Here is a 57,671-nt window from a genome sequence, read left to right as displayed (position 1 = left end):
CTCCGTTGCTATAATTGAATACTATTCCGTAGGTATGTCCTGTTTCTGTTATGCCATGAAATATTAATTCCTGTTTCTTTTTGCATTTTATGCAAGGAACAAAAAACTTTCTTTGATCGCCTTCTTTATATAATTTATATATTTTACTTGTTTGTTCTACTAATGGAGTAGAGATATATAATATTTTTCTTTTTGAAGCATAGGCATTAGTTCTATTATCCGCTAAACTTACTGGATCGCCTTCTTTTCCTATTTTATCAGGCATACCGTCCAGTTCATCAAATAAAATTACTGGAAAACTCATACTTCTTAATTTTCCCGGATTTTGTGCTCCTATTGCTATTAAAAATCCTCCAATATAATCTTTTTGCAAACTTGTATCGCCAGTCTTTTTTGTATTCACTCCAGTTTGTGAAAAAATCCTATCTCTTAATTTACAGCTGTCTATCATTCTTTCTACTTTTATTTCCATATTCATTTTTACAAGTTCTTTATCAGCTGAAATATATAATTGAGGCTTAGGATCACAGCCTATATTATAAGCTATAATATTTTCTAAAATCCCAGTTGTTGCTCCTATTTGTACGCCTTTCATTACAACTATTTTTTGATATGGAGATTTTGGCGACATATTATCAAGTATTTCTTTCCAGAAAGGAGTTCTTGAAAACTTATAAAATCCTGGTATAGGAGATATTTCTTTATCTAATGCTCTAACTCTTTCTATATAATGACTAGGAAGTTCATATTCTTTTTTGTCTGTCAATCGGTCGAACATTTTTATTATAAAGGATAATTCATGTTCTTTATTCATTATTATTTTCCAAATGTTTATTGAGCAGTTTATTTATTTCTCTTTTTATTGATTCTTTAGTTTCTGTTAGAATCATAGAAAAGTCTTTTGTCATTTCTTCTATAATTTTCATTCTTACATTATTTTCATTAGTTTTTATTAATGCTGTTAAATTATCTACTGCACTATCCGGATAATCTAATAATCTTAAATTAAGAAGTTCTATATACTTAAATATATATGTCATAACAAAGTCTTTTTCTATAAGTTCTAAATCTCTTTCTTTTATTTTTTGCTCTCTTTCCTGTGCCTGTAATAATTTGTATAGTACATCAGCCCAAAACTTTAATTTTACTGGTTCATCATATTCTATAACAAGTTCTTTTATAGTAAGGTTCATTAAATATGCAGGAAGTCCTGTTATATCTGTAAATTTCTTTTCATCTAAGATTTCAGTTTCTTTTTCTTCATTATTATTTCCTTTATTTTTCAGACTTTGACTGCTTTTATCTGTAATTTTTTCAATATTTTCTAGGTTATGTCCAGATATTGATTTGGCGAAATTATTTATATCTTCTAATGTTAAGCCTTTATTAAGAAGATAAGATATATTAACTTCATTTGTTAGGTCATATCTGTACTGATTATCTCTAATTAATTTTTTATTTTTTACTGCCTGTCTTAGAGCTTCTATGCTTACATTTGCTAATCGTCCAAACTCTTTTGAACTTACTTTCATAAACTTCCTGTATGATATATTAATTGAAAACTTTTCAAGTATAAAAAAAATGCATTTACTATTCAAAAGCCGCACGGGCTGGAGCATAATTGCGTACGCTGGTATGGCTTACAGTACCTTAAAAATGTATACCTATCTTGAAAATGTTTTTATAACTATTACACTACATATATGAATATAAGCAATATACTTAACAAATTACAATGCAATACCGCTTTTGCTAAACCTCTTGAAATAGTTTTTTCTGAATATCAGTTTTATAATTACAATCAGTTAATTTCATTCATTACACAAATAGCATTAAAATCAGAAAATTTTTATTTCACAGAGGAATCTTTCAGTAGCACAAATAAACTTATAAACTCTTTTGAATGTATGAATATTAAGCAGGCTGAAAAATTATCTAAAAAAGGAGATAAATCTATAGCAGCATACATCAAAAAGTATGGAACTGTAAATGATAATAACAAATATAATTACAGAGAAAGAGGTTTAATTAGATTAAAAGGAAAAGAAAATTATGCTTTATATGGTAAGAAATTAGGCATTGATTTAATACAAAGTCCTTATAATGCTAAAAGAGATTATATAGCTGCTAGAATTGCTTTAGAGTATTGGTTTCATAATAAATGTAATGAAAAAATTAATAATTTGGAAGAACTTACAAGAACTGTTCAAGGAAATATTTATTCTATAGATAAAATTATAGAAATGATAAATATAATAAAAAGTCCAAACCAAAAAGGAGATATTAATGCCTAACAAAAAAACTTCTATTAAAGAATTAGATGATTATATTAAAGCTCATAGGGATAATGAAAAATCAAAAGCTGTATTAGATGAAAAGAAAAAAGCAGCCATTATATATCTTAAAAATAATACTGATGGAAAGATAGAGTATAATCATAAAAATATAACTTTAGTAAACACAAATAAATATTCTTATTCTTCTGAGGTTACAGGTATTCAAAAAAATATAGATGCTCTTATAGAAGATAGAAAAAAGCAGGAAAAAATAGAAGTGTTAAATGGAACAGCAAAAGTTATAGATGTTTCTAGTTATATAAAAATGACTGATAAGGAAGCATAATTATATTATATGTTTAGATTTTAATAATTTATTTATATTAGAATTGAATATATTTTGAAAATCTTTAATAGGTTTCTCTATAGCAGGTTTTAACCATTCTCTTTTTTCTATTCTAGCTTCTTTTTGAGATAAATTATATATATGTTCTTTTGTGAAATAAGTTTTATCTCCTGCTTTAGTGAAACCTGTTATTTTATAAATATTATCTTTATATCTTAAAAATTTATTTTTCTTATATGCTTCATAAGCAGCTGCTATAAGACGAGATTTTTTACTTCCTTTTCCTTTATTGTATTTAATTATATTTCTTTTTATTTTATTATAATAAAGTTCTTTTGAAACTAAGTTAGAATTACTTCCATTTCTAGCTGCTGTTTGAGCCATTAAAATATTATTTCCTGTTTTACTTTTCTTTATTCCGCATTCTTCATGCAAAGCCATATATGATATTTTATCTCTGGCACCTACAGATGAAAACATATTAGATATACTTGTATTTTCTGCTTTTTCTACTTGTATATTTCTCTTTGTGAAATTATTTCTCAAATTAAAATCATTGTTTATATTTTGTAAAGCATTTTTCCTACTTAAAAAAGCAACAGTATTCAAAGTGTTTTTTATTGATATTTCAGCGGCTTTTTTAATATTTGCAAATCCAAATTTTAATTTACTTGTATCTACTTTAATTTCATACATAAATATTATTCTTTTTCAAAATAGTATTTTATATAATTATTGATTATAAGTACAATATTATCATCATCAATAAATATTAAATGTGTATTAGAATATGGTTTGTTTTTGAAGTTAAATATAAATCTATATTCATTTTGCAGGCTCATTTTATTTCCTATTTTGAATGTTTTAGATTTAATACCATTTTCTTCAAATATTCCAGAACCATCATTATAAATAATAAGTTTTCTATTTTCTTTATCAACATAGATTCCAGATCTTTTATATAATTTGGCCTCTAAATATAAAGTATTCATTGATAAAATAATAAATAATATATATAAATATTTCATACAAATAAATTATATGTTTCTATTAGATTACAGTCAATAAACTGTTGCGATAATTTGTGTTATCGTAATACTTTATTATAAATCTAAAAAATATTGTTCTTCTTTGTTAGGATAGAAAACTCCTATTATAATAAATGGATTTTTAGATTTATAATGAAATTCTTTAGTAGTACCTAAGAATAAATATATATCCTTATTTTTTGCTATATCTAAATATTTATTTTTTACTAAATCACAAGCTATTTTTTCATCATTATGAGATTTTAAACAATTCCAAAATAATGCCCCTATTTCCCAATCTTCAATATAAAGTTTACTTTCAAGTCCATTAATGTCTTTAAATTTATAATAAAATCTATACGGTAATTTATCTACCAATGTAAAAAAATTATCATGGCTAAATAAATTATATTGACTATATATAGCATCTATTTTATTTTTATCCCATTCTTTTTCTTTTTCTTCCTCAATTAAAAAATCTATTATTTCCGTAGGTTTAAATATAGCTAAAGATACACATTCATTTCCTTTTTTCCTAGAACAGTCTATTAAAAGTTTTAAATCCCTATATAGATTGCTATTTTTTTTAAATATAATTTCTTTTCTTTCTTTCCAATTATTATTTGTTGTAACCTTATCCAACATAGTTATAGTTTCAATATTTAATAAATGATAACTCTCTGGTCTGAAATCAGATTTATTTTTTTCTATATCCATTTCAACCCACTGATATTTTATATATTTTAATTCATTTTCTAATTTTCTAAATGGTATAGGATATACCCTTATAAAGTTTCCATCTTCTGTAAATCCAGCAGTACAAACTAGTTCTCCATAACTATATGATATTGTTGGATAAGTTTTTACTGTAATAAATACTTTTTTTCTCAAAGGTCTTTTACTCCATACTCCAATATATTCCAACTATCTAAATTAGTTATAGCATCCCTTACAATACTTCTGTGACATTGGATTGGTAAAGCTTCAAAACATGTCAATGCTATCCTCTTATGTTTTAAAAATTTATTAAATATATATTCTACATGTTTAAAATTGTTTATTAATGTTGTATTTTTGTAATCATTAAAAAGCTCATCATAGTCTTTTTGATTTTTTAATTCCTCTCTTTTTTCAGATTCTATTCCCAATTCTGGTATATGTTCATATTCTATATTAATATTATTTAACCATTTTTTCAGTGTATATTTTGAAAAACCATATTTCATACTAACAGCATTTTTTCTAACATCAATAACTAGTTTTATATTATTTTTGATTAGTTTATTTATATATTCTTCTAATGTTATACCTTCATAACCAATTGTAAATAACATATAATTATTTTTACTAAAAATAGTATTTTTTAAATTAGATATCTCTTTTTGAGATAAATATCTATCTATTATTTCACTATTTAAAGAATAAAAAGGATAATTTTTATATATAAATGATAATAATTCATTAGTATCTTTATTTCCATGAAGCTTATAGATTTTTCTTATTATATCCATATCTTCTCTTTTTAGTTGTTTAGCATATAAAATATCATCTGTTTTACTAATGAATGTATCGTCTCTAACTATATTATTCTTTTTTAAAAACTCTATATCTGAATAAGATTGTATTGAAAAACATCCATATTTATATGGTATAAAATGATAATAGGATTTCCTAGTATTTTGTAATTGTTCTTGAGATATTAAAAACAAAAATTTTTGAAAATCCGTTTTATTTAATTTATTTCCAAATTCTTCTAATAAAGATAGTATAATCTTCCTTCTATAAATCATATAAAATAACTTCTTTTTTAATTTATTAATTATATTATTAAAATAAAACTATTTAAACAATATACTGTTTTATAAAAAAATCAATATCTTAATGTAAAATAATACAGTGTTATATAGTGTTGCGATAATATAAATTATCGCAACACTTATATTTTTAGAATTTAAATAGCTTATCATTTTGAGATAATGATAAAGTTGTATATTTATCTACATCTATTTCAGGAGGTAGTTTATCTTTTAAAACAGATATTATGTATTGACAGTTAATATTATTTAATACATCTAATACTAAATTATTTATTTGATTATTATGAACTTTTTCCATTTCATCAAGTAATATAAAGTGTAAACATTTTATATTATTTTTATCTGCAAATTGTATATATGATAAATCAAATGCTTCTATTTGTGTTATTTTTCTTCCTGAACCAGAGGGTTTATTTTCATAAGGTATAATATTAATAGTATAATTCTTAACTTTACTTTTATCTTCCTTTTCCTCTAAAGTAAGCACCAATTTCTCTCCATATAATTTGTATGATATTTCAGAAAAAATATCATTAAACTCTGTAATTTTTTTAGATATTAAATCACTATAAGAAACATTTTCTTCTTCTATAGCTTTTAATCTTTTATTTATTTCATTAATATTAGAATTAGAATCTTTCCACATAGATAATTTTGCTTCCAATGCCCCTCTATCCTCGTAAAGGATATTTAATTCATTCATAATGCTATTTAATTCCTCTACAGTAGAACTTTTTTTCACAATATTAGCATAATATTTTTCTTCTTCTAAAAGTTCATTTAATTCTAATTTAAAATGAATTATTTTGGATTCTAAATCAGGAAGTTCTTTTGTAATAAAACTGATTTTATTAACTATCATAGAATTATGAAACTTAAGTGTATCATCAAAACTTTTATGTATATTTGGAATAAATTTTTTAGCTTCCTCATACAGATACTTTATATATTCAATATCTATATTTACTTTATTATTTTCTAGTTCATTTTTGCTTTCAATAATTAGATTTTTTCTCATATTTAATGCAGAAATATCTGTGTTCAAACGATTAATATTTCTTTTTATATTATCTAATTTATTTAAATCTTCTTTATAATTTTCATTAATATTTAAATTATCTTTTAACTTTTCTTTTTCTTCAATTTCTTTATTCTTCAAATGTAATTTTTGTTCTAAAACTGCCAATGAACCATCTTTTTCTAATCTTGATTGCAATTTTTCTTCTAAATCTTTTTGTGATTTTAATTGAGCTTTTTCTTGTGATAAATTAGAATATATCCCAAACCAAAATAAATATAAAGCTTCATATTCTATAGATTTTGTAGTAGGATGTAATACTTTTACTATATTTTCAAGTCTTACTTTTTCATATCTTATATTTTTTGATATAATTTGTCTAAAGCTTGGTTTGTTATGATCATAATTAAATATTAATTTATTTAATAACAACCCAGCATTAGATTCATCATTTTTAGAATTATAACTAACATGTTTATTATTTATAGTATATATTTTTTCTTTATTTGATAAAAAATTTCGTTTTATTATAATATTATTGGATTTATTATCATTTAAGTTATCTGTCAATATTAATGTAATTAATACTTTGTTTTTTATTAAAAAATCTTTGATTGTATATGTCCCATCATCAGTTTCACCAAATTCATTATCTTTATATATATTTTTTCCATCTCCGCCTAAACAAAAATCTATTAATTTTAATAAAGTAGTTTTTCCAACATCGTTTCCAGATGAAGTTTTATCTTCTTTTGGTGTATTATCAAGTATTAAATTTAATCCCATATGAAATGGGATTTCTCTTATTATTTCACCATCATTTTTTTCTATTAGTATTTTTTTTATAAACATATCTTTATCTCTTCATCTTCTATGTTTAAAATATCTATCATAAATAACCAATCAAAAGAAAAAAGTAATAAAGACATAGATATATTTTCTTTTTTATTTACTTCTTTATATACCTCTATGATATCCAATTTATCAGTATTTTGTTTCTTTAATACTTCTATAACTAGAGCCCCAACATAATATAGATTTTTATTTGGAGTTATATCTTTACTCACTATCATTATTTAGGCTCCTCTAATATTTTACATCTAATAAAAGCATCTACAAGAATAATAGGTAAAGCAATATATACATCATCTTCTTCTACATTGGATAAACAATTTTCTATTCTTTCTTTTACATTATCAAATATATTATCGCTATTTTCTCTTATAATATTTATATCGTTTGTTCCATTATAATTTTCCTTTATTTCATCTATGTAAAATTGTCTAATTTTTCTTAATAATTTTGTTTTTTTAAAAGAATTGAAATTTTCCAATTCTTTATATATAGCATCTATCTTTCCATAATATACTTTGTATTCATCTATATATATTTTATTATGTTTTAAATTATTATATAAAATTTTATTATTTATATCAAAAATTTCTGTATTATTATCATAATCTAAATTATCTACATCCATATTAGCAATATGTTCTATAGCAATTTCAAGTACTCCATTATTTTCATTAATTTTTTGAGAAATAGCTTCTGATTCTCTTTTTGTCTTCCATTGGAGTAATAAATCTATAGGATATTCTTCTGCTAAACCATCTATTTTGGCGTGACAATTAGGACACAAAAGAATTAAATTATAAAAATCATATGATTCTTTTTCAGAAATATTAGGGTTAGCTCTTGGACCTTTTTCAGAATGTGCAATTATATGAGCAATTTGACCAATATTTTCATATTTTCCATTTTTATTTATACAAATATTTGTATTACAATCTGGATTATAACATCTATTTAAACTGAGTGCATATAATTTCTTTAATGTTGCTGGACTACAATATCTTGATTTTTTTTTATCATCATTATTTTTCATAATCTACTCTTTAATTAATTTTGCAAGAGTGACTTTACGTACATACTGCCCAACACTTAAATTTTCTTTCTGAGCATAAGTATTAATAAGATTATACATTTCTTTGGTAAGCCTAAACATAACCCTTATGTCAGCTTTTTCACTGCCTTGTATTTTTCTGCCAGCTCCATTTCTAGCTCCACCTCTTGGCATAAAGATATCCTTTTTATTTGATATAATTATAGTATATAGCATTTATTTGAAAAAGTCTACTTTATTCAATTAAAAAACTATATGAATAAGGTTGACAATTAAAATGTATAATTTAATATATCCTTATAAATAATAATTGAAATGTTGGCAATTATAAAGAATATTATAATTATTATCATAAATAAAAGGATCAAATTATGAGTAAATTGATATTAGAATGGAAAAAATGTATACCTAATGAAAGTAATAATGATAATCATTGGTGTAATTTAGTTAATCTTGAAAAAAAAGACTTAAATTATAATGGGGTGTACATAATATGGTATCCCAAAGGTCCTGTTTTGAAAATAGGTTCAGGTAACATAAGAGAAAGATTAGAAAAACATTCTAATAAAAATGAGGATTTTTACAAGGGATTAATGAAATATAATAAAAAAAATAATACAAATTTTAATCTTGAAGATTTACTAGTTACTTTTGCCCAAGTAAATGGTAATCAAATGGAAGGTGTGGAAGCCTATTTAGCTAATATATATAAAAATGTATTAGATTCAGAAACAACAGCTATAAGATTTCCTAATAAGAAAATGATAGAAGTTAACAATCCATTTGATAAATAATTGAATTGATATAGTATAAGTATTATATGTAAATTATTTATAATATTTTTAGAATGATAATAATGTAGTATAATAGAATTTTATATTTATATTATATATAATTTTTGATAACAGTAATTATCGCAACTATAGAATATTATTCTACCTCCAAACTTTTTAAGTATATTCCTGTTATAGCTATACTACTATGATTTAATGCCTGTCTAATAAGTTCTATATCTTTAGTTTGTTTATATAAAGTAACAGCAAAATAATGCCTTACATCATGTATAGAGTAGGCGGCTTTTATTTTACCTTGATTATATAAACGCTTTGAACTTCTATAAAATATGTTCCTTATTACTTCAGAGCTTTTATTTTTGAAAGGATTATTAAAAGAAAGATTATTCTGTTTTAATAATTTAATAACTTTTTCAGTAACTTTCCAGCTTATTTCTTTGCCTTTTGAATATGAATAATATTTGTTATTTCTTATTTCTAGTTTAGGTAAAGCACCAACACGCACACCGCATTCCATTATAAAAATGATGGCCACTTTTATAAGCGGATCTGATATATCTTTAATTATTAATTCAATTTCTTTTTTAGTTGGCACTTCTAAACGTTTCTTATTTTTTACTGGCGGACGAGTTTTTGTACCTCTAAAAGGATTTTTCATAAACGGATATCTTCTTTCTAAAAAAGAAAAGAAAGAGGAACAGGAAGAAACTAATGCACGTACACTTAAATTAGAAAGCTCACTAGAATTAACTTCTGTTATAAAATCATCAGCTTCTCTAGCTTTAATAAATAAAATATTTTTGTTATTCATTTTGCAGTATTCCTCTAGTTTATTAAGTCCGTTTTTATACTGTCTTTTTGTGTGATTGCTTTTTGTTTTTGAACATTGCTTAAAAAAGTTTTCTTTCTCTGTTTCATAATCTATCTGTTTAATAAGCTGCTCTTCTTTCATATAATCAAGTATATTCAAGTAATTAGCTTGCTTAATTAGAAGTTCCGCTTGCTCTTGGCTTATTATATTATTGCTTTGTAATATTAATTCTTTATTTTTCTTAGAAGCCATATTTATACCTTTTCATAAATTAAAGACTTATTACGATTTTTTTAGTCTTTATTTATATGAAAAGAATATAAACTTTTATAACTTTTTAAATATACATAGCTATTATTTATTTTTAAACTTTTATACTATATTATTTTCAATCAGTACTGTAAAAATATTAGTAGGTGATATTTTTACAGTATCATAGTGATGTTACGAAGATAAGTGTTAATTGTTAAAACTCGGAATTAGTTTACTCAAAATCCGACTTTGAAAATTCCCTCCTTTACAATTATAAGATTAAAAATGCCTACTTCATTTTTGATAATTGTCTATTATTGAATGCTCTAATTACCCCAGATGTACACAGTCTATTAGTAGATACTTCATTATCTTTTAAATAACTATCATATTTTTGTACTCGTCTATGTACATTAGATTTACTTATATTTAATTTTTTAGCTATTGAATAAATACTTAAATGCTGATAGTAATACATATTAAATATAATTCTGTCTAAATCATTATTTATTGATTTATAACAATTAGATAAAACTATATCAGAATATTTATATTGAAAAAATATATATTCAGGCTCATACTTTTTATTGTCTGATATTGTATCAATTAAATATTTTTCTTTTTTATCATCATATACTTTATCAAAAAGCAATTTAGTTCCTAATCTATAATTAATATGTTTTCTTCTGCCGTGTAAAAATCTGTCTAATTCTCTAAAAATAAAATATTTTATAGTATAAAACAAAATCTTTGTATAAGTTTCTGCTGTAATAGGTTTTGTACTATGTTTTATATAATTCAAACCTTTTATAAGTCCCATAAAACCAATGTTAATTAATTCTTCTTTTTCAAAAGATTTTATATAACACAAACAATTAACTACTTTATATACTAATAGTTTTAAATTAATTAATATTTCGTTTCTCATTTCAATACTTTCTTCTTCATTGGTTATCTTTTTCCATTCTTTAATCATATTGAAATCATATTCTTTTTTTTCTGCTAATGTCATTTTTACCCTTAAAATGATTATAAAGTTCTTTTATTACACTTACTACTTTATCATCAAGATTTAATAATATAGCATTTAATATCATAGCTGTATCTCTTGAAGTTTTATAACTTTGAATAAATATACCTTTTTTATTTTTTGGCACTATTCCTATAACATGAATACAGCCTCGTTTTTTTAATTTATTGGTAAACTCTTCAATATCTTTCTTTAATTCATCATTATCAATTAATTTAGTGATATTCATTAAAACGGACCTCCTCCTCATCTTCCTGATTATTAGTTTGTGATACATTATTATCAGCATCTTTTTTTTGCATCAGCAAGCATCTGCATTGACTGCATAATTATTCTCACTTTAGATCTGGCAGTATTTGTATTTTTATCCTGCCATCTTTCTTGCCTTAATGTTCCGCTTATAAGAACCTGCTTTCCTTTTGTAAGATATTTATTTGCTGTTTCTGCAAGTTTATCAAATGCCACTATATCGAAATAATTTACCTCTGTAGTATTTTTTGTACTTACATAATAATTATTTGCTATAGAGAACTCGGAAATTTCCATACCGCTTTGTGTATATTTCCTCTGCGGATCAGAAGTGAGCCTTCCTATTAATATTACATTATTAAAATCACTCATTGTTTTATCTCCAATACTAATTAATCTTTTTCATATTCTTTATAATCTCTAATTAAAATATTGCTGTCTTTTCCGCACTTAATTTTTCTTAAAGCATTAATTAAAAGTCTGTTCTCCATACCTTTATCAATTTTAAATACACTACTTTTTTTTATTATCTTAAAACTGCCGTTATCATAATAATATATTAAGCCCCAGCCCATAGGCAAATCTTCTTCTTTTATTAATCCTTCAATGCATACATAATATCTATTTGCTCCTAAAGAGGGCTTAAAAGTTTTTATACGATTTTTACTGTCCAGCTTATAAGGTATTCTATGAGGCTTTAATAAATCTTGTTTGAAATCTTGTTTATCTGTTTTGATTTCAAAAAGGGTTGTATTTGAATAGCAGTCAAACATTAATATATCAGGGCTTTCATTTACTAACATAGATTTATATTCTATTAAAGCAGCACTTTTTAAAAAATACTGAGCGGTAAGAAAGCATAAATCTGAATGTGCTATTTTTTTAGTTTTTTTCATTTTTTAGAATCCTTATTATTTACTACGCTTCTTGATACAAAAATTAAATCGCCGCCTTTCATATTAAAACTTTCAAGATATACGCTTTTTCTGTATCCTATATCTATTATATGACAGGGATAATCATCATTAAGCTTTACAAGCAGTTCATAATTATCAGGAACTTCTTTTAATAATTCTTTAAGTTCTCCAGCTGTTATATAATTAATATTTTGCATATCATATTCTTTATTCATATAAAAACCTCTTTAATAACTCCTAATTTAATTTATCCGCTATCAAAAAAAGCATACCAATTATGTCCGATAAAAAGAAACAAAGTAAATAAAATGCTTTGCCAATAGGATTTTTATTTACTATGCTGATAATTAAAAATATAAATCCTAATATATGCCAAGCTATAAAGAAAAAGTCATACATCATTTATATATCTCTGTCTCACTATAATAATTTTTATATGCTAATTTTCTGGGAAGTTTTGAAACTCTCTTAAATAATAAGCATTGATATTTTTTACCAACTTTTATTAATATTTTTAATCTTGCTATAATATCTTCTTCCTTTTTATAACTTATCTTTTTATGCCAATCATATCTAATACGCCTTTTTATTCTTTTATAAATAGCTTTATATTTATTAGCTTTATTCTTTAAAGTCATAATAATTCCTATCAAATAAGTTCTGTATTTCTTCTTCAAACTCTTTATATATATCTTTTAAACATTTTCTTATTTTATTGTTCATATCAGATATATTTTCAACTTTAGTTCCTTTTTTTATCCTTATATATTCATGATGCATATATAAATCTATATATTTTAATTGTTTGTAATCTTTATCAAAATGAATATTAAAGTCTAATTCATTAAACGGAAGCATATTTTTTAATATACTTTTTACTTTTTCTCTTAAAATTATTATTTTTTTATTAAGCATTTTCAAACCTTATTTAATATATTTTTCTACTGCCTGCATATAAAAACCTAAACTATGATTGCAGTCTAATTTCTCATTATTAATAGTTACAAATAATTCATTTTTCTTTCCGTCTCGTCGTCCCTTTGATATTATTTTGTTATAGCTTATATCAATATTTTTATATTGATGCTTTAACACTCCTAAAATGTCATTCATTCTTCTGAACTCATCATTTACATCATTATAATTAATAATCGCTTTAATCATTTTTTATATCTCTACTATATCAAATAATGAGCTTAGAACATTATAATATTTATTATATTCATCTTCTGAATCACATTCTATTGTTGTAGGCAATCCGCTTTCTAAAGTAAATATCCTTATACTCTTTTTATTTTCATCAAAATAAATACTTGATATACAGTTTATATTTATTAAATATTTTTTTAATAAAAATACCTTTCAGCATAAATTACTCCTCATATTCACAAACAATTGTTATTGGAATACCCATATACTTTGATAAACCTTCTAAGCATGATATACAAAGTTTACCTTCTTTTTCTTTCTCTTTTTCTATACCATCTTTATCCTTATATTTAATATTTATTTGTCCTTCCAATATCTCATCATCATTTATATTTTTTTTACATATATCACAAATCATTTTTTATTTCCCTTATTCTTTTTTATATATTTATACAAGGTTTCTTTATTATCTTTCACTTTATATAATATATCCAAAACAACATCTTCAGGTTTTTTCTTAGTTTTTATAGCAGTTTGATATATAAGTGTTGCATATCCTGTTAAAATATCTTCATAGCTGCCTTTGATTTTTATCATGGTTTGATTTTCTTTTATATCATCAAATATTATAATAGTGTCTTTCATTTATAAACCTCAATCATCAAAAAGCATTTTATTGCCGTCTGCATCTGCTTTGTCGCCGTCCTCATCAAAATCCCAATTATTTATATTATCAGTATCTGCACTTAATGGATCTTCATCTTCATCTATTTTATAATTAGACTGTTCTTCATCTTCTGAGAAAGATATTATCTCATTGTTTTCTTTTAATGTTTCTTCAAAAGATTTATTTTTTCTTTTATTAATTTCTTTTTGTATATCTTCTTTATAACTCTCTATCATTGTTATTTCTTTTAATTTTCCCAATTCTTCAAGAGTTAGTTCTGATAGTCTTCTGCCCTGTGTTATTTTATTTTCAAGCTCTCTGCTTTTATTAAACTTCCTGCCTTGTAAAATATGTTTTGCAGTTTCTGAATATCCGCATATAGAAGCTAATTCACTTTCCAATAAAGCTATTTCTTCTAATTCCTCATTAGAAAGCTGCATCATATCTCTCCCATTTTTTATATTTTCTATTTTATTATTAAGTTCATGCTCTTTGATATTTTCTATTATAGTGTTTGATTTTTTTTCTTTTTTAGTATTGTTATTTTTGGCAATTTTATTTTTTGATTTAATCATACTTAAATCAAAAATACCTCTTTTATTTAATTCGTTTTTTATATAATCTTTATACCCTTGCTCTAACTCCTCACTATTATACAACTCAATTAATTTGTCATCACTAAATAAATTTAAATATACATCTTTACTAGGACCATCTATAGGATATCTTGAATAATCTTTTTTATAAGCAGAGCAACAAATATTATCAATATTTTCTTTTTTACCATTGTTGCTATTTTTTAATATAAATCTCTGTATAGCATTCATAATAGTGTTAGCTTCTGCTTTATCATCAGATGTAAAAGTTATGCCAAAAACCCCGTTATTTTCTATAAAGTTTACTTCTCTCATTATTCATTCCTTTTTTTCTAATTCTGTTTTTAATCTTACTGCATTTTTTATCATATCAACAAAACCATCAGCAGGTACATTTTCTTTATTGGTTACAAAGTATATAAACTCAGTCAACAAATAAATAGTATCTTCGCTGTTAATATTTTTAGCATCAATAATAATACGTTCTTCTTTATTATCTCGTTCTATATGTATATATTGTTTTTGACTATCTATTTTCATAATCATATCCTATTAATAATCTTTCTTTTTATTTCCAAAAGCTCCATCTTCTTTTGCTGTTTTTCTGCTATGACACCTTTTGCATAAAGCCTGCAGATTATTTTTATCATAGAACAGAGGATCATCTTCACTTTCTATTCTTTTTATATGGTCCACATGTTCAGCAAAGTTATGGCACTCGTCAAAGTTTTTACAAAGCGGATTTTCTTTTAAAAAACTTTCTCTAAAAGCACGCCATTTCTTGCTTTGATATCTTTTATATGCTTTTTCATCACTTCTCATTGCTGCTATGTTCGTACTCGCCTGCCAATAGCTAGCAACTAAAGTTACTAGCTGGCTCGTACTCACCTCCTTTATTTCCGCTCCTGTCGAGTAGGCAGCTCGGCTCACTACTCCTTTTTTATCTCCTGATTTTTGAACATCTTATTTACAAGTTATCAACATTGTTGACAACTTATAAACATATTGTTGCTATGCTCAAAAAAGCCTATAATCCGCTAGCTTATAAATAAGCCAACGGGCTTTTTTTCGCTTTATTGCTACTATGTTCGCCTCCGACATAATAAATTATGTCGAGGGCTGCGGCTCACTTATATTTATTACTATATCCGCCTCACTTTTATTTAATACTATGCTGTTATAAGCTCTTTAGATTTCTGCATTTCTATTTCTATAATTTTCAAGTTTAATAGTCTGCTTGTAAGTCTGCCTTTCATATATTCAGCATCAGTTTTTTTATTCAAACTATTTAATAAATCATCATAGCTTTTATTTGATGTGAGAATAACTGTTTTTTCCCCGCTTCTTATATTATCAAATATTTTATAGTATCCGTCTATAGCATAATGAAAGCCTACGCTGTCAATATCATCTATCATAATAATATCTGCATTTTTGGCATTATCTATTTTTTTATCAATGGCAGCTTTCATATCTTTATCCTTAGCATTTTGATTAAATAAGTTTTTATGCAAATCTTCAAAATGGCTTGCTTTCATATACATTACTTTTATATTATTAATAGCGTATATCTGCCATAACATTTTAAGCATTGTAGTTTTACCTGTTCCGCTTTTACCTCTGAAATATAAGGACATTGTACTTCCTACATTCAAATATTTTTTTATAGAATTAATCAGCTCAGTTTGATTAAATCTTTCTGCAAAAAGATCCAAAGTCATTTCATTGTCTAATGTACCAAATAATAAATTATATGTTTTGATAATGCTCTCAATTCTTTCTATCTTTTCTGATATTTTAGTTTTTTCATCGCTTACACAGTCGCACATAGTAGGCAGACTGTATTTCCTTCCTGAAAAACTTAAATCATCTGGAACTTTTATAAATCCGTCCTCATCGCATTTAGTACAATTTGGGTCTTTTCCGTCCCTTGCTTTTGATTTCAATTCTTCCAAATATTTTTTATAGCTTTGCAAACAGTAGCGGCTATCCGCAATTTGCAATTTGTGAATAGGCTTCATCGAAGTTTCCTCCTTCTTCTATAATTTTTAATAAATAATTCAGCTTATCAATTCCGCTTGGTATTGTATATTTTTTTGTTTCCTCGCTTTGAGTTTTATTTTCTTCGTTTGTATTATTTTGTTTTTCTGTTTCTAATAGAGCATACTTTGTTAAATCCTGAAGTCTTAAACTTTTTCGTTCTTCAATAGGTAGCCTGAAAAAACTTTTTTTAACTGAGTTCAATACTTCATCAATATTGTTATTTTTTCTATTAGAAAATGCATCTAATAAATGTTTTTTATAGGGTGCTGATTTTATGTAATCAATTCCAAAATTAACTAATTCCTTATGAAGTTTATTGAACTTCTCTAAAAACTCATTTTGAAGCTGAAGCTCTTTTATCTCTTTATCATCTGTTAAAAGTTTTGCAGGATATATTGGATTTTCGTCTATATCTTCATTAAACAAACTAGGCTCATCATATATTACAGTAACAGGAGCTTCGAGATTCTGAAGTTTTTTATCTTCTTCTTTCAGCTCTTCAATTTTATTTTTCAAATTAGTAAAGTCATATACCAATCCTACTTTTATACATCGTTTGTCTTTATATGTTCTTGCTATTTTTATTTTTAAATAGCCTTTTGCCTGCAGGCTTTTTCTTTGTCTTGTACATCTTCTGCTGATATCTTTATCTCTAATTTCATTAAAATCTTTATTTACTAAATGAAATATCCAGCATATAAACTCAAACTCGCTTGTTGTTAATCCTAGTCTAGTTCTATATTCAAGCACTTCAAAAGGTATTGTTAATAGATCTGCAGGATAATCTATTTTTCCGTAAAGTGCCGAAAACTTTTCTAACTCTGCCATTATTTCGCTCCGCCTAATATATTTTTATAAGTCAATTTTCGTACTAACATTAAACCGCCTCCGTGATAGTATTTTTTAAAAAATATTCATCCTTCTGCAGTGATAAAAATTATTAAGGCAAAGAACTGCCTAAATGATTTAAATAAATTTATACTGCATATAGTTTTGATATTTTTCAGCAGGAATGCTGACTGATGAAATAAACTCTGTTCTTTATCTAAAAAAGTCAAGCATAACTTTTTAGTTGCAATTATTTTCGAGATTTTTAAGAATTGTTTTTGTTTTAAATCTAGTATGCGATTAACACATACTAGATTTTTTAATTTATCAATTTGTATTTTGAGAGAAGATTGTAAAACTCGTACCGCTTTCCATAGTCTTAGAAAATTCGTTAAAATTAAAAATTTTCAGTATATCACAGTACTCTTTATTAAGAAAGAATCGTATTTTTACAGATTAAATAAGGTTTTGAATGATATATAAGATGTTTTTTATGTGTTAATAAATATTATATAGTTTATAATAAATAGATATACAAGAATTGTATGCTAATAAGTTTTTAAACAAGTCTAATTTTCTTAATTTCAGTTTTTAATTATTGAAATAAAATATTTTATGGTTATAATTTGCTTATATTTTAATTATAAGGCATGATAATGTATTTAGAAGAAATAAATAGTCCAGTTGATTTAAAGAAATTAACAGTAGAAGAATTGAAAATTTTGTCATCTGAGATAAGAGAGTTTTTGATAAATAATGTTTCAAATACTGGGGGACATTTAGGCAGCAATTTAGGAGTAGTAGATTTAACTATTGTACTTCATTATTTATTTTCTTCTCCGAGAGATGCTTTTATATTTGATGTTGGTCATCAGGCATATACTCATAAAATTCTCACAGGAAGAAAAGACCGATTTCATACATTAAGAAAATACGGCGGACTTTCTGGATTTCCTAAAAAATGCGAATCTGAACATGATATAGAAGAAACTGGACATGCCTCTACTTCATTATCATTTGCTTACGGGCTTGCTTGTTCTAGAAATATGTTAGGTCTTAAAGGTGATGTTATAGCTATCATAGGCGATGGAGCTATGACTGGAGGTATGGCTCTTGAAGCTATGAATAATATTGCAAATACTGATACAGATATTATTATAGTATTAAATAATAATGAAATGTCTATAGGAAAAAATATCGGTGCTATATCAAAGTTTTTAAATACAACTTTAAATGATTCATTAGTTCAGGAGGCTTCAGAAAAGGTTAGGGGATTAGTTTCAAGTTTGCCTTTTGGAGATATTGCTAATGAGTTTATAGACAGAGGTAAAGGTGCTATTAGAACTTTTGTTGCCCCTGGTATAGCTTTTAGAGAGATGGGATTTAAATATTTTGGTCCTGTTGACGGGCATAATTATGATGATCTTATAAATACTTTTCAGAAGGTAAAATCTATAAGAGGTCCAAGACTTGTTCAGGTTAATACGGTTAAAGGAAAAGGATATAAAATAGCTGAAGAAAATCCTTCAAAATTCCATGGAATAGCTCCTTTTGATATAGAAACTGGAGAATTAAAAACAAAACAAGAATCAAAAACTTTTTCTTCTCTTGCTGGAGAATGTATTGTAAATGCGGCAAAGGAAAATAAAAATATTGCAGCAATAACTGCGGCAATGGAATCTGGAACAGGATTAACAGAATATGCCAAAATGTTCCCTGATAGATTTTTTGATGTTGGAATAGCAGAGCAGCATGCTGTTACATTTGCTGTAGGGCTTTCTGAAAGCGGAATAATACCTTTTGTTTGTTTATATTCTACATTTCTTCAAAGGGCATATGATCAGGTTATACATGATGTTGGTATTATGAATGCCAATGTTAAACTTATGATAGATAGGGCAGGGCTTGTACCAGAGGACGGAGATACTCATCAGGGTGTGTTTGATGTATCTTTTTTAAGAATTATACCAAATATTACTATTATGGCTCCTGTAGTTGAAAAAGATTTTAGAAGCATGATAAAAAAAGCTGTAGAATATAAGGGGCCTGTTGTTATAAGATATAATAAATCATCTGTAAGAGAATTAAAGAATGATGAAGTATTAGATGATATAGAAATAGGTAAAGCATATATTCTTAGAGAAGATAAAAAAAACAATAATGTTATAATAAGCTATGGTCAAACTCTTATTGATATAATAGAAGCATCTGATGAACTTAATACAGATTTTACAATTATTAATCTTTCTACTCTAAAACCTTTAGATGAAAAAACTATTTTAAATAATATAAAAAAAGCTAATAAGGTTTTGATTATTGAAGAGGCTTTGGAGACTGGAGGAATTGGAAGTGCTATATTAGAATTATTATCAGATAATGAAATATATAAAGACGTAAAACTTCATGCTTTGCCTAATAAATTTTTTGAATCAGCAACGAGGGCTGAGCTTTTGAAAATGTATAAACTTGATAAAGACGGATTAAAAGAAGTGATAAAAAATTATTTTTTATAATTTGATTTTTTTTATTTCTTTTAGATATTGTATAAACATATCCATTATAATTGGATCAAGCATTATATCTTTTTCTATAAAATTTTCAGTCATATAGTTTACAGCTTCTTTGCTTGATTTATTAAATTTATGTGTTAAAGTGTCATATACATCTATAACTTCCAAAATTTTAGCAGGCAGATATGTTAGACTTTGAAGTGTTAATATATCTTTATAATCATAAGAAACTATATATTCTATATAATGATTCGGATTTCTTTTTAAAGCTGCTTTATATAATTCGCTGAAAAGTCCGTATCCATGTCCGTAATATTCATGATGCAAAGAAACTGTTAAAGATACCCCTTCACTTCCACGCATAAAATATTTTGTAAAATTGTAGTCTTTTATAGAATGATTATCTTTTTTTTCTTCATGTATAGGTATATAGTCATGATCATTTTCAAGAGCAATATCATGCATTAATACTCCTATAGATGTATCTATTAATGTATTAGCTTCTACTTTCCTTATTCCAAGTTTAACATTTGCTTCCAAACTGTTTTCAGTATCTATATTGTACATTTTATATATTTTCTCAGAATATTTGTAGTAAGTTTTTTTAAAATCCACTCTTATTTTATTAGTTATTCCCTGACTCATTTTTTCATTAAAAAATAGTATTGATTCTATTGCTGTCAAAAATACTCTATTAATATGTCCTATTGTGGAGTCAGATTTAAATGCCTCCATATTTGCAAACATATTATTAGTTTCATACTCTTTTTTATATATTATCATAGATATTTCAGAGATTAAAAGTTTTATCATTTTTGATAGGTTTACAATATCTTCTTCGTCATTGCTTAAGGTATTGTTTTCTTTTTTCTGCGAATAATCTATATATTGAAGTCTTAGTATAAAAGCTATTTCTACCAGCATTTTGGATATAGCTGATGCAGTTTCGGCATCTAAAAAGTTTTTACGGTAATAAGTTAATTTTGCTATATATTGTCTTAAATAATTCTGTGCTTCTTTATTTGACATATTAATAATATTTTGGAGTATATCTATTTCTTTATTGGCAATTTCTTTATTTGTAGGGAGGCAAAATTTGAATTTATTGTAAAAATCTTCTACTTTTTTCAAAGCTTCTCCTTGATGTATAAATATAATATTTTATATAGTAATATTATATATTATAATATGATATTTTTCAATTATATTTTTATTATTGCACCTTAATACAATTATTAACGGTAATTTTTTAATTTCTTTAATAAAAAATATGTGAGTTTATGATATACCTAATCTTTTTACAGCCTCTGAAATATGTTCTAATCCTATAATTTTTATTCCCTCTATATTTTTTACTTCTTTTAATGCACGCTTAGAAATATATACTTCTTTTAGAGAGAATTTTTTCATTTCTTTTATTCTTCTTTCTATAAATCTTACAGGTCTTATTTCTCCAGAAAGTCCCAATTCACCAATATATGCAGTTGTTCTTTGAATAGATATTCCAGACATACTGGAGGCTATTGCCATCGCTATAGATAAATCGCTTGCTGTTTCTTTTACATTAAGTCCGTTTGCTATATTAATATATACATCTTGATTTGAAAGGTTTAGATGTGCACGTTTTTCCAGTATTGCTATTATTATAAGAAGTCTGTACTGATCATAACCTATAGTAAGCCTTCTAGGATATCCGAATGCACTGCTTCCTACTAATGCCTCTTCTTCAACGCAAAATACTCTGCTCCCCTCTATTACTGGTGTTATTACACTTCCAGCAAATACTGCTTCATTTAATCCTCTAGTAAATACTCTTGAAGGGTCTTTTACTTCCATTAATCCTTTTTCAGCCATTTCAAATATTCCGACTTCATCTACCGCTCCGTAACGGTTTTTTACAGCTCTTAATATTCTGTATATTCCTTTATCATCGCCCTCAAAATAAAGAACACAGTCTACTATATGCTCTAAAATTTTTGGTCCTGCTATAGTTCCTTCTTTTGTGATATGTCCTACTAAAAATATAGTTATATTTTTTAATTTGGCAGTCTGCATTAAAGCCCATGCACAGTTTTTTATTTGTGCTGGAGAGCCTGCTATACTATTTGTTGAAGGGCTGTATACTGTTTGTATAGAGTCTATTATAGCTAGTGTAGGAGGATTATCTAATAATGTATTTATTATATTATCGCAGTTGGACTCTGATGATATTAAAAAGTCTGAATCTTCCAAAGCAAGCCTATCAGCTCTTAATTTTATCTGCTCAATAGATTCTTCGCCTGTGAAATAATACACTTTTTCATTTTTAGCAATATTTGAAGCAACCTGCAAAAGCAAAGTAGATTTACCAATGCCAGGTTCGCCTCCTATAAGTATGACACTTCCAGATACAATTCCGCCTCCTAAAACTCTGTTAAGCTCATCTATATTTGTTGATATTCTTGCACTTTCATTAGTTTTTATTTTTTTTATAGATGTTAATTGAGCCTTATCTGAAGAAACGGAAGTTCTTTCTCTTACAGCTTTATTTGTATTTTCAGTTGGTTCTGTAAAGGGTTTTAAGCTATTCCAAGAACCGCAGGAAGGGCATTTACCCATCCAATTAATAGTGCTTTCTCCGCAATTATCGCAGACAAATATTGTGTTATTTTTCTTTGCCATATTTATTAATTTTTATTATTAAACTTTTCAAAAATCTTCTCTCTTCTCTTTTTATCTGAACTCCATAGCATAAGCCCAAATACTATAACAGCAGCAGGAAGCATAACTATATTTATAACTCTTACAAATAGTTTTACAGTCTCTGGCACTTGATAAGGAGGATTATATACAGCTCCTTTTCTTCTTATGCTCATAAGTCCGTTATCTCCTACCATATAATCAACCAGATTCATTAAGAAAATTTTGTTTGCAGTATAAGCACTGTTTTTAGCCATTTCATAAGAGCCTACAGCTATAACTTTTCCGCTTGTAGTGGAGTTAATTCTGTTTATATCATTATTAATATTGTTTTGAGTATTATCTGATAATGGTATATCCTTTCCTTCAAATGCACTGTTCATCTTTCCTTCAAATACAGAAGCTAATAATCTTTTTGATAATTTACTTGAATCTTGAGGCATTCCAGTCATAGATGCGGTAAAATTCTCTGTTTCAACCCAGCTTTTATCACTAGTGTAAATTAGAGGTGTAACTTTTATATCAGTGTTATTTGTATTTGTTAAAATTTCTGATGATATAGGTGTAAGCATTAAATTAATACTTTTAGTTATATCGCTTTTGGCATTGATATTTTCTGAAGCTATTAAAGGTATGTAGTACATTTTCTGTTCAGGCATACCCTGCTGTAATTGTGCCTTGTATGCATTATCATCAAATATCATATTAGCAGCTACAGTAAATCCGTAATTAGGAAGTATTTCATTTAATCTGTTTGTAACAGGTACAAGTTTAGGTCCGTACATTTGAGCAGCTGGATCGTCCTGATTTATTTGTACGCCGTTAAGCATAAATAGTACCGGCTTTCCGCTCATAATAAATTGATCTAATTTATATAATTCATAGTCGCTGAATGCAGTTTTGCTTCCTAAAACTATTAAAGCGTCTATATTAGAAGGTATATCATTTAAAGAAATATCAACTGCTTCAAAATTATAATTTCCTTCTATTTCTGATACATACTCGCTTACACTGTCATATGCATCATTAGGATTTCCGCCGAATTGAGGAGGTATAGTTATGTAGTTTGCCTCTTCATGACCTTGTATATATCCTATAGTAGCTTTAAGTCCTAGCATACTGTCTATATTTTTTGATATTTCATCTTTTATTTGATCAAAAGCCCCATATAAGATATATGATGTAGAAAGATGTCTTATATCATCTCCGTTTTCTAAAACCAATGCGAAATAAGCACTTCCTTTATTTGCTACTATATTTCCGTCTGGGTCTTTTATATCTTCCCATTCTATCTTTTCTACATTTAATTTTTTTAATAATTCTTCATTTTCTTTAGTAGGGTTTGTCATATCTACATTTATAAACTTTACTTTGTTCATTAAGTCTTTATTTGCTTCAGCAACTGCCTGCATAATAGAGTCTGGTATAATTTCCATTGCTCCTATTTGAAGAAGATCATATATTTCAGGCGATGATATATAATAAACATTTAAATTATTTTCAAGTCTTTTTAATCTGTCGTTTTTATCCATCATTTTTCTTATAATTGTATCTATATTATATTCTAAACCTTCAGTTGATTGAATAAAAGGTATAGTTTCTATAGAGTCTCCGTATATAAAAGAAAGTCCCATATATGCTACTTTAGTCTGAGTTTGATCTTTTTCTAAAACACTTATTTGAGTTGGATTTATTCTGTGCTGAGAAGCTAATTCAGAATGTTTTGATGCGTCTACTACTTCAAAACTTATATTTTTTCCGCCTGCTGTTTTATATCCTTCAAACAAATCTTTTACGTATTTCTCATAAGTTGAAAAAGGAGGCGGAAGATTTGGCGTAACAAAAAACTTTATACTCATAGGTTCTTTTAAATTTTTTACCAAGTTTTTGCTTTCTTTGCTTAGAGAGTATACTTTATCTTTTGTTAAATCTATCATTGGGGTGAATTGATTAATTATAGCGTTTATCAGTATTATAATTACAACTATCAATGAAAATGTTATTATTCTGTCTTTTTTCTTTGTCATGTATTACCTGCTCATTAAATGTTTATTTTTTTATATTTAATTAATATATTTTGGATTAAAGAATATTATTATATATTAACATTATTATTTGTCAAAATATATAAAAGTATAAACCTAAAAATATATTTTTTGTAATAATTTTTATATTAATGCTTGACATTTTTTATATGTATGTTATGATAATTATCACTTGCCCAGTTAGCTCAGTAGGTAGAGCAAAGGACTGAAAATCCTTGTGTCTAGGGTTCGATTCCCTGACTGGGCACATTCCTTTTGTTTACTAATCAAAATAAACTACTCACTACTTTAATAATTAATTTTATCCACTTGACAATAACTTCTAATGTTTTAAAATATTTTATATTAAATATATAGCGGTAAAAACATGAATATAGAAAAAGAAATGACAAATTATATTAATCCAATCTATGAGGACAATCATATAATAGTGGCAGTGAAGCCTCCTAATATACCTGTGCAGGGCGATATAACTGGGGATTTATCTTTTTTTGATAATATAAAAGATTATATAAAAATAAAATACAATAAAAAAGGAAATGTATTTTTGGGCCTTGTTCATAGATTAGACAGACCAGTGTCTGGAATAATGGTTTTTTCCAAAACTTCTAAGGCTGCTTCAAGATTAAGCGAGGCCATAAGAGATAGAAAGTTTGAGAAGACTTATTATGCTGTTGTTAATGGCATACTTTTAGATAAAGAGGGCAGGCTTGAAAACTATCTTATAAAAAAAACAAATAAATTAGGTAATATTGCTCAGGTGGTTTTTGAAAATACTAAAAATGCCAAAATAGCAAAATTAAAATACGAAGTTGTAAAAGAAGATTTGATAAAAAATTTGAGCTTATTAAAAATAGAATTAGAAACAGGAAGATTTCATCAAATAAGAGTTCAGCTTTCAAATATAGGACACACTATATATGGAGACAGGAAATATGGAAATTATATAAAATATGACAGAGATGATGTTCCTTTAGCGTTATTCGCCAAAAGTCTGAGATTTCCGCATCCTACAAAAGATGAATATATCTATGCAGAGGCGGACTTACCTAATTATAATCCTTGGAATATATTTCTATAATAATTATGAAAAAAATTGTTTTTAGCACTTGACAAAAAATAATAATATGCTATTATATACAAACATTCAAATGAATGAAACAAACGGGCCAATAGCTCAGTCGGTAGAGCATCGCCCTTTTAAGGCGGTTGTCGAAAGTTCGAACCTTTCTTGGCTCACATAGAGTTTGTGTTCTATTTATATTTAATATGCCGGTGTGGTGAAGAGGCTTAACACACAGGATTTTCATTCCTGCATGCGCGGGTTCGAAACCCGTCACCGGTTCGTTATTTTGCCATACTTGAGAGAGTATGGTTTTTTTATATGCCTTTTAATTAATCTATTATAAAAAATTTAGTATTATAAATATATTATATTGACAATTTTAATAGTTTGATATATCCTGTTTTTTTAGATTACTATATATAAAAATTTGGAGAGGAATATGTATATATCTAAAAGAATTCAAAGGCTAAAAACTTCGCCTGTAAGAAAGTTAAATCCATATGCTGAAGAAGCTGTAAAAAGAGGAATAAAAATATACCATCTTAATATAGGACAGCCTGATATTGAAACACCAAGCGTATTTTTGGAAGCTATTTCTAAATACAAAGGAAAAACCCTTAAATATGAACATTCAAGAGGTATGAAACCGCTTATTAATAAAATTCAAGAGTATTATGATAAATTGGGTGTTCATTATGAAGAAAATGAAATAACTATTACTAATGGCGGAAGTGAAGCAATATTATTCAGTTTGCTTGCTATTTTTGATGAGGGTGATGAAATTTTGGTAGCAGAACCTTACTATGCTAATTATAACAGTTTTTATGATGTGCTTGATATCAAACGTAATGCTGTTAGAACTTATGCAGAAAAAGGATTCCATCTTCCTAACCGTGATGAGATAGAAAAACATATTACTCCAAAGACAAAAGCATATATGTTCTCTAACCCTTCAAATCCTACTGGTGTTGTATCTACTAAAGAAGAGCTTGATGATATAGCTTATCTTGCTAAAAAACATAATATGTTCATCATAAGTGATGAAGTATACAGAGAATTTGTTTACGGAGACAGAAAAGCAATAAGTTTTGGTACTTATAAAGATTTGGCAGATAATGTTGTAATAATTGATTCTATATCAAAAAGATTCTCAGCATGCGGAGCTAGAATAGGCTGTATAATAAGCAAAAATAAAGATTTCAGTAATGCAGTATTTAGAGAATGTCAGGCTAGATTATCTGCTCCTACACTTGAAATGGTTGGTGCTGCTGCTTTATATGATTTGCCGGACAACTATTTTGAAGCTGCTAGAAAAGAATATGACAATAGAAGAAAAATATTATTTGAAGAGCTTACAAAGATGGACGGCGTAGTAATGAAAGAGCCTGAAGGTGCATTTTATGTACTTGCAAAACTTCCAGTGAAAAATGCTGAGGATTTTGCTATATGGCTTTTAAAAGATTTTAATCTTGATAATGAAACTGTAATGTTTGCTCCTGGTGAAGGTTTTTATGCTACTGAAGGTTTGGGTAAAGATGAAGTGAGAATGTGTTATGCTTTGGAAGCTAAAGACTTGAAAAGATCTATGGAAATATTAAAAGAAGGTTTAATAAAATATAAAAAAGAAGTAGAAAAATAATTTTTATAAATTATAAAAGTGGCTATTAAAAAATAGTCCCTTTTATTTATTATAAATTATTTCTATTAATCAATTTCTCTTATCACCTTAAAGAAATTATCTATTGTTTCCTTAGATATTAAGCCTTTATTATAATAGTCTATTATATTATTTTTAAATAAACTTGAATAAAGTGCGTCTTTATTTTTTTTATCTATTTTGTACATTTGTTTGTCTTCATCACTAAATAAATCTTCTATTGTAACAAAATTGCTGTTTATATCTGTAAGCTGTGTTACTTTGAGATTCGTATTTTTAGCAAGTTCTTTAAATTGATTGGCAGAGTTATCACCGTCAATTAATATAGAAGGATTTTTCGATATATTGCATAATGCTTCTATTATGATATTTTTTTGCTTTTCGTCATTCTCTCTTCCTATACCGTTAATAGGCATGAATGCTATATCTATTTCTTTATTTTCTGTATATTCCATAAGTATTTTAAAGGCTGTGAAATAATTATAATCTATAATGCCTTCTACATATATTAGTGTTGTATCTCTGGTAATATCTATATGTTTTATACCGAATGCATTTATAATTTTTTCAAGAGTATCCGATTTACCATAAGTTGCAGAGAAATCATTTTCTATTTTTATTCCTATACCGTCCTGTTTTATTTCAGCTATTTTTAATTCGTCCAAATAATTTATATCAGCAAAATATGGAATTTGAACAGATGTTATAATTGTAACTCCATTATCTTTTGCAAACTGTTTTAAAAATTCTCTAAGTTCTTTTATTACAGGTACTGATAAATGCTGCTCTGGCTCATCTATTATAATAATATCTCCTTTTTTAAACTCATTATAATTTAATGTATTAAAAAATAAACTAAAAAACCAATTAAATCCTTCAGATTCATTTTCCAAATTTGTAAGTCCGTTTTTACTTTCAAAATATATTTTTATGAATTCTTTTTCTAATGATATCTTAAAATTATAATCACTATTTGATTTATATAATTCATTGTTTGATATATATAAATCATTAAACCTTTTAGATATGGTATTTTCTAATATTTTATTTATTTCATTCTCTGTTTGTTTTGCAAATGCTACATCAGATAATATATTGCTGTAATTATCTGATATATATTCATACATTTCCAAGTTATTGGCTGATTTAAATAAAGAATATAGAAAATTAGATTCTTTAATAAAGTTTTTATTGTTATTTTTTCTGTTATGTTTTGAAATTGAGTTTTCATTTTTTTTGTAGCATGGTACTATAAGTTCATCGCTTTTTATATTGTTTTTATGAACATATACTTGAGAGTTTTCTATACCGTCAATTTTTATTAATATATCTGTTAAATATTGCAAATCACTTTTATTTATTTTCTCTTCATCTAATAATATATTAAATAATTATTCCATTTATCAAGTTCATAATATTCTGTTTTAAGTATGCTTATTAATAGTTTTAATTTATCTACTTTCTTATTTTCTTTGTATTTAGAAATTATATCCGAAATCTTTTCTGAAGAATAATCTAATATATCATTAAAATTTTCTTTTTCATTATCAGTTTTTATGTTATTATCAATATTGTAATTATTTTTGTAAATATAAAATAGCTCATTATCCTTATACACTTCATCATCACTTTTAAATATATAATTAAGTATTTTATATATATAATTTTTTTTCAAAACAATATCATATAAATCTTTGTTTTCTATAACAGTCCATACAATATTTTTATTTTGAGCATTGCCTTTGTATATTATTCCTTCATCAGTTTCTATAAATATTGAAATTTCTGGTTTGCAGTTTATAAAGCCTTCTATTTTTGGATTATCTCTTTTATCATCTATACAGCCTGTAAAAGCTTTTTCTACTGCAGAAAGTATATTGCTTTTTCCAATGCCGTTAGCTCCTATTATGCTTATTAAAGCTCCCTGCTTCATATCTCCGTTAAGGTATAATCTTCCGTACTTTAATTCATTTTCTTTGCTTCCATCATGTTCATTTTCCAAAACTGGATTAATGTTCCTAAAGTTTTTTATTGTTAAATACCTTTTCATAATTCTCCTCCATATTTCATTTAAGGTGAGACATTTTACCTTATATATTCTTATGTTGCAATAGTTTTATTTTATAATAGATTTGTTTCAAGGATAGTACTTTTACTTTTTGATTACTATAGCTATTGAAAAAATATTAGAATAATTTTATCTCAATAAATTTTTAAGCAATTATAATTATGTAGTACAGAAAAATCAGACTTATATTTTAAAATAATAAAAAATAATTTTAAGCCATAGTTAATAAAAAGATATAAATTAAAAACATACAGCTTAAAATTATTATAATTAATTAGATTTTATCAATACTTGAATACTTATTTACAATATCAGAAACTTTTTCTATAGTATCAATATTATCTCTATTTACTAAAAACTCTCTTCCAATTTCTAAGCATATCCAATCAAGCCTTGCTCTTTCTTTTAAATCTTCTATTGAAGCAATATCTTTATTTTTAGCAAGTCCTAAAGTTCTTCTTATAAGTACGCAGCCTGCAAAACCAACTGCATCTTTAAATATTCTTTTTAATACAGTTTTTATATACTCTTCAGAATGTTTTTCTCCTTCATCATAATTCCAATATAGAGGTTTAGTATCTTTCAAATGCTTTTTCCATAATTTTTCAAATTTTTCTAAAGTACCTGTTATCATATATTTAGCAGTATCAAAAAGCCATTTTCTAAACTCTATAGAATTTGTGCCAAGTCTTTTCTGATGATATTCCTGAGATATATAAGCCATAAAAAAGTTAGCACTTGCTTTTCCTATATCAAAACCTATAGGACCATAAAATGCAAATTCTGGATCTATTATATAAGTTTCTTCTTCGTTGCCCATAAAACTTCCCAAATGAAAATCTCCATGAAGCAACGCTTCTGCTTTTGTCATAAATGCATATTTCATTTCAGCTGCTGCTGTTTTTAGTGAAGCATCTCTTTGAAATTGTTTTACTTTTTCTATATTTAATTCATCATAAAATACATTAGTTTCATTATCTTCAAAAGGGTGGGTAAAAATAAAATCCTCTGTCAAACTGCATAATTCAGCATTCATATATTCAGTGACAAGTGCTTTTTTTGTTTTGCTGTCTAAATAATAATCGGATGTGAAAAATAATGTTTTTGAAAGAAAATCTGTTAAATCTTCTGCAGCTTTAGGAAATTTTCTTCCGTTTATTATTTCCCCTCTAAGTACTTTATGTTTATTTAGGTTCTGCATTATAACAACGCACATATCATCAGAATCATAATATATTTTAGGCACTAGATTCGGACATAATTTGTACTGTTCTTTGAGTGTTTTTATCTCTATTTTCATTCTGTCTTTTTCTAAAGGATAATTTTCTCCCACACATCTTAAAAAAGGTACAGACTGTTTTAAGATTACAGTCTCTTTATCATTTTTTTTATTTGTAATGCTGTATACATAATTTAAATTTCCGTCTCCAATTTCTGTTATAACTAAATCATCAAAACTTGAGAATATATTTTTCATTTCATCTATACTTTTTAAATAATCTGATATAGTATTAATATTTAATTGTTTATAAGCCATATTTATATCTCCTTTATATATTTTATCTATTTAGTTAGAAGTGTTTTTAAATTTTCTATGTAAGGCGGTTTTATTATACCTTTTTCAGTGATAAATCCTGTTATAAGTTCATTAGGAGTAACATCAAAAGCTGGATTTCTTACTTTCATATCTAAAGGTGCAGTTTGTACTCCTGCAAAATTAATAACTTCTTTAGCATCTCTTTCTTCTATTACTATATCATTTCCAGTTTTAGTATTTAAATCAAATGTTGTAGAAGGGCATGCTATATAAAAAGGTATATTGAAATATTTGGCTAAAATGGCTACCCCCATAGTTCCTATTTTATTTGCAGCATCTCCATTTTCAGCAACCCTGTCGCAGCCTACTATTACCAAATCAACAAGTCCTTTTGACATTATAAAAGCAGCCATATTATCGCATATCAAAGTAACATCTATTCCAGCCTCCTGAAGTTCAAAACTCGTTAGTCTAGCTCCCTGAAGAAGCGGTCTTGTTTCATCAGCATATACTCTTATTTTTATTCCTTTCTGATGAGCTATATACATAGGAGCAAGTGCTGTTCCTATTCCGCTTACAGCTAGTCTTCCAGCATTACAGTGAGTTAATATTCCATAGTTATCTTTTAAAAGTTCTGAGCCGTATTCTCCTATTTTCTGGCATATATCAATATCTTCAGAATGTATTTTTTTAGCCTCTTCTTCTAAGATATTATATAATTCTAAAGATGATTTGTCTTTTTTGTTTTTCATAGTATTTATCATTCTGTTTAATGCGTAGCTCAAATTAACAGCGGTAGGTCTTGAAGAGTTCAAATATTTTGCTCTCTCTTCCACAAAGTTTATAAACTCATTAGTATTTAAATTAGTTTTATTTTTTAAGTTTATAAGTAAAGAATATGCTGCGGCAACACCTATGGCAGGAGCACCTCTCACCTTTAATTCTTTTATAGCATTATAAGCCTCTTCTTCATTTGATAATTTTATTTCTTTTACTGTTATAGGTATTAGTGTTTGGTCAAGTATATATAATTCTTCTCCAGTCCATCTTACAGTAGGTATATTTTTACTTTGCATAAAAAAATCTCCGAATAGTTTATGTATTATAATAAAGTATAGTAAAATGATTTTTTAAATTCAATAATTATTTAAGATAAATTTCCCTGACAGCTGCTTCCTTCTCCAGCAGTACATCCGTAACAGTAGTCTTCAACTGGTATATGATTATCTTTAAAATCATCAATAGTCAGATCGCCTATATAATAAGACTTTCCATTCTGTGATAAAAGATTTTTCATTTGATTAAAATCACAGTCATAAACCTTTCCGTCATATCCTATATTAATAGTATCGAGACACATTACTTTAAACGCATTTGATGCATTAAAATTATCTTCAAGAAGTTTCATATATGCTTCATATTTATTATTTTTCTTTAGCTTTTCTTCAAATCTTCCTATAGGTATATTTGCTATTGTGTATAGATTATTAAACACTATATTATGATCATTTTTTAAATTTGTTTTATAATCTTTTTCAAGTTCTTTTTGAGAAGAAGGCAGATAATCATCTAAAGGATTATAAACTAAATTTATTATTAAGTTTTCATCTATGCCATATCCTATAGAGTTCAGATATTTAAGCATATTTATACATTTTTCATAAGTACCATTTCCTCTTTGTTCATCTACATTTTCTTTTGTGTAGCATGGAAGAGAAGCTGTTAATTCCACATTATTATCTTTAAAAACTTCTATAAGTTCTTTTTTATCTTCTAAAATAGTTAAATTTGTTCTTAATATTATTCTTTTTACATTCTTTAATTTTCTAAGCTCTTTTATAAAATATTCTATAAACTCTGATTTTTCAGGAGCTCCTCCAGTAATATCAATATCAATTTCTCTACCGCAGTTTTTTATAAATTTTAAACAGTCATCTATTACTTCTTTTTTTATAGTTTCAGTTCTGTTTTTTCCTGCATTCACATGGCAGTGGGTACAATTTAGGTTGCAGGCATATCCTGTATTAATTTGTATTGTTTTAATTTCTTTTTTATTTAGATTAATGCCGTATTTTTTTAACATTTCTAAAAAATGCATTGTGATTCCTCCGTAAATATTTTATTAGTTTAATTAACAAGTATAATAAATAATATTACTATACTTGTTAATTGTTTTATAGTAACAAATACTATTTTTTATAATTAATTTAATAATGATAATAATTTTGAATGTTTTTTTATAGATTCACGATCTAATTAATATTGAAAAATAAGGGGGATTTTATTTTTATAATGTAATGTTTTGTGTTTATAAAAATTATATTTCATAATAATAAAATAATGATAAATTATTTAGCCAATGCTTTAGAAAACTCATCATATCCTGCATCTTTTAAATTATTAATGTTAGTAAATCCTAAATCAGCCATTATTTGAGATGCCTGACCAGAGCGGTTTCCTGTTCTGCAGAATAATAAATACTCTTTGCTTTTATCTAATGCAGATACTTTTTCTTTGAAATCAGCTGCTTTGAAATCTATATTTGAAGCATTTTCTATAGTACCTGTTTCTTTAATTTCATCTGGAGTTCTAACATCTATTACTATAATATCAGGATTAGATACTATTAATGCTGCAGCTTCATCTACGGTCAAATTTTTGTAGTTTACAACTTCAGGAGTTTCAGCAGCTTCTTTTTTCTGACAGCCTGCCATTAATAATATAATAGATAATAGGGTGAAAGTGATAATGAGATTTTTTTTCATGTGATTCTCCTTAAGTTTATATAAAATTTTTTATATAATATCATACAAATAATTATAGTCAATTACAATTTTATTTATATTACTGATTATAATTATACTTGTTTCAAAAGTACTTGACAAATAATTTTATAAGTTTGTTATTTTATGCTGAATTAAATAATAGTAATTATTGTTTAATTAAATGCTTTATATATTGTATAAATTACATATTTAAGTTACAAAATGCAGTTCTTTCGCCGTATGGTTCTTTTATACTATTATACCATGCCGCGGGCGTACAGCGTCACAAAAGAACTGGGGTTGCCGAATGCATGCAGAGCGTGGCACTACTGTGTGCTTTGCATGGCAAAGCACCAACTATAATTTAAAAATGTTAAATTAAACATTTATCAATATTAACAAATTGAGTTTTGAAAGAAGTCTGATTTATTAATAGCAGCATCATATAAAAAAGGACTGTAATAAACAGTCCCTTTTCTATTGTTTAAGTTTTAATTGTTTGTATTTAAGAATTTTGATTCGCTTCTTGATTTTTTTTGCCGTTATTTTTATTATCTGTTAATACCATTTCGCTTAAATAGTCAAGAAGTTTATTAAAATTATTTATAGTCTGTTCATCTAATTCTCTTTTAAGAATATTGTTTTTGAATAATGAAGAAAGGCTTCCGCTTTTATTTTGTATCATTTCATTATATCTTTCTTTGTCATTATTACTGAATAGGCTTTCTATTTCTCTGAAAGATTGATCTGCTTCTTTTAATTGAAATACCGTTAATTTTTCTTTCATTAAAGTATTTGATTCTGAAGCTTTTTTGAATAAATTAGCCCTCTCATCGCTGTCTGTCAATATAACAGCCTCCCTAAACTGTACCAACTGTTTTAATTTATTATTCATCTGCTTATCATCTTTTCCAAGTCCATGAATAGGAAGAAATACCAAATTAATTTTTTTATTTTCTTTTGCTTCTTTTAATTTCTTAAAAGCTGTAAGATAATTATAATCCATAAGCCCTTCAACAAATATTACTTTGTTATTAGGATTGGTTATTATATCTCTATGAAGCACTCCGAAACTATCTACTATTTCATTTAATGTATCAACTTCATCTTCACCTATAGCAGAAAAATCATTCTGTATTTCAACGCCTATTTTATCTTTTTTGAATCTTACAATTCTAAGCTCATCTAAATAATCAACATCTATAAATGAAGGATTATGAGTAGTAGTTATAAATGTTACGCCATGATTTCTAGCAAAGTTTTTAATGAAATTTCTTAAATCTCTTCTGCCAGGTATTGATAAATGTATTTCTGGCTCATCCATCAAAACTATATCACCTGGATTTAATTCATTAGAGTGTAAAAAATTAAAGAAGAAAAAGAAGAAATTAAAAAACCATTTAAAGCCTACAGACTGCTGTTTTAATGAAATAATATTTCCATTTTTTTTCATAGATAAATATATTTGATCTTTTTCTAAAGTGATATAGAAATTATATTCCTGAGTGTTCAAATCCTGAAAGTATAATTCATTAAATTTTTTGCTTACTATATCTTTAAGATTCTGATTTATTGTGTTTTGATATTGATTTTTATGTCCGGGAGCTTTTTTTGCTTTTTCATAGGCTGTTTCTATAGTGCTGATATTTTTTCCTATAGCTTTGAATAATGCATTAAAAAATTTAGAATTTTTAATGTTTTCAGGAGTAGTAACTAAATCGCTGTCTTTAACCTCTTCTTCTTTATAATAAATAATATTAGGTATAAAGTTAATATTATATTTTTCTTTTATAATATCTTTAGGTACTTCTATAGTTTCTTCTGCTTCTATAACTGTATCTTTGAAGGCTATTTTTCTTAAATCATCAAATTCTTTTTCTTCTATTTTTTTAGAATAATAACTATTATATTCTGAAACGAAATTTGAATATAGTTTTTTTAACTCTTCATATATAGGTACAATTTCATCTAATGATTTCTTATTTATTGCACCATTATATTGATTATGAATATTTTTGATACTGCTTTCATAAGAATAATTTCTTTGAGAAAAAGTATTTCTTTGTGATTTATATAAATTAAATTTATTCTTAAATTCTGCTTTTACTGCTTCTATATCAAATTCTTTGCCTTTTACCGTTTTTTTGGTTTTAATAGTCTTATACTCTTTTTGTAAATTAGAATTATAATTAACATTTAAATTTTCATCTAAAAAATATTCTATTTCTTTGCTTTCGTTTTCATCAGCATAAATAAGTTTTATTTTAGGTTTTGCATCTTCATAGTCCATAAAGTCTGGAATATCTTTTTCTAAATCTATGCTTTCAATATTTTCTATAGGTGTTATTACTTTAACAGCATTCAGTATATTTGATTTACCGACATTGTTTTCGCCTATAAGTATTATAAGCTCGCCCATTTCATCTTTATTCAAAGTGTTATTTAAATAAAGTGTTTGGAATTCTTCCAAGTCTTTTGTAACTCCTATATTTCTAAAGTTTTGGATTTTTAAAAATCTTCTATTCATTTATCACTCCATTTTTTATTTATTTTTATTTTAAAGCCTTGAGTTTTATATAGTTCTTCTAAAGGCTTTATAAACTCATATTCTTCTTCTGTGATTTTTTTATCAGCTATATTTCTGCATCTTATCAAATAATCTAAAATAGGGTCAAAGAAATTATCTTCTGAAATAAGATATATAAAATCCTCTTTTGTTTTATTTTGATGTTTTAATAAATTTCTTACTTGTATTTTTTTCTTTTCTGTTTCGCTGATATTTTCTTCTATTTTTGATATATTTTCTAATATAAACTTTATAACATTAGTCTTGCCTATATTTTTATTATTATCAATATATTCAAAAACAGTTAAAACTTTTGATTCTATTTCATTACGATGTCCAGTTTCGTACATTTCTATATATTTATAAATTGTAGGTCTTGACATTTCCATATATTTGGCTAAGTCCATTATTCTAATATCAAGCTCTTTTATTTTTTCTCTTAATAGTTTGTTTTTCATTTTTATTTATTCGATTTATTTTTTATATATTTATATTATAGCCTGTTTACAAAAAATGTCAATAGTGTATTTACAAAAAGTGTAAAATTTTTGGTTACAAAAAGTGTAAATATAATTTTTATTGATTATTATTAATTTATTAGCTTTATAATATAGAGTGCCTCATCATAATTTATTCTAAAATAACAAACAAATATTTTGAAATTTATCATACATATAATACAAAATTGTAAAAAAATATTAAATTTATTGAAAAAAGGAACTATATATACGCATTTTTTATAAAAATTGCTTGTATTTTTTATTTTTTATATTATTATTAATATATAAGCAAAAAATAATAAAAACGCTTATAACTGATAAAGACAATTTGAATTTATTAAAGGAGATTATTAATATGACTAACAATAAATATGATATAGTAATAATAGGTTCTGGTTTAGGAGGATTAACTTCAGGAGCCTATTTAGCAAAAAAAGGAAAAAAAGTTCTTGTATTAGAAAGCCATAATATAGTGGGCGGATGTGCTACAGCATATAAAAGAAAAAACGTAAAATTTGAAGTAGGGCTTCATGAATTGGATATGGCTAAAAAAAACAGAGAGATGAAGCATGTAATATTCAGCAAATTAGGTCTTTATGACAGAGTTAATCTAGTACAGCTTCCTCAAACTTGGAGAATAAAAACAGAATCTACAGACTTGGTTATACCTGAAGGTTATGAGAATGCTATAAATACTTTAGAAAAAGAGTTTCCAGAGGAGAAAGAAGGTATAAAAAAATACTTTGCTGGACTTTCAAGAATGATGTATATGATAAGAAGAGTACCTTATGACTTGAAGTTTTGGGATTATTTTTTCTTTCCAGTAACAACACTTCCTATGATTTTATATCAGTTGTTTAAGCAGAAAAATACTGGAGATGTTTTGGATTCTATAATAAAAAGCGATAAGTTAAAAAGAATATTGAATATAAATATTACTTACTATCACCAAAACCCATATGAGTTTACTTGGTATTATCATGCTTGTGCTCAGGGTGCTTATTATAACTCTGCTTATTTTGTTAAAGGCGGAAGTCAGAACTTATCAAATGCTTTGGCTGATATAATAAAAGAAAACGGAGGAGATATAAAAGTTTCTTCAGAAGTTAAGAAAATAAATGTAAAAGGAAATATAGCAGAAGGAGTAACTTATTTTGATAAGAGAGCAAAACAGGAAGTTACAGTTAATGCTGATTATGTAATAGCAAATGCAGCTCCTCAAATAGTTTATGATGAATTACTGCCTAAAGGATATGAAGATAAGAGAATAAAGAAACTTAAAAACTCAGTATCGCTTTATACAGTTTACATAATATTTAAGAAAAAATTCTCAGAGCTTTATCCTAATAATGCATACTCTACTTTTATAACTACAGAAAAAACTTTGAATACAAATTTCAAAGAAGATGCTAAAGGACAAAGACATATACCAGTAGAAGACAGAAACTTTGTATTTGTAGATTATTCAGCAATAGACAGCGGACTTGTAGAAGAGGGAGATAACCGATCCTTTGCCGTACTTACTGGACCTTCATTTTTAGATGAATGGAAAGATTTGAGCGATGAAGAATATAAAGCAAGAAAAAAAGAAATGGCAGAAAAATTAATTGACAGAGCAGAACAGCATTACCCAGGATTTAGAGATAATATAGAGTATTATGAAGTAGCCACTCCGAAAACAATTAAGAGATACATTAAAACACCAGACGGTACTCCTTACGGATTTGTACAGGATACTTACTTGAAAAAAAGCAGATGTGTAAGGGTATCGCCTACTGTTAAAAACTTACATTTTGCGAGTGCTTGGAATTTCCCCGGCGGAGGATTTACAGGTGCTTTGTTAAGCGGATATTTAGCAGCACGCAATATATTATTCCCATTAAAACCTTATATAGTGCTTAGATTTTTATTATGTGCGGCTGTAGGTACTGCTATAGGTACAGCTTATCAATGGATACCTGCTTTAATTAATTTGTTTAAGTAACAAAAATATGTTTGCGTAAAGTGATAGACTAATGTATTAGTTTATCACTTATACCTAAAATCACTAAAAAGGAGAATTTAATGAAAAATAAAATAATGACAATATTAATTTTTACATTTTTGTTTAATGTATTAGCTTTTGCTCAGAATGCTGATGATATAACAGGTTTATGGTATAGTCAGGCAGATTCTCAAAATAGAGTTTCAGTTGTTGAAATATATAAAGAAAATAACAAATATTACGCCTATTCATTTGCTTATAAAAATTCAAATGACATAGTAAAAGATGTTAATAATCCTAAAAAAGAGTTAAGAAACTTACCTTTAAAAGGACTTGTTTATTTATATGATTTGGAGTTTGTTAAAGGCGAATGGAAAAACGGAAAAATATACAATCCAGATGACGGTAAAACATATAATGCAAAAGTAACTTTATCAGATAATGGCAGAGAAATAAAAATAAGAGCTAGTGTTGACGGAGCAGGAATTTTTGGAAAAGACATAATATGGCAAAAATTACCAAGTGGTGATGCTGCTAAATATAAACCGTTAAATAAAAGTGAATTAAGAAAGTTAAATTAATTAATCTTTAATTTGTATATAATAGACTTATGTGTAAAAAATAATTATATGATGATTATTAATTTTTCATAAAATAGCAGTTCAGGTTTTATGATCCCTTGTTGATAAATTAAATTGTCTTGGCCTGCAGATATAGCTATGTATTTGCAGGCTAAAAACAATAAAAAACAAAAAATGATTTTACCAAAGAATAAAAAATTGTGTTATATAAATATAAATTTTATAAAGACGATGATATTTTTATAAAAATTATTTGGAGAATTAAGTTAAATTATGAAGAGAAAAATTTTTATTCCATTAGTGCTTGTAGTTTTTTCAAATTTACTGCTTTTAGCTCAAAGTGCTGATGATGTTGTTGGTCTTTGGTATTCAGAGAAAGATTCGCAAGGATTAATACCTGTTGTAGAGATTTATAAAGAAAATGGTAAATACTATGGTTATTTTTTTGACTATAAAGGCGGATATAACGGACCTGAGAAAAAAGATGTGAAAAATCCTAATAAAGAATTAAGAGAACTTCCTTTAAAAGGTTTAGTTTATTTAATGGGGCTTTCTTTTGATAATGGAGAATGGAAAGGCGGAAAAATATATAATCCTTATGATGGTAAAACATATAACGGCAAGATGTCTTTATCAGAAGATAAAAAAACTCTCACTGTAAGAGGTTCTTTAGATAAAGCAGGAGTATTGGGTAAATCTATGAAATGGACTAAAGTACCTGACTCTGAAAAATCACTTTATAAGCCTTTAAATAGGTCTGAGTTAAGAAAATTTAATTAATATTTCATAAAATATATAAACTATTTTTTAATAAAGAGGCTTTTTAGCCTCTTTTTTATTTTTATAAATATTTAATCGTAAGATATACCTAAACAAATACAGTTTGTAAAAAAATAAATTTTTTAAATTTTGATATTTGCGGGGCTTTGCCCCCGCTCTGCGTGCCTTCGGCAACCCCAGTTCTTTTGTGACGCTGTCCGCCTTCGGTGTGGTACAAATAACCAAAAAAACTGCATTTTTATCCCAAATTTCGGGTATTACAATACATTTAATACGTATTTTTAAAGTATAAAGTTCTAGTAATTGCGTTTTTCGCGAAGCGTGCCGACGAAGTCCACCTGTGGTGTTGGCAAAAATTTTTTTGTGCGGCAAAAAAGTTGATAATTCTATATAATGTACATCAGTTGACAAAATGAAATCGTTCCAGTATATATAAAAGAAATTATACAACATATAAAACATTGTATTTTATGATTTAAGATTAAATAATTTTAAAGTTAATATTGTCAAGTACTTTTGAAACAAGTCTATTGATTACACTATATAAAAATAAAAAATTAATTTATTACTGCTTATTTTTTATTTTATCTCCTATCGTACTGTATATTATTCCTGCAAGTATTAATAAACCTCCTATAACCTGAGATACTAATACATTTTCATGCAAAAGTATAACAGCTTCCAAAGATGAAAAGAACGGTATAGAATCATATATTATACCTCCCTTTATAGCACCTATTTTTGCAATAGCCATATTCCATAGTATAAAACCTAAGGCAGAAGGAAATACTCCTACATATATGAGTATTAATGCTGATTTTGTATCCAAAGCATGAGCATTATTTGAAGCATATTTAAAAATCATTGCTGCTGCCAAAGGTATAAGTCCTATTATAACCATAAGATAAAAGAATGCTGACTGTGAAATCTCTTTAGGTCTTATTTTAATGGTCAAAGTGTAAACAGCAAATAATATAACAGCAAACAGCATATATAAATCACCTATAGCAAATTTTAAACTCATAAGCACATCTATACTACCTTTTGTTATTAATATGACAACACCAACTATAACTATAAGAAGTCCTAATTTTTGATGAATAGTTAATTTAGTTTTCCATACTATCCTGCCTATTATTGCCATCACAATAGGAGATAATGTAGCAAGCAAAGACATATTTGTAGCATTACTTGTATGTGCCGCTAAATATACAAATGTATTAAATACTGTTACACCAAGTATAGATATTATTATAACTTTAATCCATATTCCTTTTATATATTTTATGTTTTTTATTAATTTTTTTATACAAAATGGAGTAAGAACTATAAAGGTTACTAGCCATCTGTAAAAAGAAATTTCTATTGGGGTAAAATGTACAAGAAATCTGGCAGCTACAAAGTTTCCGCTCCATATTATAACCGCGAGTATTGCGAGTATATATCCAATATTATTGTTATTTGACGTGTTATTTTCTGACATAATTTTTTCCTAATTTCATTTTATATTATTATGAAATAATATATAACTAAAAATATATTAATAAGCGTAATATATTATTATAAAACTATTTTTTTGCAATTGTTTTTTATTATTTATTTGTAATATAATAATAGATTGATATTACTGATGATAAAAAAGCAATTACTGCAAGCATAATATATGCTAAGTTTATAGAATATAAATCTATTAATTTACCAGTTATTATAGGGAATATAAAAATTCCTAATGAATATGTTGATTGAAAAAATCCCATAGCAGATGATTTTTTATCTATATCTATTTCTTTTACAGATTCGCTTGTAAGAAGCGATGCAAGTATACCAGAAGAAAAACCTCCCAAAACTTGAGAGACCATTACAATAAATACATTATTTACTGATATAACTATAATACAGTACAAAGCCATAATTATAAATGATAATGGTATATATTTTTTTATATTATTTTCATTTTTTATTTTGCTTGGTACGAAAGCACCTACTATAGCAAAGAACATACTTATTATTGATGCCATTCCAACATTATTGTCCGTTCCGCCTAATTCTTTTATTCTATTTAAAGTAAAAGAAATTACAGCAGACATTTGCACGCCTTGCATTACTGCAGCAAGCAGAGAAAATACTATTAATCTTTTATTTTTTATAACTGAAAATAAATCATTAAAAGACATTTTTTTATTATGTTCGCTGTCTTTTAAAAATAATCCTAGTAATGATACCAATGCTCCAGATACAGCACTTACAAGAAGAATAAATTTCATTCCAAGTTTATTATAAGAAATAGCCACTATTAAAAAAGCAATAAACATACCAAGCACGCTTGCAACTAATGCCTTGCTTGTAGCTTTGTATTCTTCATTTTTATTGAAATACGAAGCATATAAAACCATAAATACAGTCCAAATGGAGGCTGATATTCCGCATAATATTCCTCCTATTAAAAAGCCGTACTGATTTGTATTTAATAACCTTATTACTCCTCCAAGCGAAGTTAGAAATCCTGCTAATATTATGAGTGAACGGCATTTTCCTATATAATCATTAAGAAGCCCAAAAGGAAATTTTAAAAACATTTGAGCAGCACCATAAACTCCTATAATAACACCTATCATAGATGTATTTACATTAATAGAAGATAAATACGTAACCTGATATGGTATATAAACATATAATGACATCCATAAAAGAGTCATTATAATAAATAATAAATTAGACATATAAAAATTCCTGATTGTTATTTTAATTTAATAAGAAGTTATTAATTAAAAAAAGCTGTCTAATAAAATTAAACAGCTTTAATGGAAATTATTATATATTTAAAATATTATTTGTAAATTAAAATTTTTCTATATTTATTTCAGCCACAGAATTAAATATATAATTTGGTCTGTAAGGAAACCCTTCTATCATTTCTATATTTGTAACTCCAGATAGTACAAGAGCAGTTTTCATTCCAGCTCCAAGTCCTCCTAGTATATCAGTATCCATTCTGTCTCCTACCATAAGTGTATTTTCACTATGAGCATTAATCTGATTTTTGGCAATAGACATCATAATAGGGTTGGGTTTTCCCACGATATAAGGCTTTTTACCTGTAGCTGTTTCTATAGCAGCAAGTATAGGTCCTACAGCTGGTATTAGTTCACCATTTGGTGCTGGGTCTACTATATCTGGATTGCATCCTATAAATCTTGCTCCTTTATTTATAAGGTGAACAGCCTTCTGAAGCATATCAAAATTAAAAGCACTTGTTTTACCTACAACTACATAGTCTGGATTAACATCATTAATACTGTATCCTACATTATAAAGTTCACTTACAAGTCCGCCTGTACCTATAACATATGCAGTACCGTTTGCAAGCTGCCTTTGTAAAAATATCGCTGTTGCCTGTGCTGCTGTAAAGAAATGCTTTTCTTCAAGTCCGTTTACACCTAATGATTCTAATTTTCTTTTTAAATCTCTCGGAGTTTGTTCTGCATTATTTGTTAAAAATAAAAAAGGCACATTTTTATATAATAACATTCTTATGAAATCTTCTGCACCTTCTATTAAATTATTTCCTCTGTATATAACTCCGTCCATATCTGATATTATACTAATCATAGATTACTCTCCGTCTTATTTATTTTTATTGTCATGCTGATATTTAAATGCTGACAATTTTTATTCTTTTTTAAATTTTTTAATAATATTTAACAAATAAATTCTATAAATATAAAATAAAAAGTCAATTATAATTTTTTATTTTTGATAAAATAAAATCATTTAGGTACATATTAAAATATTTTATAATTTTTTTATTATAGAACAAACATCTTCTGTCTCTTCCATACTTATATCTCTATGTGTAACAAATCTTATTTTATAGTCACCAAAAGAACTTGATTTTATTCCTTGTTCTGATAATTTGGATAATATATTTGATGAAGGCTCTTTAGTGTCTGCTATTACTATATTAGTTTCAACATTATCCAAATCAATAGTACCTATTTTACTTTCAATTATTGCTTTTGCTATTTTTTTAGCCTTTATATGGTCTTCTTCAAGACTTTCTATATTATGTTCCAATGCGTATATACCAGCTGCTGCCATAAGTCCTATCTGTCTCATTCCTCCGCCTATTAATTTTCTTATGCTGAACGCCTCATCAATAAAATCTTTATTACCGCATATCATAGCTCCCATAGGGGCACCAAGTCCTTTTGATAAGCAGAATGTTATAGAATCAGTATTTGAGGCTATTTCTTTTACAGAGATTTTACTCGCTATAGAGGCATTAAAAACTCTTGCACCGTCCATATGAAGATGAATATTTTTTGATTTAGTGAAATCATAAAGTTCTTTTAATACTTCTATAGGATAAACACTTCCTCCATGCCTGTTATGACTGTTTTCTACTTCAACTATACTTACAGATGACATATAATAAGGCTGTTCTTTAACATAGTTTTTTACAATATCTTTTGTTAGTATTCCTCTATCAGCTTTTACAGGCAAAGGCATAATGCCTGCTAAAGATGAAGCTCCTCCTAATTCATAATGAACTATATGAGATTCTTCTTCTAGTAAAACCTGTTTATTTTTTCTTCCTAATATCATCATAGGTATTAAGTTCCCCATAGTACCGCTTGAAACAAATATTGCTTTTTCCTTTCCAGTAATTTCACAAGCTATTTTTTGAAGTTTATTAACTGTAGGATCTTCCATATAAACATCATCGCCGCATTCTGCATTGTATATAGCTTTACGCATTTCTTCGCTTGGTTTTGTAATAGTATCGCTTCTTAAGTCATAGATTTTCATTTTTATTAACTCCAATTTATATAAAAACTTTTTTAATTTTTTGATTTTTTATTTCTAAATAATTCTATTTCTTTTTTTATAAATTACAACTAATAGACTTGTTTCAAAACTCAATTTCTTAATATTTATAGTTTTTTACTTGTTTCAAAACTCAATTTCTTAATATTTATAGTTTTTTAATTTAATATTTTTTTAATTATAGTTGGGGCTTTGCCCCAAACCCCACTTCTTTTGGTGCCCCAAAGAAGCAAAAAGACTGCATGTTTATATACTAAAACGATAATTCATATAACATATAAAACATTATTTTTATAATTGATAAATTATAAAATTTTATACATAATCTTGTCAAGTACTTTTGAAACAAGTCTAATATTAAAAAATAATTGAAATAATTTATAATTTTGTCTATAATGATTTGGTATTTTATAATTTTTTATATTAAGGATAAATAATCTATGATAAAAAGATATACAAGAAAAGAAATGGGTGAGCTTTGGAGCTTGCAAAATGAGTTTCAGGTTATGCTTGATGTTGAAATTGCTGCATGTGAGGCTATGGCAGAAATAGGAGAGATACCTGCAGAAGCAGTAAAAAATATTAAAGAAAAAGCTGCTTTTACAGTAGAAAGAATTGCTGAAATAGAAAAAGAAACTAATCATGATATAATTTCATTTGTAACTGCCGTTCAGGAAAATGTAGGCGAGGGCGGACAGTATATACATAAAGGTTTAACTTCAAGTGATGTAAAAGATACTGCTTTGGCGGTGATGATGAAAAGGTCTGCTGAAATAATACTTGATGATTTAAAAAGATTATCAGAAGTATTATTAAGAAGAGCTAAAGAACATAAATATACTCCTTGTATAGGACGTACACATGGTATACATGCTGAACCTATGACATTGGGTTTAAAATTTATATTATGGTATGATGAAAACGAAAGAAATATTAAGAGGGTAGAAGAGGCTAAAAAACAGGTTTCTGTAGGTAAAATTTCAGGAGCAGTAGGTACTTACAGTAATATTGACCCAAGAATAGAAGAGATTGTTTGTAAAAAGCTAGGAATAGAGGCTGATAAAGTTTCTACTCAAATAATACAAAGAGATAGGCATGCACAGTATCTTACTACATTGGCAATAGTAGCAAGTTCATTAGAGAAATTTGCTACAGAAATTAGAAATCTTCAAAGAACTGACATAAGAGAAGCAGAAGAATATTTCAGCGAAAAGCAAAAAGGTTCATCTGCTATGCCTCATAAAAGAAATCCTATCACTTGTGAGAGAATATCTGGTTTAGCAAGAATTGTAAGAGGTAATGCATTAGCTTCTATGGAAGACATTACACTTTGGCATGAAAGAGATATAAGTCATTCATCAGTAGAGCGTGTTATACTTCCAGATTCTACTATTGCTGTTGATTATGCTCTTAATAAATTTATCGATATAGTAGATAAACTTTTAATATATCCAGATGCTATGAAAGCAAATATTGAAAAAACAGGCGGTTTAATATTTAGTCAGAGAATATTGATAAGTTTAGTTAATAAAGGAATTGACAGAGATAATGCCTACAGATGGGTTCAGAGAAATGCCATGAAAAGATGGCTAAATAACGAAGACTTCAGAGAGAACGTTCATAAAGATGAAGATATAAAAAAATATTTAAGCGATAAAGAAATTGATGACTGCTTTGATTATGCTTATTATTTGAGAAATATTGATGTTATAATGAAAAGATTTGGTATATAATTTAGATAAATGAAAAATAAAAGAGACTTTATATTTTGTAAGGTCTCTTTTTATTTGTCTTAAAAAATAATTATATCATATTGACTTATATTTTTTATAAGTTAATATGATACTATCATATGTATATGGGGGATATGATGATTAATTATAATAATATTGTATCATTTAAAAAATCCTCTATCATTTTTATAGAGGATAAGTATCCTAAAAAATCTTTTTATATAATAACTAGCGGTAAAGCTGTATCATACGGAAAATATTTTGACAGCAATATGGAATATACAAAGGGCGATGTACTTGGACTAGTAAATTCAGCTTTGAATGAACCATACTTTTTTAATGTTAAAGCTGATACTGATATTGAGACTTTAGAAATAAATATAGATGATATTATCAATATATATAATAAAGATCTAATAAAAAAAATGCATAATTATTTAGAAAATTCTTTGGAGGTATGGCTAAGCAAATATTATATTAATCTTTCACATCATCATTCTATGACTAAATATGATATTAATGAAGGGTATGTTTTAAATATGGCACAAGTATATAATGATAATAACCTCCCAACAGTTGCTTATGAAATATACAATCAATATCTAAAACTTTTTCCTAACAGCAGCAGCACTAAAGATATTAAAGATATGATAGATTCTATGAAAGAGTATAGCTTGCCTGAACCAGAAGCAATGGAAGATAATGTGTTTTTTTATAAAAAAGGATATTGTTTATATACAGAGCTTATGGCTGGTAATTATCTTTATCTTATTAATTCTGGTAAAGTAGGTGTATATAATGTTGTAAACTCAAAATTGGTTACAAGAGCCATTTATTCCAGCAATAACCTTATAGACGGATATATTCCTGATATAACATATCAGCCTCTGTCAACTACAACTGTAGTTCTTGAAGATTCTAAAATTAAACTTTTAAAAAAAGAAGAGTTTATATCAATAGTAGCTAATGTTAACTCTTTAAGACTTTATTATTTAAAAATCATATGCACTAAAATAAGAAACAGTGTTCTTAAAGTTATGGCACTTAACAGTCAAGATATATTTATGAAACTGCTTATTACTATATATTATATAGTTAGAACAGAAACTCTATTTACAAGCAAAGAAGTAAATACTGCTGATCTTTTATATAAATTGTATGATATATCTGCTGTAATAGGGTATAATGATATCAGTATTATAAAAAGTGAGTTAAAGAAAATACATTATATTGCAGTAGATGATAATGACTATATACATGTACTTGATGTTAATAACTTTATAAAAGAGTATGAAACATATAAAAAAAGACTTTCTATAAAAAGTCATCATCATAAATAATGTTTACTTCTTTTTATAAGATTCAGGGGATACAACTGCATTTGATTTATTATCATTTGTATTATTAGAAGCAGGCAATTTTTTGTAAGGAGTTTTAAAAGGACTGAATCTTAAACCAACTTGAAGTCCTGCTCCAAAACTGTCTGCAGAAGTGTATGTTTTTTCATCGATTTTTTTTCTAGTGCCAAACTCATAATCAAAATATAATCCAAAATTTGCAGCTACATTATAGTTATTGAATACAGAATAATCAAATGTTAATTTAACATAAGGTATTACATTCATTTTGTCATATTCATTAACTATATCAATTATATTTACATTATATCCTTCTGCAGTGTAATTAGTTCCATATGTTGTTACTTTATTTTCAATAGTTCCTGATATAGGTATTTTCAATCCTCCGCCTATACCTATAGAAAAATCTTTTATATTGATTTTTGGAAGAAGTCCTACCTGAAGACTATGAAAAGAAACAGAACTTAAATTTTCTATACTGCTGTCTGATGAAGGGATAGTGTATGCATAAGTATCATGGCTGTATCCTGCTTCTCCCAATATGCTTAAACCTACACCATTTTTAAAATCTACAATATATCCGAATTGAGCAGTAATACCTATATCAAAACCAAGCCCGATTTTTCTTTCAATGTCGTCTTTAGGTCCCTTATACATTCCTACAGAAAGTCCTACTGGCATATTGAATATTCCTTCAAATCCGCTTTCAGCAAAAAGAGATAAATTTATTAATATAAAAACAGAAATCGCTGCAAATAACTTTTTCATAAATATATATTAAACTCCCTTTATCATTTTCACATAATTAATATTATATATTCTAATATTTATCGTCTTTTTTAATTCAGTATTATAATAAATATACTATTTTTTTGCAGTTTATCAAATGAAATTTTATAATTATTTTCCTATACAGAAATTAGCGAATATTTCATTAATTACTTCTTCAGCATCTATTTTTCCGCTTACATTTCCTAGTATACTGTTCAATATATTCATCTCTTCTGCAACTTCATCTAATGAGAATGACATTTTGGATTTTTCTATACATATATCAATCTGTTTAAGTCCTTTTTCTAAATAGCCTCTTTCTCTGTTATTGACATAGCTTTCTTTATTGAATATATCAATGTCAGAATTATTTACATAATTTTTTAATGCCTGTATTAATTTATCTTTACCTTCTTTTGTTTTTGTGCTTATATTTATAATATTTTTTGAGTCAATATTATAATCAAATTTTTTCCATTCATCACTTTTATTTAGAATGTATATTATATTTTTATCTTTTAATGTTTTTAAAAACTCTATTAAATTGATATCATTTTCATCAGCATTGCTTGATGAATCAAACACAGCAAGTATAATATTAGCTTCGTAAGCAGATTTTTTTGCCCTTTCTATACCTTCAAGTTCTATATCATTATCAGCGTCTTTATGAAATCCTGCAGTATCCATCAAATAAAATGGTATATTATCAATATATATATTCTCGCTTAAAAAATCTCTAGTAGTTCCAGCTATATTAGAAACTATCGCCCTGTTTTTATCGAGTATCATATTAAATATGCTGCTTTTTCCAGCATTGACTCTTCCAAGTATGGCTACCTTTATGCCATTAATAAGGTTTTCTACTCTGCTTGAATTGTATAAAATATTTTCTATATCTTTTTTTATATTTATAAAGTTTTCTATTAGTTTATCATAAGAAAATGTTTCTGTATCATCTTCTGGAAAATCTAATTCTCCGTAAACAAGCATTAGAGAGTTTTTGATATTATCTCTGAGTTTATCAATTTCTCTTGTAAGTCTTCCTCGTATTTTATATATGCTTGCTTCTGCCATAAGTCTGTTATTAGAATCTATCAAATCATGTATAGCCTCAGCCTCGCTTATACCAATACGTCCGTTAATATATGCTCTGTATGTAAACTCGCCTCTATTTGCAGCTCTTGCTCCGTTTCTTATTAGTAGATTTAAAAGAGAGTCTATTACAACAATACTTCCATGTGAAATAAACTCTATAGTATCTTCTGAAGTAAATGTATTTGGAGCAAGTGTTGAAAGCACTATAAGCTCATCTATAGGAGTATTATTTTCATCTTTTACCAAAGCATAATAGCTTTTTCTATGTTCGAATTTTGTTATATTTTTATTTTCATTTCCTGCATAAAAACATATTTTTGATGCTATTTCCAATGCTTTGCTTCCAGACATTCTTATTAAAGCTAATGCACTTTTTGAATAGGGGGTTGATAATGCTGCTATTGTGTCTTTTATATCGTATTCATTCATAATTTTTATAAACTCTTAACTATTGTTTTCTTCAAGCTGATGTATTTTTTTATTCATCTTTTTTTGATGTTTTAATTTTTTTCTTTCTTCTTTTTCTATTCTCTTATTTTCTTTTTCCTGAAGTTTTAAAGCCGTTTGTAAGTTTCCATTATTTATTATGTAATTCACACAAAAATCATAATCTTTCTGCATTATATTAAGTTCTGGAATCTGTTTTGCAAACTTTATATAGTCTGACTCTTCAAGCATATTCATTATATATTCGCTTTCATTAAAATGATGATTTTGAAAAAGATCATTAATCTCGCTTGTTGTCATGTCTTCTATATTAAACATAAATCTCTTTGTAAGATATCTTTTGAATATGAATGTTAATTCAAAATAGTATTCAGCATATTTATTTTCATTGTAGTATGTATTGCAGTCTAATGTTTTTAATGCATTTAAAGCTTCAGTATCTTCTTTGATATTAATTTTTTCATTAAATTTCTTTTCTATGTATTTGATAATAGTAAATATCAGTATTATTATAGCTATAACAGCAATAACAATTAATACAGCAAATATCCATACATATTTAGGCATAGGTATGCTCATAGTTTTTTTCATAGGAGGAAGTGTCTCTCCGTCAGAAAAAGAATTCACTAATATATTAACATCTTCTCCTAAAAGTTCTCTATATTCATTATTATAATTATAAGAAATTTTAAAAGGATATATTACAAACTGACCTATATCATAAAAACCTATTTGGTATTTTATAATTCTTTCTTTATATTTTCCTTTGTCTTTAGTTTTATTTTCTACTGATATTATCCTTGTTTTATTATTTCTGTCATCAAAGGAAATATCTTCATAATTATAGTCTATGCCATTTTTTGATATTATATGCACTTCATATTCTATTGCATTTCCTATAATGATATTTACTGATGATACAGTTGTTTTTGAATATATTACAGTATTATTATCTATTACTCTATTACTGCATGATAAAATAAATAATGCCAAAAATAATATAAAAAATAATAAAAAACATTTTTTCATGAAATCAAACTTATCCTATATAATCTGCTGTTTTCTTCTTTCATTTCTATTTCAAACAAATAGTACGGAGCTTCAAAGTAGTCTATAAACTTATTTCCCCATTCTATAATAGTAATTCCGTTTTCTTTAATTTTATCTTTAAATCCTATATCGTCAAGCTCTTCTTTACTGTCAAGACGGTATAAATCAACATGCCTTAATATACTTTCTTTGCCGTTAAGTATTATGTCATATTCATTTATTAATGTAAAAGACGGACTGCTTACTATATTATCACTCTCAAGAAGTCTTGATAATATACGCACAAATGTAGTTTTTCCGAATCCTAAATTGCCTTCCATTATTACAATATCGCCGTCTTTTAATATGCTTTTTAAATATTCAGCAACATTTTCTATATTGTTAATATTTTTTTCTTCTTCTAATAATGTTTCTTTTTTCATATTTAATTTATTTATTTTTAATTGTTATTTAATAATGGAAAATAATATATCATAGGTCATTATTTGTCAAATATGAAGCATCATCTTTTTGATTACTTTGAATGCCTGATATTTCCATAATTGCAAATAATGCTATCAATCTTAAAGAGAAATTGCTCATATCAAGTCCTGCAAGTATAAAAAGCGTAAATATTATAAGTTTAGGATAATATTCTTTTGATACTATTGAAGTCATAAATGATGTGAACAAAGTTATAAAAAACATAATCATAATTACCATATAAACAACAAAATGAAGATACATAACTATTCCTAAAGCACTGAAAAATGATATTATGATTAAGAAAAAACTATTTCCAAAAGAAAATATAGCCATTATTGATAGTATAATGGCTATTATAGCAAACATAAATGATCTATTTATATTTTTCATGATAACTTTTTTTATAAATATTAATATATAAGATATCATTAATACTAAAAAAGAAAATGATGATAATTTTGACATATAATTAGAAATATATGTTGAAATATAATGAAAGCTGTCGGTATCTATGACTTTATTTGCTGATATTATAAGATAATTTATATTAGATGACAATAAAGAAAGTAAAATAAATATATAAATCCCTCTTTCAAGTTCTGTTATATTTTTTGATAATATCATTGGAATTAATATCATTAAAGTAAGAATTAATAATAATGCAAAAAACAAAAGTTCTATTATATTATATATATTTATATCAATAGCATATAATTTTAGAGTACCGAATATTAAAAAAAGTATCCCAATAATAGAAAGCAGTAATTCTGACGTAAATATACAATTATAGAATTTGTAGAATACTAATAGAAAAAATGATATTAATACTATATAATCCAATATAAAAGTAATTAAATATAGTGAAGAATTACTGTCAATTACAATAGCTCTGAATAATAAATAATTAAAAAATACAATTGCAATAAGGATATAAGACCAAAAATTGTATTTACTAATAAAAGAGTTATTTCTATTTTCTTGAATCATTAAAGTAATATCCGATTATTATGTACATATATATAATAATACTATTATAAAAAAATTGCAAGGACATTAAAATATGTAGTTTCCGTTATTATCTATTTTTATAGTTATTTCTTTTTTTGTATTTTGAAATATATCATATCCTTCTTTTATATTTTTCCAAAAATCTATTAATGAACTTTCATATATTTTTTTATAGTAGTTAAAATTGTTATCAGTCATTTTAAAAGGGAATATGTATACTGGTATTTTATTTTGACCATTATCTTTTGCATATATAGCATATAAATATATTTCTTTAATTTTATCATCAGTCATAGGCATGCATCCTATAGTAACATTTGCCCCATGAATAAATATATCGCCTCCTAATCTTTTGGCATTGCTTTTTTTTCTGTCTGCTTCATTAGGATAATTAATACCCAAAGAAAGATAATAGCTGCTTGCAGGATTAAATCTGTCTATATAATAAAAACCTTCAGGCACCTGCAAATCTCCTTCCATTCTTTTAGGACCTAGTATACCAGATTTTGCTGCTATTTTATACTCTGCTATTTTTTTGTATGTTTTATCATTTTTATTTTTTGCATATATTTCCAGTATGTCTTCCTGTTTGTATGCAGTTATTAGAATGTTCATTTCATTTAATTTGATATTATTATTTATTATATTTTGTTTTATTAAAGCATCTTTTTCTTTTATTGCTGTTCTTACTCTGCCATATCTTTTTTGTTCATCAAGAAAACTGCCTGCGAATGATACTGAACTTATGATGTTAAATATAGCTATAGTGCAGATAATAATTTTTTTCATTTTAGCCTCCATAATAAATAATATGCGAATTATTTAATTGCTTTATTATCGTAAATAACTGCCTTGATTAAAAGTATTTTTTATTGTATTATCTATCTAACTAAATTATTATAATTATATATATTTTACGGAGGAGCTAATGCTAACTTTCAAAACTATTGATGAAAAAGAGATGCAGAATATAATTGATACTAAAGAAGTGAGTGATGATATAAAAAAATCTGCAGAAAATGTAATAGCTATATTTACACAGGATTGGTGCGGAGATTGGAAAGGATTAGAGAGAGAATTAAAAGCCAATGAAGAAAAATCACCTATAGATATTACAGTTTATATTTGTATGTATAATCAAAGTCCTTTATACGAGCCGTTTATGAATTTTAAAGAGACAGTATGGAATAATGGTTTAATACCATATTTAAGATATTATAAAAATGGTTCTTTTGTTAAAGATACTAATCATTTGCCTTTTCAAAGACTTATAAAAGTTTTTGAATAATATATAATTTATTTAAATGATAAAAATAGAAAAAGCATGCATAGATGATATTGAAGAAATTTCTATGCTTGCCAAAAATATATATTTAAAATACAATTCACATATTGATACAGAAGAGGGTATAAATAACGTATTATTATTTATATCCTCTAATAATATGAGATTAAGATTTTTTATGGAAGGTTCTCTCATACTTATAGCAAGAAATGAAAATAATTCTATTTTGGGTATGATAGAAATAATTAATTATGATCATATTTCTCTTTTTTTCGTAGATGATAAATATTTCAAATCAAAAATAGGCACAAGATTATTTGAAGAAGCAAAAAACATTTTAAAGTCTGACAAATATACTGTAAAAGCGAGCGATTATGCTTTGGAGTTTTATAAAAAACTTGGATTTATTAAACTTTATAATGATATCCAGGAAGAAAACGGTGTTCATTTTCATTATATGATTTACTGAATTATTATTTTGATTAAAAGTTAATTGTAAAAATATTAATATTATATTATAATTAACATAATATATTTATTTTTTAATTAGAAATATAACAGGAATATAAATGGAAAATATACTTCAAGTAGAAAATTTAAAAATGTATTATCATACTTCTAAAGGTTTGGTAAAAGCTATTAATGATATTAGTTTTAATATAAAAAAAGGCGAAACATTAGGTATAGTAGGTGAGTCTGGATGCGGCAAAACAAGTCTTGGTACATCTCTTTTAAGAATGCCGTCTGTACCAGGTAAGTATGAAGGCGGAAAGATAATACTTGATAATGAAGATATTATTCCTCTTAAAGAAGAATATATTAGAAAGAATATAAGATGGTCTAAAATATCTATGGTTTTTCAAGGAGCTATGAATTCTCTAACCCCAGTTTATACTATAGGAAGTCAAATGCTTGAAACTCTTGAAAGACATGTTGATATGGATAAAACAGCGGCAAATAAACTTATAGAAGAGTATTTAGAATATGTAGGACTTCATTCAAGTATATATAAAAGATATCCTCATGAGCTTTCAGGCGGTATGAAGCAGAGGGTAGTAATAGCAGCTGCTTTATTTTTGAAGCCTAAACTTATTATACTTGATGAACCTACTACGGCATTAGATGTTATAGTTCAGGCACAGATAATTAATTTATTAAAAAAACTTAAGAAAGATTTTGACTTATCATTTATATTTATAACTCATGATTTGGCTTTGGAAGCAGAAATTTCTGATAGGGTATGTGTAATGTATGGAGGAAAGATTGCCGAGCTTGCGAGTAATGAGGATATATATACAAATGCTAAACATCCATATACAAAAAGGCTTTTAAAAGCTACTCCTAGATTAAATAAGGCCGTAAGTAAATTGGAGTTTATAGAGGGCACTCCTCCAGATTTGCTTAATCCTCCTAAAGGCTGTATGTTTTATGACAGATGCAAAGAAAGAATTGATAAATGCAAAGATGAAGAGCCTATATTAAAAGATACTGGCAACGGACATTTATGTGCATGTCATTTGCTTAATTAGCATTTGTCTTTAATTCTTTGTATGTTATATATTGTTCATTACTATAAATTATAGGCATATTATTATATTGTGAGTTTGTGTTTTTAGTTCCTATGATATTGTATTTTATATTTGAATTAGTATCTAATTTGAAATTTGTATTTTCAATTTTCATAAGTACATATGAATAATTATCCGTATCATATAAATCAAAAGAATTACTGTTTGAGTCTTTTATTATACTTTCTATATGAGGCTGCATAAATTCCCATCCGAATTTGCCTCTATTTTTATATACATCATATATCTGTATATTCACGGCAAATAGATTAATTACTGCAAATATTACTATAAAGTTAAAAATCTTTTTATGTTCTATTTTTTTTATAAAATAGATTATAGGTATGAAAGTTAAAGGAAATATATTATAAAAATATCTTGGTCTTGCCGCACCTAAATTTAATAACATAAATAAAGCTATAGTTGCTGTTATATATATAAAATATAATAATGCTGATTCTTTGAATATTAAATCATCATTATTATTTAATTTCTTTTTAAAAAAATCTGAAATAAAAATTATGAAAGATGATAACCCAATAAGCACAGATATCATATAGAATATAAAACTAAAGATTAATTTAATATCACCATTAAACCAACGTGTAAATATTATAGCTATTTTATTTCCATAATTGTAATTTGGTTCATTAGTTGGAAAAAATAAAACAGACCATATTTGCGGAGGCTGTATTATAGGTTTTACTGAATTTTTTAAGTTAATAACATTCATAAAATTTGGAAATCCATTTGAAATTTCATATATTATATATGGAGTGTACAATGAAAATGATATCAATATACCAGCAGATAAAGGTATAATATAATGTTTTGTTCTTTTTATTCTTATTATTAAATATATAACAAATGCGGGTATTATACTAAAAAATACGGCAATATGACACATTGCTTCTAATGCTAGAACAGGAAATATAAAAATACTTGCGATATATGACATTTTATTATCAGATGATATATATATTAGTATTAATGTTATCGAAAGAAATGATAAAATAAAAACTGTGTCTGGATTATATATTTCATTTTGTAAATTTAGAAAATTTATATTTACAAATAATATTGATGTTATTATTGACATTATTTTTAAACCAAATTTTTTTAATATAAAAAACAAAAATATAATAGGAGATATTGTAATTAGTATATAGTTTAAAAATCTTGCTGTTTGAATATTTTCTCCTGATAAAAAATATAATAATACATACTGCCAGTAAAATGCTCCGCCCGGAATTTTCGGAATATTTGTATCGTATATTTCTTCAGATCCTATTAATAGAGGTGGGGATACTAAATGTGCCCCTGTAACAGGAAAAATTTTATTATCATAATATTTCCTCATATTATAATAATGCTCTAAAGTATCTCCGCTTGCTACATTATATTTATTATATAATTGAATTCTTGTTATTACTCCAATGAATATTGATAGAATAATAATAAATATATATATTAAGGACTTATTTTTCATATACTGCTCCATAATATATAAAAACAGTATACTGATTTATTATAAGAATTTTTGCAATGACAATAAATTTCTTTAATAGAATAAAATATTTTGTTTGTTTGTTTGTTTGTTTG

62 protein-coding genes, 3 tRNA genes and 1 pseudogene (1 of these 66 running past the window's edge) are annotated in these 57,671 nt (G+C 26.1%); 17 read left to right on the top strand and 49 right to left on the bottom strand.

The genetic code is table 11. The features are described 5' to 3' along the window. Both Q1X91_RS00335 and Q1X91_RS00330 read right to left on the bottom strand, forming a co-directional pair. On the bottom strand, nucleotides 1–814 hold the 5' portion of the coding sequence (locus tag Q1X91_RS00335) for a terminase gpA endonuclease subunit (RefSeq protein WP_300752234.1). It extends 1,148 nt beyond the left edge of the window; 814 of the gene's 1,962 nt are visible here — the first part of the coding sequence; the start codon lies at nucleotides 812–814; its stop codon lies off the left edge, out of view. Continuing rightward, complete coding sequence (locus tag Q1X91_RS00330) at nucleotides 807–1,532, bottom strand: hypothetical protein (protein WP_300752232.1); 726 nt, start codon at nucleotides 1,530–1,532, stop codon at nucleotides 807–809. Before Q1X91_RS00330 ends, Q1X91_RS00335 begins: the two co-directional genes overlap by 8 nt. 171 nt (nucleotides 1,533–1,703) lie before the next feature. Here Q1X91_RS00330 and Q1X91_RS00325 point away from each other — a divergent pair, with 171 nt between their 5' ends. Both Q1X91_RS00325 and Q1X91_RS00320 read left to right on the top strand, forming a co-directional pair. After that, nucleotides 1,704–2,294: a hypothetical protein gene (locus Q1X91_RS00325; protein ID WP_300752229.1), complete on the top strand. Its 591-nt coding sequence runs from the start codon at nucleotides 1,704–1,706 to the stop codon at nucleotides 2,292–2,294. Continuing rightward, entirely contained in the window at nucleotides 2,287–2,622 is a 336-nt protein-coding gene (locus tag Q1X91_RS00320) for a hypothetical protein (protein ID WP_300752227.1), read from the top strand. Before Q1X91_RS00325 ends, Q1X91_RS00320 begins: the two co-directional genes overlap by 8 nt. Here Q1X91_RS00320 and Q1X91_RS00315 read toward each other — a convergent pair whose 3' ends face one another. From Q1X91_RS00315 to Q1X91_RS00280, 8 genes are all read right to left on the bottom strand, one after another. Then, complete coding sequence (locus Q1X91_RS00315; RefSeq protein ID WP_300752224.1) at nucleotides 2,623–3,318, bottom strand: hypothetical protein; 696 nt, start codon at nucleotides 3,316–3,318, stop codon at nucleotides 2,623–2,625. Between the two features lie 5 nt (nucleotides 3,319–3,323). Continuing rightward, entirely contained in the window at nucleotides 3,324–3,614 is a 291-nt protein-coding gene (locus tag Q1X91_RS00310) for a hypothetical protein (protein ID WP_300752222.1), read from the bottom strand. A gap of 111 nt (nucleotides 3,615–3,725) precedes the next feature. Beyond that, entirely contained in the window at nucleotides 3,726–4,541 is an 816-nt protein-coding gene (locus Q1X91_RS00305; RefSeq protein ID WP_020003524.1) for a hypothetical protein, read from the bottom strand. Then, nucleotides 4,538–5,440 (bottom strand): DUF488 domain-containing protein, encoded by a 903-nt coding sequence (locus Q1X91_RS00300; protein ID WP_020003523.1) that lies wholly within the window; start codon nucleotides 5,438–5,440, stop codon nucleotides 4,538–4,540. The genes Q1X91_RS00305 and Q1X91_RS00300 overlap by 4 nt, the downstream gene beginning before the upstream one ends. A 154-nt stretch (nucleotides 5,441–5,594) precedes the next feature. Beyond that, nucleotides 5,595–7,337, bottom strand: a complete 1,743-nt coding sequence (locus Q1X91_RS00295) for a DUF2326 domain-containing protein (protein WP_300752219.1) — start codon at nucleotides 7,335–7,337, stop codon at nucleotides 5,595–5,597. Further along, complete coding sequence (locus Q1X91_RS00290) at nucleotides 7,328–7,558, bottom strand: ABC-three component system middle component 6 (protein ID WP_297207721.1); 231 nt, start codon at nucleotides 7,556–7,558, stop codon at nucleotides 7,328–7,330. The genes Q1X91_RS00295 and Q1X91_RS00290 overlap by 10 nt, the downstream gene beginning before the upstream one ends. Further along, complete coding sequence (locus Q1X91_RS00285) at nucleotides 7,558–8,370, bottom strand: ABC-three component system protein (protein WP_300752217.1); 813 nt, start codon at nucleotides 8,368–8,370, stop codon at nucleotides 7,558–7,560. The genes Q1X91_RS00290 and Q1X91_RS00285 overlap by 1 nt, the downstream gene beginning before the upstream one ends. 3 nt (nucleotides 8,371–8,373) lie before the next feature. Continuing rightward, nucleotides 8,374–8,562, bottom strand: coding sequence for a hypothetical protein (locus Q1X91_RS00280; RefSeq protein ID WP_300752215.1), 189 nt, complete (start codon nucleotides 8,560–8,562; stop codon nucleotides 8,374–8,376). Nucleotides 8,563–8,759: 197 nt separating this feature from the next. Between Q1X91_RS00280 and Q1X91_RS00275 the strand changes: the two genes are divergently transcribed. Continuing rightward, nucleotides 8,760–9,182, top strand: a complete 423-nt coding sequence (locus Q1X91_RS00275) for a hypothetical protein (protein ID WP_300752213.1) — start codon at nucleotides 8,760–8,762, stop codon at nucleotides 9,180–9,182. 136 nt (nucleotides 9,183–9,318) lie between these two features. Here Q1X91_RS00275 and Q1X91_RS00270 read toward each other — a convergent pair whose 3' ends face one another. From Q1X91_RS00270 to Q1X91_RS00190, 16 genes and pseudogenes are all read right to left on the bottom strand, one after another. Then, a complete protein-coding gene (locus Q1X91_RS00270; protein ID WP_300752211.1) occupies nucleotides 9,319–10,245 on the bottom strand; it encodes a site-specific integrase in 927 nt (308 codons plus the stop codon). Nucleotides 10,246–10,534: 289 nt separating this feature from the next. Next, nucleotides 10,535–11,257, bottom strand: coding sequence for a sigma factor-like helix-turn-helix DNA-binding protein (locus tag Q1X91_RS00265; protein WP_300752209.1), 723 nt, complete (start codon nucleotides 11,255–11,257; stop codon nucleotides 10,535–10,537). Further along, entirely contained in the window at nucleotides 11,229–11,504 is a 276-nt protein-coding gene (locus tag Q1X91_RS00260) for a hypothetical protein (protein ID WP_300752207.1), read from the bottom strand. The genes Q1X91_RS00265 and Q1X91_RS00260 overlap by 29 nt, the downstream gene beginning before the upstream one ends. Then, nucleotides 11,491–11,896: pseudogene (locus tag Q1X91_RS00255) on the bottom strand (single-stranded DNA-binding protein). Before Q1X91_RS00255 ends, Q1X91_RS00260 begins: the two are co-directional and overlap by 14 nt. Nucleotides 11,897–11,916: 20 nt before the next feature. Next, nucleotides 11,917–12,420 (bottom strand): adenylosuccinate synthase, encoded by a 504-nt coding sequence (locus tag Q1X91_RS00250; RefSeq protein ID WP_300752205.1) that lies wholly within the window; start codon nucleotides 12,418–12,420, stop codon nucleotides 11,917–11,919. Next, nucleotides 12,417–12,656 (bottom strand): hypothetical protein, encoded by a 240-nt coding sequence (locus tag Q1X91_RS00245; protein ID WP_300752203.1) that lies wholly within the window; start codon nucleotides 12,654–12,656, stop codon nucleotides 12,417–12,419. The genes Q1X91_RS00250 and Q1X91_RS00245 overlap by 4 nt, the downstream gene beginning before the upstream one ends. A 183-nt stretch (nucleotides 12,657–12,839) precedes the next feature. Beyond that, nucleotides 12,840–13,079 carry a hypothetical protein gene (locus tag Q1X91_RS00235; protein WP_300752199.1) on the bottom strand — a complete coding sequence of 80 codons (240 nt, stop codon included), beginning with the start codon at nucleotides 13,077–13,079 and terminating at the stop codon, nucleotides 12,840–12,842. Further along, a complete protein-coding gene (locus tag Q1X91_RS00230; RefSeq protein WP_300752197.1) occupies nucleotides 13,063–13,356 on the bottom strand; it encodes a hypothetical protein in 294 nt (97 codons plus the stop codon). The genes Q1X91_RS00235 and Q1X91_RS00230 overlap by 17 nt, the downstream gene beginning before the upstream one ends. Nucleotides 13,357–13,365: 9 nt before the next feature. Further along, nucleotides 13,366–13,605 (bottom strand): hypothetical protein, encoded by a 240-nt coding sequence (locus Q1X91_RS00225; protein ID WP_300752195.1) that lies wholly within the window; start codon nucleotides 13,603–13,605, stop codon nucleotides 13,366–13,368. Nucleotides 13,606–13,813: 208 nt separating this feature from the next. Continuing rightward, complete coding sequence (locus tag Q1X91_RS00220) at nucleotides 13,814–14,008, bottom strand: hypothetical protein (RefSeq protein WP_013113836.1); 195 nt, start codon at nucleotides 14,006–14,008, stop codon at nucleotides 13,814–13,816. Next, on the bottom strand, nucleotides 14,005–14,235 hold the full coding sequence (locus Q1X91_RS00215) for a hypothetical protein (protein ID WP_300752189.1): 231 nt from the start codon (nucleotides 14,233–14,235) through the stop codon (nucleotides 14,005–14,007). The genes Q1X91_RS00220 and Q1X91_RS00215 overlap by 4 nt, the downstream gene beginning before the upstream one ends. Before the next feature lie 9 nt (nucleotides 14,236–14,244). Beyond that, nucleotides 14,245–15,168, bottom strand: a complete 924-nt coding sequence (locus Q1X91_RS00210; RefSeq protein WP_300752187.1) for a hypothetical protein — start codon at nucleotides 15,166–15,168, stop codon at nucleotides 14,245–14,247. 3 nt (nucleotides 15,169–15,171) lie between these two features. After that, a complete protein-coding gene (locus Q1X91_RS00205) occupies nucleotides 15,172–15,393 on the bottom strand; it encodes a hypothetical protein (RefSeq protein WP_300752184.1) in 222 nt (73 codons plus the stop codon). A 12-nt stretch (nucleotides 15,394–15,405) separates the two neighbouring features. Beyond that, a complete protein-coding gene (locus Q1X91_RS00200) occupies nucleotides 15,406–15,675 on the bottom strand; it encodes an HNH endonuclease signature motif containing protein (RefSeq protein ID WP_020003298.1) in 270 nt (89 codons plus the stop codon). 347 nt (nucleotides 15,676–16,022) lie between these two features. After that, nucleotides 16,023–16,874, bottom strand: a complete 852-nt coding sequence (locus Q1X91_RS00195; protein ID WP_300752173.1) for an AAA family ATPase — start codon at nucleotides 16,872–16,874, stop codon at nucleotides 16,023–16,025. Continuing rightward, nucleotides 16,840–17,724 (bottom strand): hypothetical protein, encoded by an 885-nt coding sequence (locus Q1X91_RS00190; protein ID WP_300752171.1) that lies wholly within the window; start codon nucleotides 17,722–17,724, stop codon nucleotides 16,840–16,842. Before Q1X91_RS00190 ends, Q1X91_RS00195 begins: the two co-directional genes overlap by 35 nt. A 656-nt stretch (nucleotides 17,725–18,380) precedes the next feature. On the opposite strand from Q1X91_RS00190, the gene dxs reads away from it, so the two are divergent. Continuing rightward, entirely contained in the window at nucleotides 18,381–20,237 is a 1,857-nt protein-coding gene (gene dxs, locus Q1X91_RS00185; protein WP_300752169.1) for a 1-deoxy-D-xylulose-5-phosphate synthase, read from the top strand. Here the strand turns inward: dxs and Q1X91_RS00180 are convergent. The 3 genes from Q1X91_RS00180 to Q1X91_RS00170 all read right to left on the bottom strand — a co-directional run bounded on the left by Q1X91_RS00180 (nucleotide 20,232) and on the right by Q1X91_RS00170 (nucleotide 24,940). Further along, complete coding sequence (locus Q1X91_RS00180) at nucleotides 20,232–21,365, bottom strand: hypothetical protein (protein ID WP_300752168.1); 1,134 nt, start codon at nucleotides 21,363–21,365, stop codon at nucleotides 20,232–20,234. The two genes, dxs and Q1X91_RS00180, sit on opposite strands and share 6 nt — an antisense overlap. A gap of 147 nt (nucleotides 21,366–21,512) precedes the next feature. Beyond that, nucleotides 21,513–22,895: a DNA repair protein RadA gene (radA, locus tag Q1X91_RS00175; protein ID WP_300752167.1), complete on the bottom strand. Its 1,383-nt coding sequence runs from the start codon at nucleotides 22,893–22,895 to the stop codon at nucleotides 21,513–21,515. 5 nt (nucleotides 22,896–22,900) lie between these two features. Further along, on the bottom strand, nucleotides 22,901–24,940 hold the full coding sequence (locus Q1X91_RS00170) for a Gldg family protein (protein ID WP_300752166.1): 2,040 nt from the start codon (nucleotides 24,938–24,940) through the stop codon (nucleotides 22,901–22,903). Nucleotides 24,941–25,132: 192 nt separating this feature from the next. On the opposite strand from Q1X91_RS00170, the gene Q1X91_RS00165 reads away from it, so the two are divergent. The 5 genes from Q1X91_RS00165 (at nucleotide 25,133) to Q1X91_RS00145 (ending at nucleotide 27,663) form a co-directional block, all read left to right on the top strand. Beyond that, nucleotides 25,133–25,205 (top strand) — tRNA-Phe (locus Q1X91_RS00165). Between the two features lie 120 nt (nucleotides 25,206–25,325). After that, complete coding sequence (locus Q1X91_RS00160; RefSeq protein ID WP_300752164.1) at nucleotides 25,326–26,039, top strand: RluA family pseudouridine synthase; 714 nt, start codon at nucleotides 25,326–25,328, stop codon at nucleotides 26,037–26,039. Nucleotides 26,040–26,124: 85 nt separating this feature from the next. Continuing rightward, a tRNA-Lys gene (locus tag Q1X91_RS00155) sits at nucleotides 26,125–26,197 on the top strand. Between the two features lie 32 nt (nucleotides 26,198–26,229). Then, nucleotides 26,230–26,303 (top strand) — tRNA-Glu (locus tag Q1X91_RS00150). Nucleotides 26,304–26,463: 160 nt separating this feature from the next. Continuing rightward, the gene (locus tag Q1X91_RS00145; RefSeq protein ID WP_300752162.1) at nucleotides 26,464–27,663 is read left to right on the top strand and encodes a pyridoxal phosphate-dependent aminotransferase; all 1,200 of its coding nucleotides are present in this window, start codon (nucleotides 26,464–26,466) and stop codon (nucleotides 27,661–27,663) included. Nucleotides 27,664–27,728: 65 nt separating this feature from the next. Here Q1X91_RS00145 and Q1X91_RS00140 read toward each other — a convergent pair whose 3' ends face one another. From Q1X91_RS00140 to Q1X91_RS00105, 8 genes are all read right to left on the bottom strand, one after another. Next, nucleotides 27,729–29,027, bottom strand: coding sequence for an AAA family ATPase (locus Q1X91_RS00140; protein WP_300752159.1), 1,299 nt, complete (start codon nucleotides 29,025–29,027; stop codon nucleotides 27,729–27,731). A 26-nt stretch (nucleotides 29,028–29,053) separates the two neighbouring features. Further along, nucleotides 29,054–29,731 (bottom strand): AAA family ATPase, encoded by a 678-nt coding sequence (locus Q1X91_RS00135; protein WP_300752157.1) that lies wholly within the window; start codon nucleotides 29,729–29,731, stop codon nucleotides 29,054–29,056. Between the two features lie 292 nt (nucleotides 29,732–30,023). Then, the gene (mtnK, locus tag Q1X91_RS00130; RefSeq protein WP_300752155.1) at nucleotides 30,024–31,286 is read right to left on the bottom strand and encodes an S-methyl-5-thioribose kinase; all 1,263 of its coding nucleotides are present in this window, start codon (nucleotides 31,284–31,286) and stop codon (nucleotides 30,024–30,026) included. A gap of 26 nt (nucleotides 31,287–31,312) precedes the next feature. Continuing rightward, a complete protein-coding gene (gene mtnA / locus Q1X91_RS00125; RefSeq protein ID WP_300752153.1) occupies nucleotides 31,313–32,362 on the bottom strand; it encodes an S-methyl-5-thioribose-1-phosphate isomerase in 1,050 nt (349 codons plus the stop codon). Between the two features lie 71 nt (nucleotides 32,363–32,433). Beyond that, nucleotides 32,434–33,384: an arsenosugar biosynthesis radical SAM (seleno)protein ArsS gene (gene arsS / locus Q1X91_RS00120; RefSeq protein WP_300752151.1), complete on the bottom strand. Its 951-nt coding sequence runs from the start codon at nucleotides 33,382–33,384 to the stop codon at nucleotides 32,434–32,436. Between the two features lie 250 nt (nucleotides 33,385–33,634). After that, complete coding sequence (locus tag Q1X91_RS00115) at nucleotides 33,635–34,051, bottom strand: rhodanese-like domain-containing protein (protein ID WP_300752150.1); 417 nt, start codon at nucleotides 34,049–34,051, stop codon at nucleotides 33,635–33,637. A gap of 505 nt (nucleotides 34,052–34,556) precedes the next feature. Next, complete coding sequence (locus tag Q1X91_RS00110) at nucleotides 34,557–36,578, bottom strand: AAA family ATPase (RefSeq protein ID WP_300752149.1); 2,022 nt, start codon at nucleotides 36,576–36,578, stop codon at nucleotides 34,557–34,559. Next, a complete protein-coding gene (locus Q1X91_RS00105) occupies nucleotides 36,575–37,075 on the bottom strand; it encodes a hypothetical protein (protein ID WP_300752148.1) in 501 nt (166 codons plus the stop codon). The genes Q1X91_RS00110 and Q1X91_RS00105 overlap by 4 nt, the downstream gene beginning before the upstream one ends. Nucleotides 37,076–37,472: 397 nt before the next feature. Between Q1X91_RS00105 and Q1X91_RS00100 the strand changes: the two genes are divergently transcribed. The 3 genes from Q1X91_RS00100 (at nucleotide 37,473) to Q1X91_RS00090 (ending at nucleotide 40,462) form a co-directional block, all read left to right on the top strand. Beyond that, nucleotides 37,473–39,101 (top strand): NAD(P)/FAD-dependent oxidoreductase, encoded by a 1,629-nt coding sequence (locus tag Q1X91_RS00100; protein WP_300752146.1) that lies wholly within the window; start codon nucleotides 37,473–37,475, stop codon nucleotides 39,099–39,101. 80 nt (nucleotides 39,102–39,181) lie between these two features. Next, entirely contained in the window at nucleotides 39,182–39,682 is a 501-nt protein-coding gene (locus Q1X91_RS00095) for a DUF2147 domain-containing protein (protein ID WP_300752144.1), read from the top strand. A 273-nt stretch (nucleotides 39,683–39,955) separates the two neighbouring features. Continuing rightward, nucleotides 39,956–40,462 (top strand): DUF2147 domain-containing protein, encoded by a 507-nt coding sequence (locus tag Q1X91_RS00090; RefSeq protein WP_300752142.1) that lies wholly within the window; start codon nucleotides 39,956–39,958, stop codon nucleotides 40,460–40,462. Nucleotides 40,463–40,489: 27 nt separating this feature from the next. Here Q1X91_RS00090 and Q1X91_RS00085 read toward each other — a convergent pair whose 3' ends face one another. The 5 genes from Q1X91_RS00085 to Q1X91_RS00065 all read right to left on the bottom strand — a co-directional run bounded on the left by Q1X91_RS00085 (nucleotide 40,490) and on the right by Q1X91_RS00065 (nucleotide 45,271). Then, nucleotides 40,490–40,873: a hypothetical protein gene (locus tag Q1X91_RS00085; RefSeq protein WP_300752140.1), complete on the bottom strand. Its 384-nt coding sequence runs from the start codon at nucleotides 40,871–40,873 to the stop codon at nucleotides 40,490–40,492. Between the two features lie 154 nt (nucleotides 40,874–41,027). After that, nucleotides 41,028–41,945, bottom strand: coding sequence for a DMT family transporter (locus Q1X91_RS00080; RefSeq protein WP_300752138.1), 918 nt, complete (start codon nucleotides 41,943–41,945; stop codon nucleotides 41,028–41,030). Nucleotides 41,946–42,054: 109 nt separating this feature from the next. Further along, nucleotides 42,055–43,182: an MFS transporter gene (locus tag Q1X91_RS00075; protein ID WP_300752135.1), complete on the bottom strand. Its 1,128-nt coding sequence runs from the start codon at nucleotides 43,180–43,182 to the stop codon at nucleotides 42,055–42,057. 118 nt (nucleotides 43,183–43,300) lie between these two features. Then, entirely contained in the window at nucleotides 43,301–44,071 is a 771-nt protein-coding gene (locus Q1X91_RS00070) for an HAD-IIA family hydrolase (RefSeq protein WP_300752133.1), read from the bottom strand. 183 nt (nucleotides 44,072–44,254) lie between these two features. Beyond that, nucleotides 44,255–45,271 (bottom strand): low specificity L-threonine aldolase, encoded by a 1,017-nt coding sequence (locus tag Q1X91_RS00065; protein ID WP_300752131.1) that lies wholly within the window; start codon nucleotides 45,269–45,271, stop codon nucleotides 44,255–44,257. Nucleotides 45,272–45,729: 458 nt separating this feature from the next. Between Q1X91_RS00065 and purB the strand changes: the two genes are divergently transcribed. Further along, complete coding sequence (gene purB / locus Q1X91_RS00060; RefSeq protein WP_300752129.1) at nucleotides 45,730–47,022, top strand: adenylosuccinate lyase; 1,293 nt, start codon at nucleotides 45,730–45,732, stop codon at nucleotides 47,020–47,022. A gap of 137 nt (nucleotides 47,023–47,159) precedes the next feature. Further along, nucleotides 47,160–48,362, top strand: coding sequence for a cyclic nucleotide-binding domain-containing protein (locus Q1X91_RS00055; RefSeq protein ID WP_300752127.1), 1,203 nt, complete (start codon nucleotides 47,160–47,162; stop codon nucleotides 48,360–48,362). A 3-nt stretch (nucleotides 48,363–48,365) separates the two neighbouring features. On the opposite strand, the gene Q1X91_RS00050 is transcribed toward Q1X91_RS00055, so the two are convergent. From Q1X91_RS00050 to Q1X91_RS00025, 6 genes are all read right to left on the bottom strand, one after another. Further along, nucleotides 48,366–49,148 carry a hypothetical protein gene (locus tag Q1X91_RS00050; RefSeq protein ID WP_300752125.1) on the bottom strand — a complete coding sequence of 261 codons (783 nt, stop codon included), beginning with the start codon at nucleotides 49,146–49,148 and terminating at the stop codon, nucleotides 48,366–48,368. Nucleotides 49,149–49,280: 132 nt separating this feature from the next. Next, nucleotides 49,281–50,675 carry a tRNA uridine-5-carboxymethylaminomethyl(34) synthesis GTPase MnmE gene (gene mnmE, locus Q1X91_RS00045; RefSeq protein ID WP_300752123.1) on the bottom strand — a complete coding sequence of 465 codons (1,395 nt, stop codon included), beginning with the start codon at nucleotides 50,673–50,675 and terminating at the stop codon, nucleotides 49,281–49,283. A 15-nt stretch (nucleotides 50,676–50,690) separates the two neighbouring features. Continuing rightward, nucleotides 50,691–51,722: a hypothetical protein gene (locus tag Q1X91_RS00040; protein WP_300752121.1), complete on the bottom strand. Its 1,032-nt coding sequence runs from the start codon at nucleotides 51,720–51,722 to the stop codon at nucleotides 50,691–50,693. Beyond that, nucleotides 51,719–52,165 carry a tRNA (adenosine(37)-N6)-threonylcarbamoyltransferase complex ATPase subunit type 1 TsaE gene (tsaE, locus tag Q1X91_RS00035; protein ID WP_300752119.1) on the bottom strand — a complete coding sequence of 149 codons (447 nt, stop codon included), beginning with the start codon at nucleotides 52,163–52,165 and terminating at the stop codon, nucleotides 51,719–51,721. The genes Q1X91_RS00040 and tsaE overlap by 4 nt, the downstream gene beginning before the upstream one ends. A 49-nt stretch (nucleotides 52,166–52,214) precedes the next feature. Further along, on the bottom strand, nucleotides 52,215–53,195 hold the full coding sequence (locus Q1X91_RS00030; RefSeq protein WP_300752117.1) for a WESB_1763 family membrane protein: 981 nt from the start codon (nucleotides 53,193–53,195) through the stop codon (nucleotides 52,215–52,217). Nucleotides 53,196–53,261: 66 nt separating this feature from the next. Further along, entirely contained in the window at nucleotides 53,262–54,005 is a 744-nt protein-coding gene (locus Q1X91_RS00025; protein WP_300752115.1) for a L,D-transpeptidase family protein, read from the bottom strand. A 139-nt stretch (nucleotides 54,006–54,144) separates the two neighbouring features. Here Q1X91_RS00025 and Q1X91_RS00020 point away from each other — a divergent pair, with 139 nt between their 5' ends. The 3 genes from Q1X91_RS00020 to Q1X91_RS00010 all read left to right on the top strand — a co-directional run bounded on the left by Q1X91_RS00020 (nucleotide 54,145) and on the right by Q1X91_RS00010 (nucleotide 56,030). Continuing rightward, nucleotides 54,145–54,504 (top strand): hypothetical protein, encoded by a 360-nt coding sequence (locus Q1X91_RS00020; RefSeq protein ID WP_020004206.1) that lies wholly within the window; start codon nucleotides 54,145–54,147, stop codon nucleotides 54,502–54,504. Between the two features lie 16 nt (nucleotides 54,505–54,520). Next, entirely contained in the window at nucleotides 54,521–54,970 is a 450-nt protein-coding gene (locus Q1X91_RS00015; protein WP_300752109.1) for a GNAT family N-acetyltransferase, read from the top strand. Nucleotides 54,971–55,070: 100 nt separating this feature from the next. Beyond that, nucleotides 55,071–56,030 (top strand): ABC transporter ATP-binding protein, encoded by a 960-nt coding sequence (locus tag Q1X91_RS00010; protein WP_300752108.1) that lies wholly within the window; start codon nucleotides 55,071–55,073, stop codon nucleotides 56,028–56,030. Here Q1X91_RS00010 and Q1X91_RS00005 read toward each other — a convergent pair. Further along, entirely contained in the window at nucleotides 56,023–57,558 is a 1,536-nt protein-coding gene (locus tag Q1X91_RS00005) for a hypothetical protein (RefSeq protein WP_300752106.1), read from the bottom strand. The genes Q1X91_RS00010 and Q1X91_RS00005 overlap by 8 nt on opposite strands. Nucleotides 57,559–57,671 lie beyond the last annotated feature (113 nt).

It is taken from the genome of uncultured Brachyspira sp. (assembly GCF_949287625.1).
Lineage (GTDB): Bacteria > Spirochaetota > Brachyspiria > Brachyspirales > Brachyspiraceae > Brachyspira.
The sequence above is the reverse complement of the archived record's forward strand: the minus strand, read 5'-3'. Positions and strand labels throughout refer to the sequence as shown.

What these genes read in the sequence shown, in the direction of transcription:
- Q1X91_RS00275 (WP_300752213.1), top strand. Translation starts at nt 8,760, where the DNA reads ATGAGTAAATTGATATTAGAATGGAAAAAATGTATACCTAATGAAAGT.
- Q1X91_RS00280 (WP_300752215.1), bottom strand. Translation starts at nt 8,562, where the DNA reads ATGCCAAGAGGTGGAGCTAGAAATGGAGCTGGCAGAAAAATACAAGGC.
- tsaE (WP_300752119.1), bottom strand. Translation starts at nt 52,165, where the DNA reads ATGAAAAAAGAAACATTATTAGAAGAAGAAAAAAATATTAACAATATA.
- Q1X91_RS00065 (WP_300752131.1), bottom strand. Translation starts at nt 45,271, where the DNA reads ATGAAAATCTATGACTTAAGAAGCGATACTATTACAAAACCAAGCGAA.
- Q1X91_RS00070 (WP_300752133.1), bottom strand. Translation starts at nt 44,071, where the DNA reads ATGATTAGTATAATATCAGATATGGACGGAGTTATATACAGAGGAAAT.
- Q1X91_RS00265 (WP_300752209.1), bottom strand. Translation starts at nt 11,257, where the DNA reads ATGACATTAGCAGAAAAAAAAGAATATGATTTCAATATGATTAAAGAA.
- Q1X91_RS00260 (WP_300752207.1), bottom strand. Translation starts at nt 11,504, where the DNA reads ATGAATATCACTAAATTAATTGATAATGATGAATTAAAGAAAGATATT.
- Q1X91_RS00245 (WP_300752203.1), bottom strand. Translation starts at nt 12,656, where the DNA reads ATGAATAAAGAATATGATATGCAAAATATTAATTATATAACAGCTGGA.
- Q1X91_RS00290 (WP_297207721.1), bottom strand. Translation starts at nt 7,558, where the DNA reads ATGATAGTGAGTAAAGATATAACTCCAAATAAAAATCTATATTATGTT.
- Q1X91_RS00320 (WP_300752227.1), top strand. Translation starts at nt 2,287, where the DNA reads ATGCCTAACAAAAAAACTTCTATTAAAGAATTAGATGATTATATTAAA.
- Q1X91_RS00145 (WP_300752162.1), top strand. Translation starts at nt 26,464, where the DNA reads ATGTATATATCTAAAAGAATTCAAAGGCTAAAAACTTCGCCTGTAAGA.
- Q1X91_RS00230 (WP_300752197.1), bottom strand. Translation starts at nt 13,356, where the DNA reads ATGCTTAATAAAAAAATAATAATTTTAAGAGAAAAAGTAAAAAGTATA.
- Q1X91_RS00210 (WP_300752187.1), bottom strand. Translation starts at nt 15,168, where the DNA reads ATGAGAGAAGTAAACTTTATAGAAAATAACGGGGTTTTTGGCATAACT.
- mtnA (WP_300752153.1), bottom strand. Translation starts at nt 32,362, where the DNA reads ATGCAAAGTAAAAATATACCTACTGTAAGATGGACTGGAGAAGAATTA.
- Q1X91_RS00090 (WP_300752142.1), top strand. Translation starts at nt 39,956, where the DNA reads ATGAAGAGAAAAATTTTTATTCCATTAGTGCTTGTAGTTTTTTCAAAT.
- Q1X91_RS00015 (WP_300752109.1), top strand. Translation starts at nt 54,521, where the DNA reads ATGATAAAAATAGAAAAAGCATGCATAGATGATATTGAAGAAATTTCT.
- Q1X91_RS00135 (WP_300752157.1), bottom strand. Translation starts at nt 29,731, where the DNA reads ATGAAAAGGTATTTAACAATAAAAAACTTTAGGAACATTAATCCAGTT.
- Q1X91_RS00300 (WP_020003523.1), bottom strand. Translation starts at nt 5,440, where the DNA reads ATGATTTATAGAAGGAAGATTATACTATCTTTATTAGAAGAATTTGGA.
- Q1X91_RS00105 (WP_300752148.1), bottom strand. Translation starts at nt 37,075, where the DNA reads ATGAAAAACAAACTATTAAGAGAAAAAATAAAAGAGCTTGATATTAGA.
- Q1X91_RS00235 (WP_300752199.1), bottom strand. Translation starts at nt 13,079, where the DNA reads ATGACTTTAAAGAATAAAGCTAATAAATATAAAGCTATTTATAAAAGA.
- Q1X91_RS00205 (WP_300752184.1), bottom strand. Translation starts at nt 15,393, where the DNA reads ATGAAAATAGATAGTCAAAAACAATATATACATATAGAACGAGATAAT.
- purB (WP_300752129.1), top strand. Translation starts at nt 45,730, where the DNA reads ATGATAAAAAGATATACAAGAAAAGAAATGGGTGAGCTTTGGAGCTTG.
- Q1X91_RS00220 (WP_013113836.1), bottom strand. Translation starts at nt 14,008, where the DNA reads ATGATTTGTGATATATGTAAAAAAAATATAAATGATGATGAGATATTG.
- dxs (WP_300752169.1), top strand. Translation starts at nt 18,381, where the DNA reads ATGTATTTAGAAGAAATAAATAGTCCAGTTGATTTAAAGAAATTAACA.
- Q1X91_RS00020 (WP_020004206.1), top strand. Translation starts at nt 54,145, where the DNA reads ATGCTAACTTTCAAAACTATTGATGAAAAAGAGATGCAGAATATAATT.
- Q1X91_RS00310 (WP_300752222.1), bottom strand. Translation starts at nt 3,614, where the DNA reads ATGAATACTTTATATTTAGAGGCCAAATTATATAAAAGATCTGGAATC.
- Q1X91_RS00170 (WP_300752166.1), bottom strand. Translation starts at nt 24,940, where the DNA reads ATGACAAAGAAAAAAGACAGAATAATAACATTTTCATTGATAGTTGTA.
- mtnK (WP_300752155.1), bottom strand. Translation starts at nt 31,286, where the DNA reads ATGGCTTATAAACAATTAAATATTAATACTATATCAGATTATTTAAAA.
- mnmE (WP_300752123.1), bottom strand. Translation starts at nt 50,675, where the DNA reads ATGAATGAATACGATATAAAAGACACAATAGCAGCATTATCAACCCCC.
- radA (WP_300752167.1), bottom strand. Translation starts at nt 22,895, where the DNA reads ATGGCAAAGAAAAATAACACAATATTTGTCTGCGATAATTGCGGAGAA.
- Q1X91_RS00040 (WP_300752121.1), bottom strand. Translation starts at nt 51,722, where the DNA reads ATGAAAAAATGTTTTTTATTATTTTTTATATTATTTTTGGCATTATTT.
- Q1X91_RS00200 (WP_020003298.1), bottom strand. Translation starts at nt 15,675, where the DNA reads ATGAGAAGTGATGAAAAAGCATATAAAAGATATCAAAGCAAGAAATGG.
- Q1X91_RS00195 (WP_300752173.1), bottom strand. Translation starts at nt 16,874, where the DNA reads ATGAAGCCTATTCACAAATTGCAAATTGCGGATAGCCGCTACTGTTTG.
- Q1X91_RS00075 (WP_300752135.1), bottom strand. Translation starts at nt 43,182, where the DNA reads ATGTCTAATTTATTATTTATTATAATGACTCTTTTATGGATGTCATTA.
- Q1X91_RS00270 (WP_300752211.1), bottom strand. Translation starts at nt 10,245, where the DNA reads ATGGCTTCTAAGAAAAATAAAGAATTAATATTACAAAGCAATAATATA.
- Q1X91_RS00080 (WP_300752138.1), bottom strand. Translation starts at nt 41,945, where the DNA reads ATGTCAGAAAATAACACGTCAAATAACAATAATATTGGATATATACTC.
- Q1X91_RS00030 (WP_300752117.1), bottom strand. Translation starts at nt 53,195, where the DNA reads ATGATTCAAGAAAATAGAAATAACTCTTTTATTAGTAAATACAATTTT.
- Q1X91_RS00160 (WP_300752164.1), top strand. Translation starts at nt 25,326, where the DNA reads ATGAATATAGAAAAAGAAATGACAAATTATATTAATCCAATCTATGAG.
- Q1X91_RS00095 (WP_300752144.1), top strand. Translation starts at nt 39,182, where the DNA reads ATGAAAAATAAAATAATGACAATATTAATTTTTACATTTTTGTTTAAT.
- Q1X91_RS00225 (WP_300752195.1), bottom strand. Translation starts at nt 13,605, where the DNA reads ATGATTAAAGCGATTATTAATTATAATGATGTAAATGATGAGTTCAGA.
- Q1X91_RS00050 (WP_300752125.1), bottom strand. Translation starts at nt 49,148, where the DNA reads ATGAAAAAGTTATTTGCAGCGATTTCTGTTTTTATATTAATAAATTTA.
- Q1X91_RS00100 (WP_300752146.1), top strand. Translation starts at nt 37,473, where the DNA reads ATGACTAACAATAAATATGATATAGTAATAATAGGTTCTGGTTTAGGA.
- Q1X91_RS00315 (WP_300752224.1), bottom strand. Translation starts at nt 3,318, where the DNA reads ATGTATGAAATTAAAGTAGATACAAGTAAATTAAAATTTGGATTTGCA.
- Q1X91_RS00110 (WP_300752149.1), bottom strand. Translation starts at nt 36,578, where the DNA reads ATGAATAGAAGATTTTTAAAAATCCAAAACTTTAGAAATATAGGAGTT.
- Q1X91_RS00295 (WP_300752219.1), bottom strand. Translation starts at nt 7,337, where the DNA reads ATGTTTATAAAAAAAATACTAATAGAAAAAAATGATGGTGAAATAATA.
- Q1X91_RS00055 (WP_300752127.1), top strand. Translation starts at nt 47,160, where the DNA reads ATGATTAATTATAATAATATTGTATCATTTAAAAAATCCTCTATCATT.
- Q1X91_RS00215 (WP_300752189.1), bottom strand. Translation starts at nt 14,235, where the DNA reads ATGAAAGACACTATTATAATATTTGATGATATAAAAGAAAATCAAACC.
- Q1X91_RS00330 (WP_300752232.1), bottom strand. Translation starts at nt 1,532, where the DNA reads ATGAAAGTAAGTTCAAAAGAGTTTGGACGATTAGCAAATGTAAGCATA.
- Q1X91_RS00325 (WP_300752229.1), top strand. Translation starts at nt 1,704, where the DNA reads ATGAATATAAGCAATATACTTAACAAATTACAATGCAATACCGCTTTT.
- Q1X91_RS00010 (WP_300752108.1), top strand. Translation starts at nt 55,071, where the DNA reads ATGGAAAATATACTTCAAGTAGAAAATTTAAAAATGTATTATCATACT.
- Q1X91_RS00005 (WP_300752106.1), bottom strand. Translation starts at nt 57,558, where the DNA reads ATGAAAAATAAGTCCTTAATATATATATTTATTATTATTCTATCAATA.
- arsS (WP_300752151.1), bottom strand. Translation starts at nt 33,384, where the DNA reads ATGCATTTTTTAGAAATGTTAAAAAAATACGGCATTAATCTAAATAAA.
- Q1X91_RS00025 (WP_300752115.1), bottom strand. Translation starts at nt 54,005, where the DNA reads ATGAAAAAAATTATTATCTGCACTATAGCTATATTTAACATCATAAGT.
- Q1X91_RS00190 (WP_300752171.1), bottom strand. Translation starts at nt 17,724, where the DNA reads ATGGCAGAGTTAGAAAAGTTTTCGGCACTTTACGGAAAAATAGATTAT.
- Q1X91_RS00115 (WP_300752150.1), bottom strand. Translation starts at nt 34,051, where the DNA reads ATGAAAAAAAATCTCATTATCACTTTCACCCTATTATCTATTATATTA.
- Q1X91_RS00285 (WP_300752217.1), bottom strand. Translation starts at nt 8,370, where the DNA reads ATGAAAAATAATGATGATAAAAAAAAATCAAGATATTGTAGTCCAGCA.
- Q1X91_RS00250 (WP_300752205.1), bottom strand. Translation starts at nt 12,420, where the DNA reads ATGAAAAAAACTAAAAAAATAGCACATTCAGATTTATGCTTTCTTACC.